This window comes from Clostridium sp. YIM B02551 (genome assembly GCF_022324735.1).
Taxonomy (GTDB): Bacteria; Bacillota; Clostridia; order Clostridiales; family Clostridiaceae; genus Clostridium_T; species Clostridium_T paridis.
Genome location: NZ_JAKGTF010000013.1, coordinates 1 through 57671, shown reverse-complemented (window position 1 = coordinate 57671; position 57671 = coordinate 1). Strand labels below are relative to the sequence as shown.

At 31.0% G+C, this 57671-nt stretch carries 74 protein-coding genes, 1 tRNA gene and 1 riboswitch (1 of these 76 running past the window's edge); of the genes, 7 read left to right on the top strand and 68 right to left on the bottom strand.

Annotation, left to right across the window (positions count from 1 at the left end):
- A protein-coding gene (locus L1S47_RS15795) for a helix-turn-helix domain-containing protein (RefSeq protein ID WP_238884569.1) crosses the window boundary here: on the bottom strand, positions 1-377 show its 5' portion. It extends 55 nt beyond the left edge of the window; the window shows 377 of its 432 coding nt (coding positions 1-377); the start codon lies at positions 375-377; the stop codon falls past the left edge of the window.
- A gap of 133 nt (positions 378-510) precedes the next feature.
- On the opposite strand from L1S47_RS15795, the gene L1S47_RS15790 reads away from it, so the two are divergent.
- Together L1S47_RS15790 and L1S47_RS15785 are read left to right on the top strand one after the other, a co-directional pair.
- Entirely contained in the window at positions 511-699 is a 189-nt protein-coding gene (locus L1S47_RS15790) for a helix-turn-helix transcriptional regulator (RefSeq protein ID WP_238884563.1), read from the top strand.
- Between the two features lie 136 nt (positions 700-835).
- On the top strand, positions 836-1615 hold the full coding sequence (locus L1S47_RS15785; protein WP_238884561.1) for an antA/AntB antirepressor family protein: 780 nt from the start codon (positions 836-838) through the stop codon (positions 1613-1615).
- 120 nt (positions 1616-1735) lie between these two features.
- On the opposite strand, the gene L1S47_RS15780 is transcribed toward L1S47_RS15785, so the two are convergent.
- From L1S47_RS15780 to L1S47_RS15770, 3 genes are all read right to left on the bottom strand, one after another.
- Positions 1736-2197: a DNA-binding protein gene (locus tag L1S47_RS15780; protein WP_238884560.1), complete on the bottom strand. Its 462-nt coding sequence runs from the start codon at positions 2195-2197 to the stop codon at positions 1736-1738.
- 143 nt (positions 2198-2340) lie between these two features.
- Positions 2341-2553, bottom strand: coding sequence for a helix-turn-helix domain-containing protein (locus L1S47_RS15775; RefSeq protein WP_238884558.1), 213 nt, complete (start codon positions 2551-2553; stop codon positions 2341-2343).
- Between the two features lie 5 nt (positions 2554-2558).
- The gene (locus L1S47_RS15770; protein WP_238884556.1) at positions 2559-2723 is read right to left on the bottom strand and encodes a hypothetical protein; all 165 of its coding nucleotides are present in this window, start codon (positions 2721-2723) and stop codon (positions 2559-2561) included.
- Between the two features lie 852 nt (positions 2724-3575).
- Between L1S47_RS15770 and L1S47_RS15765 the strand changes: the two genes are divergently transcribed.
- Positions 3576-3821, top strand: coding sequence for a hypothetical protein (locus tag L1S47_RS15765; RefSeq protein ID WP_238884554.1), 246 nt, complete (start codon positions 3576-3578; stop codon positions 3819-3821).
- Positions 3822-4135: 314 nt separating this feature from the next.
- Here the strand turns inward: L1S47_RS15765 and L1S47_RS15760 are convergent, their stop codons facing one another.
- The 59 genes from L1S47_RS15760 to L1S47_RS15470 all read right to left on the bottom strand — a co-directional run bounded on the left by L1S47_RS15760 (position 4136) and on the right by L1S47_RS15470 (position 48257).
- Positions 4136-4903 (bottom strand): hypothetical protein, encoded by a 768-nt coding sequence (locus tag L1S47_RS15760; protein WP_238884553.1) that lies wholly within the window; start codon positions 4901-4903, stop codon positions 4136-4138.
- Positions 4903-5277 (bottom strand): hypothetical protein, encoded by a 375-nt coding sequence (locus L1S47_RS15755; RefSeq protein WP_238884551.1) that lies wholly within the window; start codon positions 5275-5277, stop codon positions 4903-4905. Before L1S47_RS15755 ends, L1S47_RS15760 begins: the two co-directional genes overlap by 1 nt.
- Positions 5274-5870 carry a hypothetical protein gene (locus L1S47_RS15750; RefSeq protein ID WP_238884550.1) on the bottom strand — a complete coding sequence of 199 codons (597 nt, stop codon included), beginning with the start codon at positions 5868-5870 and terminating at the stop codon, positions 5274-5276. The genes L1S47_RS15755 and L1S47_RS15750 overlap by 4 nt, the downstream gene beginning before the upstream one ends.
- A gap of 641 nt (positions 5871-6511) precedes the next feature.
- Positions 6512-6829, bottom strand: coding sequence for a hypothetical protein (locus tag L1S47_RS15745; protein ID WP_238884548.1), 318 nt, complete (start codon positions 6827-6829; stop codon positions 6512-6514).
- Positions 6830-6851: 22 nt separating this feature from the next.
- Positions 6852-7664 (bottom strand): N-acetylmuramoyl-L-alanine amidase, encoded by an 813-nt coding sequence (locus L1S47_RS15740; RefSeq protein WP_238884546.1) that lies wholly within the window; start codon positions 7662-7664, stop codon positions 6852-6854.
- 17 nt (positions 7665-7681) lie between these two features.
- Positions 7682-7957: a hypothetical protein gene (locus L1S47_RS15735; protein ID WP_238884544.1), complete on the bottom strand. Its 276-nt coding sequence runs from the start codon at positions 7955-7957 to the stop codon at positions 7682-7684.
- Between the two features lie 165 nt (positions 7958-8122).
- Complete coding sequence (locus L1S47_RS15730) at positions 8123-8386, bottom strand: hypothetical protein (protein WP_238884542.1); 264 nt, start codon at positions 8384-8386, stop codon at positions 8123-8125.
- A gap of 225 nt (positions 8387-8611) precedes the next feature.
- Entirely contained in the window at positions 8612-8917 is a 306-nt protein-coding gene (locus L1S47_RS15725; RefSeq protein WP_238884540.1) for a hypothetical protein, read from the bottom strand.
- 11 nt (positions 8918-8928) lie between these two features.
- Positions 8929-14769 (bottom strand): phage tail spike protein, encoded by a 5841-nt coding sequence (locus L1S47_RS15720; RefSeq protein ID WP_238884538.1) that lies wholly within the window; start codon positions 14767-14769, stop codon positions 8929-8931.
- 30 nt (positions 14770-14799) lie between these two features.
- Positions 14800-15186: a DUF1617 family protein gene (locus tag L1S47_RS15715; protein ID WP_238884536.1), complete on the bottom strand. Its 387-nt coding sequence runs from the start codon at positions 15184-15186 to the stop codon at positions 14800-14802.
- Positions 15186-15422: a hypothetical protein gene (locus L1S47_RS15710; RefSeq protein ID WP_238884534.1), complete on the bottom strand. Its 237-nt coding sequence runs from the start codon at positions 15420-15422 to the stop codon at positions 15186-15188. Before L1S47_RS15710 ends, L1S47_RS15715 begins: the two co-directional genes overlap by 1 nt.
- 48 nt (positions 15423-15470) lie before the next feature.
- Entirely contained in the window at positions 15471-16181 is a 711-nt protein-coding gene (locus L1S47_RS15705; RefSeq protein WP_238884533.1) for a phage tail domain-containing protein, read from the bottom strand.
- Positions 16182-16189: 8 nt separating this feature from the next.
- Positions 16190-19531 (bottom strand): phage tail tape measure protein, encoded by a 3342-nt coding sequence (locus L1S47_RS15700; RefSeq protein ID WP_238884532.1) that lies wholly within the window; start codon positions 19529-19531, stop codon positions 16190-16192.
- Positions 19532-19574: 43 nt separating this feature from the next.
- Positions 19575-19775 carry a hypothetical protein gene (locus L1S47_RS15695; RefSeq protein WP_238884530.1) on the bottom strand — a complete coding sequence of 67 codons (201 nt, stop codon included), beginning with the start codon at positions 19773-19775 and terminating at the stop codon, positions 19575-19577.
- Complete coding sequence (locus L1S47_RS15690) at positions 19744-20175, bottom strand: hypothetical protein (protein ID WP_238884527.1); 432 nt, start codon at positions 20173-20175, stop codon at positions 19744-19746. Before L1S47_RS15690 ends, L1S47_RS15695 begins: the two co-directional genes overlap by 32 nt.
- 57 nt (positions 20176-20232) lie before the next feature.
- Positions 20233-20826 carry a hypothetical protein gene (locus L1S47_RS15685; protein WP_238884525.1) on the bottom strand — a complete coding sequence of 198 codons (594 nt, stop codon included), beginning with the start codon at positions 20824-20826 and terminating at the stop codon, positions 20233-20235.
- Position 20827: 1 nt separating this feature from the next.
- Positions 20828-21166, bottom strand: coding sequence for a hypothetical protein (locus L1S47_RS15680; RefSeq protein WP_238884524.1), 339 nt, complete (start codon positions 21164-21166; stop codon positions 20828-20830).
- Positions 21167-21175: 9 nt separating this feature from the next.
- Complete coding sequence (locus L1S47_RS15675; protein ID WP_238884522.1) at positions 21176-21553, bottom strand: hypothetical protein; 378 nt, start codon at positions 21551-21553, stop codon at positions 21176-21178.
- The gene (locus L1S47_RS15670; protein ID WP_238884520.1) at positions 21553-21933 is read right to left on the bottom strand and encodes a hypothetical protein; all 381 of its coding nucleotides are present in this window, start codon (positions 21931-21933) and stop codon (positions 21553-21555) included. Before L1S47_RS15670 ends, L1S47_RS15675 begins: the two co-directional genes overlap by 1 nt.
- Positions 21930-22241, bottom strand: a complete 312-nt coding sequence (locus L1S47_RS15665; RefSeq protein ID WP_238884519.1) for a hypothetical protein — start codon at positions 22239-22241, stop codon at positions 21930-21932. The genes L1S47_RS15670 and L1S47_RS15665 overlap by 4 nt, the downstream gene beginning before the upstream one ends.
- An 11-nt stretch (positions 22242-22252) precedes the next feature.
- Positions 22253-22501 (bottom strand): hypothetical protein, encoded by a 249-nt coding sequence (locus tag L1S47_RS15660; protein ID WP_238884517.1) that lies wholly within the window; start codon positions 22499-22501, stop codon positions 22253-22255.
- A 52-nt stretch (positions 22502-22553) separates the two neighbouring features.
- Positions 22554-23591 carry a major capsid protein gene (locus L1S47_RS15655; RefSeq protein ID WP_238884515.1) on the bottom strand — a complete coding sequence of 346 codons (1038 nt, stop codon included), beginning with the start codon at positions 23589-23591 and terminating at the stop codon, positions 22554-22556.
- Positions 23592-23611: 20 nt separating this feature from the next.
- Entirely contained in the window at positions 23612-23956 is a 345-nt protein-coding gene (locus L1S47_RS15650) for a hypothetical protein (RefSeq protein WP_238884513.1), read from the bottom strand.
- A gap of 14 nt (positions 23957-23970) precedes the next feature.
- Entirely contained in the window at positions 23971-24585 is a 615-nt protein-coding gene (locus L1S47_RS15645; protein WP_238884511.1) for a phage scaffolding protein, read from the bottom strand.
- Between the two features lie 123 nt (positions 24586-24708).
- A complete protein-coding gene (locus L1S47_RS15640; protein ID WP_238884509.1) occupies positions 24709-25275 on the bottom strand; it encodes a DUF1643 domain-containing protein in 567 nt (188 codons plus the stop codon).
- A 143-nt stretch (positions 25276-25418) separates the two neighbouring features.
- A complete protein-coding gene (locus tag L1S47_RS15635) occupies positions 25419-25715 on the bottom strand; it encodes a hypothetical protein (RefSeq protein ID WP_238884505.1) in 297 nt (98 codons plus the stop codon).
- 43 nt (positions 25716-25758) lie between these two features.
- On the bottom strand, positions 25759-25917 hold the full coding sequence (locus L1S47_RS15630) for a hypothetical protein (RefSeq protein ID WP_238884503.1): 159 nt from the start codon (positions 25915-25917) through the stop codon (positions 25759-25761).
- On the bottom strand, positions 25914-27608 hold the full coding sequence (locus L1S47_RS15625; protein WP_238884502.1) for a hypothetical protein: 1695 nt from the start codon (positions 27606-27608) through the stop codon (positions 25914-25916). Before L1S47_RS15625 ends, L1S47_RS15630 begins: the two co-directional genes overlap by 4 nt.
- Complete coding sequence (locus L1S47_RS15620; RefSeq protein WP_238884500.1) at positions 27608-29095, bottom strand: phage portal protein; 1488 nt, start codon at positions 29093-29095, stop codon at positions 27608-27610. Before L1S47_RS15620 ends, L1S47_RS15625 begins: the two co-directional genes overlap by 1 nt.
- A complete protein-coding gene (locus tag L1S47_RS15615) occupies positions 29095-30444 on the bottom strand; it encodes a PBSX family phage terminase large subunit (RefSeq protein WP_238884498.1) in 1350 nt (449 codons plus the stop codon). The genes L1S47_RS15620 and L1S47_RS15615 overlap by 1 nt, the downstream gene beginning before the upstream one ends.
- Complete coding sequence (locus L1S47_RS15610; protein ID WP_238884496.1) at positions 30428-31342, bottom strand: terminase small subunit; 915 nt, start codon at positions 31340-31342, stop codon at positions 30428-30430. The genes L1S47_RS15615 and L1S47_RS15610 overlap by 17 nt, the downstream gene beginning before the upstream one ends.
- 65 nt (positions 31343-31407) lie before the next feature.
- On the bottom strand, positions 31408-31650 hold the full coding sequence (locus tag L1S47_RS15605; RefSeq protein ID WP_238884491.1) for a hypothetical protein: 243 nt from the start codon (positions 31648-31650) through the stop codon (positions 31408-31410).
- Positions 31651-31992: 342 nt separating this feature from the next.
- Complete coding sequence (locus L1S47_RS15600) at positions 31993-32208, bottom strand: hypothetical protein (protein WP_238884490.1); 216 nt, start codon at positions 32206-32208, stop codon at positions 31993-31995.
- 34 nt (positions 32209-32242) lie between these two features.
- Complete coding sequence (gene dcm / locus L1S47_RS15595) at positions 32243-33253, bottom strand: DNA (cytosine-5-)-methyltransferase (protein WP_238884488.1); 1011 nt, start codon at positions 33251-33253, stop codon at positions 32243-32245.
- Positions 33254-33405: 152 nt separating this feature from the next.
- Positions 33406-33843, bottom strand: coding sequence for a hypothetical protein (locus L1S47_RS15590; RefSeq protein WP_238884486.1), 438 nt, complete (start codon positions 33841-33843; stop codon positions 33406-33408).
- An 8-nt stretch (positions 33844-33851) separates the two neighbouring features.
- Complete coding sequence (locus L1S47_RS15585) at positions 33852-34031, bottom strand: hypothetical protein (protein WP_238884485.1); 180 nt, start codon at positions 34029-34031, stop codon at positions 33852-33854.
- 207 nt (positions 34032-34238) lie between these two features.
- Complete coding sequence (locus L1S47_RS15580) at positions 34239-34817, bottom strand: hypothetical protein (protein WP_238884483.1); 579 nt, start codon at positions 34815-34817, stop codon at positions 34239-34241.
- A 198-nt stretch (positions 34818-35015) separates the two neighbouring features.
- Positions 35016-35243, bottom strand: a complete 228-nt coding sequence (locus L1S47_RS15575; RefSeq protein WP_238884482.1) for a hypothetical protein — start codon at positions 35241-35243, stop codon at positions 35016-35018.
- A gap of 13 nt (positions 35244-35256) precedes the next feature.
- A complete protein-coding gene (locus tag L1S47_RS15570) occupies positions 35257-36771 on the bottom strand; it encodes a DNA cytosine methyltransferase (protein WP_238884481.1) in 1515 nt (504 codons plus the stop codon).
- Complete coding sequence (locus L1S47_RS15565) at positions 36771-36971, bottom strand: DUF6011 domain-containing protein (RefSeq protein ID WP_238884480.1); 201 nt, start codon at positions 36969-36971, stop codon at positions 36771-36773. The genes L1S47_RS15570 and L1S47_RS15565 overlap by 1 nt, the downstream gene beginning before the upstream one ends.
- Before the next feature lie 76 nt (positions 36972-37047).
- Positions 37048-38088, bottom strand: coding sequence for a nucleoid-associated protein (locus tag L1S47_RS15560; protein WP_238884478.1), 1041 nt, complete (start codon positions 38086-38088; stop codon positions 37048-37050).
- The gene (locus tag L1S47_RS15555) at positions 38089-38334 is read right to left on the bottom strand and encodes an AbrB/MazE/SpoVT family DNA-binding domain-containing protein (protein WP_238884476.1); all 246 of its coding nucleotides are present in this window, start codon (positions 38332-38334) and stop codon (positions 38089-38091) included. It lies immediately after the preceding gene.
- A complete protein-coding gene (locus L1S47_RS15550; RefSeq protein ID WP_238884475.1) occupies positions 38335-38472 on the bottom strand; it encodes a hypothetical protein in 138 nt (45 codons plus the stop codon). It abuts the gene before it with no gap.
- Between the two features lie 4 nt (positions 38473-38476).
- On the bottom strand, positions 38477-39079 hold the full coding sequence (locus L1S47_RS15545) for a putative HNHc nuclease (RefSeq protein ID WP_238884473.1): 603 nt from the start codon (positions 39077-39079) through the stop codon (positions 38477-38479).
- 11 nt (positions 39080-39090) lie between these two features.
- Positions 39091-39486 carry a RusA family crossover junction endodeoxyribonuclease gene (locus tag L1S47_RS15540; RefSeq protein WP_238884471.1) on the bottom strand — a complete coding sequence of 132 codons (396 nt, stop codon included), beginning with the start codon at positions 39484-39486 and terminating at the stop codon, positions 39091-39093.
- The gene (locus L1S47_RS15535) at positions 39486-39626 is read right to left on the bottom strand and encodes an aspartyl-phosphate phosphatase Spo0E family protein (protein WP_275297861.1); all 141 of its coding nucleotides are present in this window, start codon (positions 39624-39626) and stop codon (positions 39486-39488) included. The genes L1S47_RS15540 and L1S47_RS15535 overlap by 1 nt, the downstream gene beginning before the upstream one ends.
- Before the next feature lie 5 nt (positions 39627-39631).
- A complete protein-coding gene (locus L1S47_RS15530) occupies positions 39632-39808 on the bottom strand; it encodes a hypothetical protein (protein WP_238884463.1) in 177 nt (58 codons plus the stop codon).
- 115 nt (positions 39809-39923) lie between these two features.
- Positions 39924-40385, bottom strand: coding sequence for a hypothetical protein (locus L1S47_RS15525; protein ID WP_238884461.1), 462 nt, complete (start codon positions 40383-40385; stop codon positions 39924-39926).
- 141 nt (positions 40386-40526) lie between these two features.
- On the bottom strand, positions 40527-41102 hold the full coding sequence (locus L1S47_RS15520) for a hypothetical protein (RefSeq protein WP_238884460.1): 576 nt from the start codon (positions 41100-41102) through the stop codon (positions 40527-40529).
- 2 nt (positions 41103-41104) lie between these two features.
- Positions 41105-41689, bottom strand: a complete 585-nt coding sequence (locus tag L1S47_RS15515) for a hypothetical protein (RefSeq protein WP_238884455.1) — start codon at positions 41687-41689, stop codon at positions 41105-41107.
- Between the two features lie 21 nt (positions 41690-41710).
- On the bottom strand, positions 41711-42577 hold the full coding sequence (locus L1S47_RS15510; RefSeq protein ID WP_238884453.1) for a phage replisome organizer N-terminal domain-containing protein: 867 nt from the start codon (positions 42575-42577) through the stop codon (positions 41711-41713).
- Positions 42578-42589: 12 nt separating this feature from the next.
- Positions 42590-43336, bottom strand: a complete 747-nt coding sequence (locus L1S47_RS15505) for an MBL fold metallo-hydrolase (RefSeq protein WP_238884451.1) — start codon at positions 43334-43336, stop codon at positions 42590-42592.
- A gap of 2 nt (positions 43337-43338) precedes the next feature.
- Entirely contained in the window at positions 43339-44238 is a 900-nt protein-coding gene (locus tag L1S47_RS15500; protein WP_238884449.1) for a RecT family recombinase, read from the bottom strand.
- Position 44239: 1 nt separating this feature from the next.
- Positions 44240-46195: an AAA family ATPase gene (locus L1S47_RS15495; protein ID WP_238884448.1), complete on the bottom strand. Its 1956-nt coding sequence runs from the start codon at positions 46193-46195 to the stop codon at positions 44240-44242.
- A complete protein-coding gene (locus tag L1S47_RS15490) occupies positions 46192-46470 on the bottom strand; it encodes a hypothetical protein (RefSeq protein WP_238884446.1) in 279 nt (92 codons plus the stop codon). The genes L1S47_RS15495 and L1S47_RS15490 overlap by 4 nt, the downstream gene beginning before the upstream one ends.
- A 154-nt stretch (positions 46471-46624) precedes the next feature.
- A complete protein-coding gene (locus tag L1S47_RS15485) occupies positions 46625-47332 on the bottom strand; it encodes a Rha family transcriptional regulator (RefSeq protein ID WP_238884445.1) in 708 nt (235 codons plus the stop codon).
- Positions 47333-47462: 130 nt separating this feature from the next.
- The gene (locus L1S47_RS15480; protein WP_238884443.1) at positions 47463-47723 is read right to left on the bottom strand and encodes an excisionase; all 261 of its coding nucleotides are present in this window, start codon (positions 47721-47723) and stop codon (positions 47463-47465) included.
- 13 nt (positions 47724-47736) lie between these two features.
- A complete protein-coding gene (locus L1S47_RS15475; protein ID WP_238884442.1) occupies positions 47737-47946 on the bottom strand; it encodes a helix-turn-helix transcriptional regulator in 210 nt (69 codons plus the stop codon).
- A gap of 77 nt (positions 47947-48023) precedes the next feature.
- Positions 48024-48257, bottom strand: a complete 234-nt coding sequence (locus tag L1S47_RS15470; RefSeq protein ID WP_238884440.1) for a helix-turn-helix transcriptional regulator — start codon at positions 48255-48257, stop codon at positions 48024-48026.
- 178 nt (positions 48258-48435) lie between these two features.
- Here L1S47_RS15470 and L1S47_RS15465 point away from each other — a divergent pair, with 178 nt between their 5' ends.
- The 3 genes from L1S47_RS15465 (at position 48436) to L1S47_RS15455 (ending at position 50425) form a co-directional block, all read left to right on the top strand.
- Complete coding sequence (locus L1S47_RS15465; RefSeq protein WP_238884439.1) at positions 48436-48813, top strand: helix-turn-helix transcriptional regulator; 378 nt, start codon at positions 48436-48438, stop codon at positions 48811-48813.
- Positions 48814-49079: 266 nt separating this feature from the next.
- On the top strand, positions 49080-49232 hold the full coding sequence (locus tag L1S47_RS15460) for a hypothetical protein (RefSeq protein WP_238884437.1): 153 nt from the start codon (positions 49080-49082) through the stop codon (positions 49230-49232).
- Positions 49229-50425, top strand: a complete 1197-nt coding sequence (locus tag L1S47_RS15455; protein WP_238884436.1) for a site-specific integrase — start codon at positions 49229-49231, stop codon at positions 50423-50425. Before L1S47_RS15460 ends, L1S47_RS15455 begins: the two co-directional genes overlap by 4 nt.
- A gap of 312 nt (positions 50426-50737) precedes the next feature.
- Here the strand turns inward: L1S47_RS15455 and L1S47_RS15450 are convergent, their stop codons facing one another.
- The 3 genes from L1S47_RS15450 to L1S47_RS15440 are packed head-to-tail and all read right to left on the bottom strand — an operon-like array spanning position 50738 to position 54698.
- On the bottom strand, positions 50738-51415 hold the full coding sequence (locus L1S47_RS15450; RefSeq protein ID WP_238884434.1) for a ComF family protein: 678 nt from the start codon (positions 51413-51415) through the stop codon (positions 50738-50740).
- Entirely contained in the window at positions 51400-52416 is a 1017-nt protein-coding gene (locus L1S47_RS15445) for a hypothetical protein (protein ID WP_238884432.1), read from the bottom strand. Before L1S47_RS15445 ends, L1S47_RS15450 begins: the two co-directional genes overlap by 16 nt.
- A gap of 47 nt (positions 52417-52463) precedes the next feature.
- Positions 52464-54698 carry an ATP-dependent RecD-like DNA helicase gene (locus L1S47_RS15440; protein WP_238884431.1) on the bottom strand — a complete coding sequence of 745 codons (2235 nt, stop codon included), beginning with the start codon at positions 54696-54698 and terminating at the stop codon, positions 52464-52466.
- A 150-nt stretch (positions 54699-54848) separates the two neighbouring features.
- Between L1S47_RS15440 and nagA the strand changes: the two genes are divergently transcribed.
- Positions 54849-55985 (top strand): N-acetylglucosamine-6-phosphate deacetylase, encoded by a 1137-nt coding sequence (gene nagA / locus L1S47_RS15435; protein WP_238884429.1) that lies wholly within the window; start codon positions 54849-54851, stop codon positions 55983-55985.
- 76 nt (positions 55986-56061) lie between these two features.
- Here the strand turns inward: nagA and metK are convergent, their stop codons facing one another.
- Positions 56062-57237: a methionine adenosyltransferase gene (gene metK, locus L1S47_RS15430; protein ID WP_238884425.1), complete on the bottom strand. Its 1176-nt coding sequence runs from the start codon at positions 57235-57237 to the stop codon at positions 56062-56064.
- 93 nt (positions 57238-57330) lie between these two features.
- Positions 57331-57435, bottom strand: a riboswitch (SAM riboswitch).
- Positions 57436-57562: 127 nt separating this feature from the next.
- Positions 57563-57647, bottom strand: a tRNA-Tyr gene (locus L1S47_RS15425).
- Between the last annotated feature and the right edge of the window lie 24 nt (positions 57648-57671).

Sequence of the window (57671 nt, the reverse complement as noted above, 5' to 3'; positions counted from 1 at the left end):
ATTTTCTTTTGTAAATTTCTTATGTCTTCTATGCTTAAAATACTTAAGTTGAAATCATCCATATCTAAAAATTTCAACATATATAGAGTTTTATTTGTACACAATTCCTTTACCATCTCTTCTTCATCTTTTGATAAACTTATAAAGTACATTTGCCCACTCTCATTTAAAAATTCTCTAGATTTAACAATTTCATGTGAATTAACTCCTAGAGCAGAAGCAATTGAGCTGATATTTTCAATTTTAGGGACTCTTTCGCCTCTTTCATATTTATTTAAGGCTGATAATGAAATATTACATTTTTCTGCTAACTCTTTTTGAGTCAATCCTTTTTCCGTTCTTAATCTCTTTATATTTTCACCTATTGATGTATTCATATCAATTCCTCCCTTTATATATATTATAAATAACAAAACTTAAAAAGTATACACATTTGTGCTTGACATACACAAATGTGTGTGTTAGCATTAAATTATTAGTTACACATTTGTGTGTGTTAGGAGGTGAGTCATGGGTCTACAATTAAAGCTAAAAAGAATTGAAAAAGGTTTTAAGCAAGGCGACTTAGCTAAGGAACTGAAAATTTCAAGATATCGATTATCTGCACTCGAAAGAGATAAGGTAAAAAATGTGAATATCGATTTAATGAAAAAAATATCTGAGTTATTAGAAACGCCTATCCAAGAATTATTCTTTTAAATATCAAAAGCCTTTAATTAGCTGGTAACTAACAAAAGGCTTGCACACCTAAGTAGGTGCAATAATATAATCTTCATTTATATTATAACCTACTTTGAAAAATTTTAATACTCTAAATTCAAAGGAGGATACAGTAATGAAAATAATTGAAAATGGTTTAGTACCTGTAATGGAGAATGAAAAAGGTGAACAACTAGTTAATGCACGAGAATTGCATTCATTCCTAGAAATTAAAACAAAGTTTTCTGATTGGATAAAGGATAGGGTTCAAAAATATAACTTTGATGAAAATATTGACTATATAACTTTTTCCGAAAAAACAGAAAAACCTTATGGCGGCAGACCTAGTACGGAATATATTTTGAAACTTGATATTGCAAAAGAAATTGCAATGGTTGAGAACAATGAACAAGGAAAAAAAATCAGAAGATATTTCATTGATGTAGAAAAGAAGGTTAAACAAAGACAACTAGAATCAATAGATCACTTCAAGAAAGAACAAATGATGCTCGATTTTGTAATGAATAAGCTTAATATTAATGAGGGTAGTAAAATTAAAATGCTTAAGCAATTTAATAAAGCTCATAATTTAACTACAGAATACCTTCCTGATTATACAGACGAAAAAATTACTAAGTCACTAAGTGAACTTTTAAAACAATATGAAGTTGGAATGAGTACTATAAAAATGAATTCCTTACTCATTAAATATGGACTTTTAGAAGAAAAGACACGTCCTTCTACTTCTAAAGGTACCAAGAAATATAAATCTTTAACCGATAAAGGTTTAAAATATGGTAAAAATCTTATAAGCTCCAGTGGAAACCAAAAAGAGACTCAACCTCATTATTATGAGGATACTTTTAATGAATTAGTAGAATTGGTTTTTTCTAATGAAAGAAGAAGGTGTTCATAGTGAATAATCCTAAAGACAATCAAAAGTTACTCGGCTTATTTATTAATATAAAATCAATAAAAATGAATGACAAATTAATATACAAATCAAAATAAGGAAAGTCCCAAGATGGGACTTTCCTTATTCAATTGCATTAGCTGTTATTTGAATTAATCCTGAATCTTTTCCAGTTACTTTGCCATATATTTTTACTTTTTGACCTTGCTTAACTTCATACTTCAACATATTCATTACATTGTACATGCCACTACCGCCATCTTCATTTGTCGTAACTGTAAACTTTGGAAATACTGAATCTGTATTATCAACATTAGTAACTTCACCTTCTATGTATACAGATTTATTCTTAAAATCATCTTCATGCCCATTTATATCTACAAATTTTATAGGCTTAGCCTCTGATTTTATTTTTGCATTTAATTCGTCTTGAGTAAGCTCTTTTTTATTCTCATCTTCCTTCTTAGTCTCAGTCTGAGTTGTATCTGATTTTGCACTTTGTGTATTATCCTTCTTAGAAGAACAAGAAACTAAACCAACACTCACTACTCCTATAATAAATAATACAATTATCTTTTTTCTCATAAGTCCTCTCCCCTTTTACATTATAACTAAATAGTACCATATATAGGATATAGTTGTATATTTTAAATTAACAATATATATATATTGTTAATTTAAAAACTATAAAAGCACAACTAAAGAATTTACTTTAGTTGTGCTTTTAACTATCTCTTATAATACTTTTCTCTAAGTTCACCTTGCTCTTCTTTTCTTTTTTCAACATCCTCTTTTAAGTAAATCCCCTTTTTAACCGCTATTAATTTACCCTGCCTATTCATATCAGATAATCTTTGCTTGGAAATTCCTAAATACTCGATTACTTCAGAAGATTCCATTGTATGCTCTGAAATTAATTTGATTAATTCTTCTCTATCCATACATTCTACTCCTTCTTAGTTGCTTTTAGTTTTTTTATCTTATTAGAAGAATATCCAATCATAATTAAACCTATGAGAAGTATATATATGTTTTTTTGAAATGCAGCAACGATTAAGAAAACAGTCGCAATCATTAGTGAAATTTCATTAATTAGAATTTGTCTTTTCATATATATTCACCACCTTGTATTTTTTGGGGTAAGTCGGGAGGATTTCTCCTCCCTTTGTTCACTTCTCTGACTTGTCTACAATGTCTATGCACTTATCTATTATTTGTAATATTAAGTACGTGACACCTAAGACTTTTAATAGAATATCAATCATTAACTCACCCCCTGATATTATTATATGACATTCTACGTACTAAGTCAATAGGTTTTTGAAAATATTTGCTTTTTTTTTAGATTTTATTTATACTATAATTAATAGAATATCAATCATTTCCCAAAGCTCGGAAATGAGAAGGGTGGTAAAATTTATACCACCCTTTTTTATTGCAAAAAAATAAAAACCAGAATTTAATATCAATCTATACTGGTTTTTACTTAATAAATGAATAACTTAGATATAATTTTTAGCCAAATATTGTATATACACTCATTGTAATGTATAATTAATATTGTCATTTGATCCTTTCTTTTAATAAGATAGGGTTTAAGAGAAGATGCGTGCATACATCTTCTCTTTTTATTTATATATATTTCACATTGTATATAATTACGAGCTTTGTCAATACTCTAATGAGGTGACAATTGTGGATGAAGATTTTATTAATATATTATTAACTTATTTTTTTCTAGCAGCACTTGCAGTTTCTTTTCTTGTATTAAATGCAATTGTAATTATCTGTATAATATTTAATTTTTAATTTCACTATGCTTTTAATCGTAAATAAAAAAAGCCTAGAAGGATTTATATCTCCCTCTAGGCCATTTCATTATTCTATACTAATGTTAAACATTTCCTTCTTATTTTAGTATTTAAATAATTAACCTTACTAATACTATATAGAGGTGAATTTTATGAATGAATATAAAATAAAATCTATAGCCCTGTATTCATATATAGACAATTGCAATGGTATGTGTAGAAGAGTTATGAAAGACATTAAAGAACTTCCTTATGATAATTATGAACTTTTGGAAGCATACTTTAATGATAAAGAAGGTGGAGGACGAGATTATTCTGAAATAATTGAATTAGGGGCATTATTAAATGATTTAGAAGAAAAATATAAGGAAAATTGGTTTGAGCTTCGTGGCAAATAAAAAATAGCCTAGGAATGACATCCTAGGCTTTATATATTTTATTCAATTAATGTAATATTTTCAAGCTTTCCTCTATTTTGAAGATGCATAAGTAACTTATTGTGAAGTATCTTTATAATTCTTAATTCAGAACTTTTACCTCTTTGTTCACTGTAATAAGACTCTTTTAGTGATAGTAGATAGTTAACATTTCATCTAGATTTATTTTCTTAATAAACCCTCCTCATTTTATCTTTTCATATAATATATATGAAATTAAAATAATTTTTTCGGATTTATTACCACTTTTCTGTATCTATTAAAACAATTTTTAATTACTTTTTATTCTTAGAATCTCTTTCTATTTTTTCTATATTATTATTAATAATATTTAATTGTTTTTCCAAATGTTCTTTTTGAAGCTTTAGAATCGATAAATCACATGAATTATTGAACGAATACAAATCTAAAAAAGTTATTATTCTTTGATTTACCTGATATAAATCCTCTGGTTCTAAATAACCTTTTAATGAAATTAAATTATCTTTATGAATAGGCGTAATATAACATAAATCAGCGAAGGATGGCTTAGAGATTCCATTTGTTTTTTCATCAATATAATAAAATGGAACAATACCACCAGACTTAATTAAGCCCATAAATTCTTCATCCTCAGTATGTTTTTCTTTAAGTGAATATATAGGTACTCCAAATACATAATCTTCATATAAGGCTATATCTTTTGTCATTTCAAAAGACAAAATTAAATATGGTCTTAATTTTATCTTATTAATTAGATTGTATGAATTTGCACTATCAGTACGCTCTTCCATTGTCATATCTTTTAACTTATATTTGTGTACTACTCCTTTACACATATTAAAATCTTTTTTAGTACAACTTTTACAATATGCTTTTCTGTTAATTTGTAACTTTATTTTTTTTCCATTACTTAGCCAACAATTATTATTTTCATTTTTACACAGCTCATCATAACAATAAAAAAAATTAGGTGTATTCGATATTTTAAACGGAACAGACGCTAAATATATCTGCCCTCTAAATAAAGGTAACTTTTTAAGAGCATTCATTACTTTTAGCATCAGAAATCATCTTCTAACAGATTTATTAATTCTTTTATATTTTGATTTTTAACTCTTTTGTCTACTTTAAAATCATAATGAGCTGAATTTAAAAATTTGGAATAACTTTTAAGCATACTATTATAAACAGATACTGTATCTTTATTTATTGTTATCCATGGATTATAGACAAATTCTCTTTTCTTCATAATGGATAATTCCTTTTTAGTAGATTGTTTTCTTAATATACTATCCATCAATATGCTTTTATATTCTTTAATTTTCAAATATTTTGAATATACCTCCAGATACATAGACCCATTATAAGAAGCTATTTTACCTAACTTATTATTATTATAACTGTAGTTTAAAATATCTGCGGATGCTATACTCATAACATTTCCCCTTTTCTTGATTCAATATATTTCTTAAGTAATTCTCCTTGCAAAGTATTATTATACTGATCAAAATCATATACCACTTTAAGTATATCATTATAATTTCCTTCAACTCTAAAAAGTGATTTTGCATAAAAACTACTTTCTTCTGCAAAATGAGGAGAAAGTTCATTTACCAAAGGAAAATTTTTATAAGTCATAAATAATGTATATCCAACGAACATTATGCCTTTGTCTTTATGTTGTTTTGATTCCTCAAAATAATTCAGAAATTTTTCTTCCTCTGTATCATATATAGTACTCAATTCTATCTCACCATTTATTATATTGCATTCTTTTGATATTTCTTTATCTAAATTGGATAAAAGCTCACTATATGTTTCCAGTTTACAAATGCTATCAAAATCTAAAATAACTTCACTATCTTGGATAAAAATATCATCTTGTAAATCTTCATCTAATAATAATCTTGCATATTCTTCACACACTTCACCGTGATAGGCTTGTCCTAAAGCAGCTATACTTTCATAACTTTTAAAATCCTTGTCCAAGTTTAATGTTATCAAGACTCGTATCTGTTTACTCTTCATATAATCCCCCCTAAACTATTAATTATTTAAGATATAAATTAACTCAATAAAAAGCCAAAGTTATTATATTATTTTTTTAATTCGACATAAAGGAAATAAATCCTCTTTTATGAATAAAAGTGGTTTATTCATATTAGCTTGCATAATCTTTTCAACTTATATCATTATTTTATTTAATAAGTTGAAAATGTATGTTTCAAATATTTTATACTATTTTTATTTATTTCCTCTTATTCATTAACATTTTGCCTAACATCGCTCTTATATGCGTACCAATTTGAAATATTACCTGTTATCATAGTAACTTTTCCTACATTGCTTTAACTAATCCCCAAAGTCGCTAATTATATCAATCTCATATAAATTTTCTATTAAAAGAACCATCTTATCTTTGTTATTCATAAAACCACCTAATTACTAGGATTTCTAATATCTTATAGAAAGCACCTTAGAAATAATATTTAATCTAAAAGTACAAAAAGATTTCTTATTAATAGTGACTTTTTAATTATTATATCATAATATATCCACTAAATGTAAATACTCCTTTTAAAGTTGTATAAACAACATATGACTGATTTACTTCCATTATAAAAACAAAAAAACCATGACCTAATAATATTTTAAGCCATGGCTATTAACTACCCTATACTATTATTTACTTGTCCATCATCTAGATAATCCTTGAGTTTATTATATAGGTATTCTACTATTTTTCTTAATAGATCCTTAGATAAAAATAGAGTTATTCTTGCAGGTAAAAATTGATATGCTTTATTAATTACCCATTCAACCTGTTCATCTCCACTTTGTAAAACTTGATCCTTAGCATATCTCTTTGCTTGAAGCATTAAGCTGTAAGTAATTTGTTTGAAGTTATTCCACTCAAACATAGCATATAGTAGCACTGCTAAAACAACCACAATTACAAATCTGTTTTCAAATAAAAATTCTTTCATAATATATTCCTCCTAAAACTTTTTATAATTTAAATGATTTAGATAAATTTAAAGTATCTTCTCGATTTATTCCTTGGACTAATCTAGTCTTATAAGAAGTCCATCCATTTGAAGGATTTGCTCCTACACAAACCACATTCTTATACTTAGAATAGTCATAAGGTCTTAGTGCATAAATTGTAGGACAATTTAATTTGTCAGCTATAATATTTGCCGCATCTAAATCTGCTAATGCTCCATAAACAACTATATTCCCCATATCTTTTACCTCCTTAGCTTGAGTTACTGGTGTAGTAACTTGTATTGTTTTATTTAAAATGGCTTCTGCTATTTTTAAACCTATCTCGTCATATCCAATTTGCTTGTATAATGCCACGTCATCTGTTGCTTCTACAAAGCAAACTTCAACTATAATTGCACTCATTTTAGTTTTTCTTAACTCGTAAAGGCCTGTTGAAGTTTTTACACCTCTGTTATTAAAACCTAAGCTTGCTAATTCATTAGTAATTCTTATTGCCATAGGCTCAGCATCTCCACCAGTACCATATATCCATGTTTCTGTACCTATTGATCCAATATAATTTGCATATGCTTTATTAAAGTGAATACTAATAAAGTACTCTGCTCCCCAGTTATTAGCTTTATCTACACCATAAGCTAAATCTGTATTCACATCACAATCTCCTGGTGTTACATCCAGTGTTTCTGCTCCACCTAGTCGAAGATACTTTCCTACTGCATCCTTTACTTTTCTATCCTCTGTAGTTTCATCAATTAATGCACTTGCACCAACTGCTAAAAAATTATGACCACCTCTATAAGCAATTTTTGACATAACATATTCCTCCTTTATTATTTTTCAAATTCATCAAGTCTTTTGTGTGCTGATTTTGTACTTTCTTCTACTCTTGTAAGCCTATCAGCTAGCGTATTAACATCTTTCTTTGTATCCTTTATATCCGACTTGATCTCATCTATCCCATTGATAGCATAATCTAGCTTTATTTCTACCCTAGTTGAATTGCTTGTCTCTTCTTTTGTATCTTGCTTAAAGTTTCTTTTTTGAGTAATTAATACACCTGCAGCACCAATAAGCGTGCAAATTAAGCCTAATGTTAAATTGTCCATCATACACCTCCACTTTTTTGTAAAATAAAAAGAGAGCTGAATAATCAACTCTCTCGATCTTTACTATTCCTTTTAGCCGTTTCAACTGGGCAAATAGAAAACTCTTTGTCTGTCCTCTTTAGACATTTCTCATATATACAATTTTTACAATTCATAATTGTTCACCTACATTCTCCATAGTACCCATTTGCAAGTTTCCTTATTATACTTAAGTTCTAAATACCGTATTACTCCATTTATTGTAGCTTGACAGCTATATACTAGGATTTCTATTTTGTTTGCTTTTTCTTTTCTTGGTAGAAGTCTCTTGCATATTTTTATTTCTTTTTGTGTTCCTTCTTCATCTTCTATCATAATTGCATGAGGTTTCATATTTCCTTCAAGGTCATGACTAGTTAAGACTTCACACTTTTTATCTAGTACTCTCATATAACCCACTCCTTTAAATGATATTATACGAGAACATTTGTTCTGTTTCAATATGTTTTAGAATCTTTTTCTATACATTGTATAAAACTCTTAATGTTGTCAATAATCTGAATAATAAGGAAGGTGCTTCATTTAGCGTATAATCACCCCCAAGTGATATACTTGACCTTCCTTTTTTCATGCAATAAAAAAGAGCTTTGCGCTCCATATACTTAAATCCACTCATTATACATTAATTGCATCTTCAAAATCTGCATCATGCATCTTTATATATCCATAACAAGCTTTAACTGGACACATTTCTGCCATGCTTAGCTCATCTGTACCGAATATATCAAAATCATCTCCGTATATATTGTATATCTTCCTGTGTACATAAGTGGATGGCAAGTTATTTCTCGCTTCCTCGTTAGCATATCCATATATGATTACTTGTGATCTCCTATCTAAATAATTCATAGCTATTGATTGAACCGTCCAATATGTTGCAATTGCCCCTGTAGGTGCAGTTATCTCTTTACTCAGTGCCATTCCTCTACCTCCTAATATAATACTAGCCAATCTACTTCAGTGGAATCTATTCTCTTGCCTATTATTCTAAAATCAAGTGTACCTGTATACCCAGTAACCTTAAATGAGTTTTTTGTCTTTTCAGTTACTACTGCAGATCCAACGCTTGGGAATACTGCATATCCATATAACACTTTAGAAAGTCTATCATCTAGTTCTATGATTGTCCCTTCTTTGCTAACTTCTACATCAAATAAAACATCCTCGATTAATACCTTAGGACTGTCTACTGGAGATAATCCATAATTAGTATTATCTACTTCAATTGATCCTCCACTCTTAGTCCCGTTTGCATTTAGCGAGTGTCTTTGCGTACTACCAAAATAGAAATATGCTCCAGTTGTAGCATATAACATATAATTAGATGCATCTCTTCTCCATCTTGCATCTCCACCGCCCATGTCAACACCACAGTTACCACTACCTATATTAAATACTTCTGCGTTACTTTGCCCTCTAACTCTTTCGACTATTGCTTGTATCCCCATAAAATAATCATATTCTAATTTAGCCGCCCCCGAAAGAGAAACAAATGCATTTGCACCAATGGTAGTATTAACATGTACTGGCCAATATGGATAATTAGGATTAGTGTTCCCTATCATCATTATGAGTGACCCATTTGGGTTTTTCACGGTTATTGTTCCTTCAGTGCCACCTAAAGTCACAATATTAACACCTGATGAATTGTAGCTGTTTATAGTATTTCCTGACATAACTACTCTAGATCCATCTGCTGCAGTCTGAAGGGTGAAACCAGTTAAAGTGCCAACAGCAATTTTATCGGCTGATATTGTACCTGTAATTATGTTGCTTCCATTTATAGTTGTTGAACCTGGTGTTATTAAACTTGATATAGTAACATACCCAGATAGGTCAATTTTACTTGCACTTAACTTTACAGTTTCGGGACTTAAATTAATAGCTGCTATAACTCCATTACTATCTACTTTAGCTGATATCGAATTAGCTTGTACTGTCAAAGATGCCTCTGCACTTGTAATTCTATTAACTACATTCCCTATATTAGCATTTACAACATGACCATTTGCAGTTTCTTTATATTCTCCTGATATTGCACTATCGAACAATGGAATCCATGTAACTCCATCTACGCTTACTTCTGTCTTAGTTCCGTGATATGTTCTTCCATCGAAATAATAATGCCAAACTTGAATATAATCCACATTATCATACACCGCTCCTAAATCTAATACTAAAGCGTTTAAGCCTGATGTGGTAGTAGAATATTGACCATTATTATTGCTATTTAATCCTTCGTCAGTTGCATATTGGGGGTTGGTAACTGTACCTGTTACCGCTGTAGGTGTTTTACTCTTAGCTAAATTGGTTGTTCCTTGCATTACTTTTATTTCTGTCCAATGATTTCCACTACCAGCTGTAGAATTATTTAACCAATCTCTTACATACCTAAACTTGATTACATTATTTTTTATGGTTTCTACATCTGACTTACTAACCTTCAATGCAATAGAATTACTTAATTGTGTTATACTTGTCTCTGAAGTGGATACCCTTGTAGTCAATGCCGTTAAATCACTTTGAGATGCTGAATCTACTCCGAAACTTAAATTTGAATACCATACTGTAGAGCCTGTAACATCTCTATTATTTAAAAGCAATAGCTTTACATAAGCTGTTCCGTATGCAAATTTACTCATTACATTATCTCCAGTAGTGTCTATTCCTCCAATAGCTCCTGTATATTGTGTCCATGAATTTGGAATTGCTACCTTAGCAGCTGCAATATACTTATAAGTAGATGCGTTAACATAACCAAGTTGGCTAAGTTTAGTTCCTGCTACAACTGTTCCTCCTGTCCATGCTGACCTTAGCGTTATGGTCTTATTAACCGTGTCAATTGAACCATTAGCCCATATGTCTGAACCCGATAGATGCCTAGAATATGTCTGAGGTGGGTATAAATATCCTGCTTTATTCTTCCAATCCCAAAATATAAATCCTCTTTTACCCGCTATAGTAGTATTGTTATCCCAATTATCTACATTATCTAAGTATACCACCGTGTCTCCGTTTTTAAGGTCTACGGTTAAACTCGATAAAGTATTAGCCGTATAACTATGATTGCCCATTGTAATTGAGTTACCATCACAATCAAATTCTGCTACTCCTAAATAAAAGTTAGCTCCTGTATATGGATTAGTCTTAGCCCATATCGATAGTTTATAAGTTTTAGTTACGTCTACTGGGATTAGCTCATCTGAATACCTTACTGAATTATATACAGCATCCTTAAATGACCCTCCTGAGAAATATGAATCCGAGCCATCAAACACGAAACTACTAAAATTAGTGTTATTGCCTAAAGTAGCATTTCCATTACTAACTAAATTAGCTCCTCTTGAGTTTACATAATTCTGCACATCTGTTTGAGAAACCTTAATAGCAATAGAATTATTTAACTGTGTAATGCTTGACTCTGCTGTAGATACTCTTGTAGTTAATGCACCTAAGCTATTATTAGTAGTATCTAAAGCACTCTGATTAGCTTTAGATACTAAATCATTTGTATATGCTGTTGAACCTCTAACCGTAAATACTATTGCATCACTTGTTATCTTCAATTCAGCTGCATTCATTCTCGAAGTTAGCGAACTAATTGCTCCATCATTTGAAGTCTTATAAGTTGTAAAATCTGAACTATCAACTTTCAAGCTTATGCTATTATTCAATTGTGTTATGCTACTCTCTGCGGTAGTGATTCTATTTACCGTTGTTGGAATTATCTGTGTACTTAATTGTTTGAAAGAAATATCCTTTATATAAGTTACTCCAGTATTTGCACTCCATCTTGTAAGTATTCTTAGCTTAACATATACCGCTTTAAATCTAACGCTATCATTAGATGCTACTGTCATGAATCCTTCAAATGTCTTCCATGTGTTTACTGGTATATTAGCTGAATCAACTTGTACTGTATAATAACAAGCATTATTTGTTCCTACTGGGTTTTTGTCTTTATCAAAGAACTCAATTCCAATATATAAAGTACCATTAGTTGTAGCCTCATTATAAATGCTTAACATAGTATAAAAAGGACTTGTTAAATCAATAGGAATAAAATCACTATTTAAATAAGTGGAATTGGTTAGCTTTATTACATACTGGTCTGTTATTGGGGCTGCTAATATTCCATTAACTAAAGAATAAGTTCCTCCTGCTGGACTAAACACAATAAGCGGTTTATCGTCAATTCCTTTTTTAAAGTTTTGGCTTAAAAGCTCTTGACCGTATAGCTTAGTCATTGCGTTAAGGTCATTTATTTTAGCGGTTATCGAATTGTCTATTGCAACTTGTGTATCTTCAGGCGCTGCTGACCAATCTGAATTTCTATCTCCAGTTTCTAACTTAAACTCGTCAAATAGTACTGTACCTGTGAATGACCTACCAAATCCATATACCTCTATTTGCTTGATGTTCTGATTAGCCTCTACCTTAGTTACTGCAAAATTCCAATCTGTATCTGTTCCACTTACAAATCTATTCTCATAGAACTTACTTGAGCCATCATTAAGCCTCAATATAACATATAGCATAACTACTGGATTATTTAGTGTACTTATAACTAAATTTTGTCTCTTGTATTTAGCTTGAATAACAAATGAACTATTTTTATTTAGGTCTGTAGTATTATAAATCTGTCTAACATATCTTCCGTTAGCATCAACTACTCCTGTTATGCTTGCACACTTGCCCTTAAGTGGGTCTGTACTATCTATAACGGCATTTATCGCTGTCCATTTATCCATATCTCTACTAAAATCTGAATTTAGTAGTAAGTTTCTTCCACCAATCTTAACACCTTGTACTGCGGTAGTTATATCTTGCTGCCATATCTTAGTACTTATCTGACCTTGAATTGTGCTTATACTTGTTCCTTGGTTACTAACCGTAGTTGCGGTATCAGCCACTGTGCTCTTCAAACTCGTAAATGCAACATCCAAAGTTTGATTTTCAGTATCTAGCTTTACCTTACTAGCTTTTAATGTACTAGTAGCTCCATTTACCTGGGCAACAAGGCTTTCTTTCTCTATCTTGGATCCGTTGATGTTAGCCGAATCACTGACCATATCATCCCTAATTATCTTAGACTTAATACCACTAGCCTTAAGACCTGTAGCATCAAACATTAGATTTCCTGAGCTATCCCACACATACATGTTATAGTCATTTGTTGCATCTTTTCCTATTTGAACTCTAACTCTAGCTGAATCCTTAATTTGTATGGTATTATCAGAAATTAACATATTCCCACTTGTAGAAACTATCCTAAACTTAGTAGTACTAATATCTCCAGCAAGAATTTTACTAACACTAAGATTATTTATCATAGCATCATTAATAGCTCCATTCGCAATTAATCCACTACCTGCAGTAATAAATCCTGCTTGCATATTTGCAGCTGATAAATTTCCTGCAAGTAAATCATCTATAGATGCAGCTCTCGATTCTAAAGTACTTATTTTTGCATTAGCAGCGTTAAGGTCCGTAATAGTTGCACTACCAGCTTCAAGTGTTCCAACTCTTGCTGCTACTGCGCTTAAATCTGTTATTGTTGCTCTTGTAACTTCTAAATTTCCTATTCTTGCTATAGTAGCATTTAAAGAATCAATTGAAGCTTTATTGGCATATAAGTCAGCAATATTTGCATCAATGACTGTAAGATTTGTTATTCTAGCAACTTCACTATCAAGATTTTTAATCTGAGTAACTGCATCTATGCTATCAACCTTACTTCCATCTAGTCGTCCATCACTTGTTAAAACTGTATCTGCAGAATCTATAACTGCTTGGTTTTCAGCTTGAATATCTTCAAAGCTTAGAGACTTGTTTGCAATATCACATGAGTTTCGTTCAGGTTCATCTGGATACTCAACTATTTTAACTATCCTTTGCTTTTCTTTAACTTTTTTATCTTTAGAAAGAAGCGTAATAGTATCTCCAAGATCATAATCTAAGATATTTTTATACTTGTCATTTAAATTTGCCAAATCAAATATATCTGCATTGTAGGCTCGTATAGGTTTAGATAATTCATCAAGTTTAACTTCAGCATCTTCTAATAAACTTTGAGCATCTGTGTATCTGTTATCTTCCCAATATACAGTTATGATCTTAGTTGAGTACTGGTAGTTTTCAACATATTCTTTGCCACCATTGATATCCTGTATACTAAGACTATCTTTACCCCTCGGAATTAGCCTAGTGCAATAATCATATGAACTACTTTGTATGCTAAGTTTTCTCAAATTCAAATTATCACTAAAATAAGTCCCTTTATCAGAACCCATAGATTGATAAACATAAATTTTCTTATTTATAGCATCAAACTTAAAATCACACCTATAAACTTTTCTAATTTCTTGCAGAATATCATATGAACTGCAATTTGCTTTTCTTACAGTTCTCTTCTTGATAACATCACAACTTCCTATAGTCCAGCCTGTACCTACTAAGGCTAAATTTACTGAATTACTGCAACTTTGTTCAACGCTTTCAAAAAAAGGAAAAGTCTTTCCCTTCAAGTCCTCAATATTGACTTTCCCTACGAATCCAGTCCAATCATAATCTGCTTTTATTTCTTTAATTACATACTCATTTTTCTTCGTCCTTATATAGAATTCTTCTTTTATAGAGTCATACTTAGGATCTGATTGTTGGTAAGAAAAAGAGAGTACTTCATCACCATCTAAAGTCCTCTCTAGAAACAAATCCTTATAATTGTTTAATCCTGCTATCTTATTTTTATCTAAATCATATAATTGAAGCATTCCTTCCTCCTTTCTGAAAAGGAATTAGGTTTATTCCTCTATCATATAGTCGATTGCTATAAGTTCTGAAGCCGATATGTGACAATTATCTAAAAGTGATATAGAGAACTTATGAATCTCAATTTCATTTTCTATTGCTAAAAGCTCATTAATATCCCTATTCCACAGATCAATACAATCATCCTTAAATTTCACATTGCCATTTTCGTAGGAAATGATATTTCCTTTTTCATCTTTTTCAGCGTACTTATCTATAAGCTTTTCTCTCTCTTTATTATATATTTTTAGTTCGCTTTCAATTTTACTTATATTCTTAGCTATAGCGTAAGAAGCTTTTATTTGTAATTGCTTCTGTGCTATTTCCTTTAACTTTGCTGCATCATTTACTATTCTTTCATTGCTTAATTTTACTCCCATTATTGTATACCTCCTAAAACTTCATCTTCCACTTTATATACCTCTTTTTCAAATGCATCCATATCTGCTCTTACTTCAGTTTTATTTTTAGAGTACAACTCTTGATTAACTATTGATTTAGTAACAGTTGCATTACTTGTCCCATCTGTAGAAATAGTTGCATTTAAATACACAACTTGAACTCCATTTACTTCACTTATTCCACTTAAAGTAATATTCTTATTTACTTTTAACATTATTAATCATCCTTTCATTTTTAGATATTAAAAAAGAGCTTTATAGCTCTATATCCATCTAGGTTTATATTTTATGTTCACGTCACATGAGTTTTTACTCAAAGTAATTGTATTTGCTCCTGGTTGAAGTTTAGGAAAATCCCAACAATCATAATCACCAAATTTATTTGCTCCATTTTGAAGCACTGTACCATCTTCACCACTTATAATAACCTTCTGTCCTGCAGTTAAGTTTTTAATCGTAAATGAATCGCCTAAACCAGTAACTACTAAATCAACTAAACTTACTGAAGGTGTTATCTCTACTATAGCTGGTGTTTCTATATTTCCAGGGACATTTAGTGTTTTAGAAGATAATCTATTAAGTAGTTCTGTTGTTTCAGGTTTATACTTATATCCCGATACTAGCAAAACATCAGCTCTTTCTACTTCTGAATTATCACATACATCTGTACCAATATATTCATTTGATTTGCTTTGTAATATGCAATCAAAATAGAAATCAATATCTTCAAATTTCACAGTACATATCTCTAAATATTTCAAAAATACACTTTTCTTTTCCTCTAATGCTTGCTTAGTATCTCCCTTAACTACAAACTTGCAATTTACAGCTATATATTTGTTATTTTTATTTAATACAATAGGTCTGAATGCACCGTCAATCCATTCATTAATAATATTTGATTCCGCAGTACTTATTTGTTTTTCTAAGAGATTTGATCCAAAGTTATTAATATCAATATTATTTATTAACAATATTTGTACTACCTCCTCCTCAAAATATTTGTTGCTAATTTATTACTAACTCTTGGAACAATAATTCTATCAATTTCTTCACCTGCTATACTTATTGGTATTATTATATCACCACCATTTGGAGTATTAATATTTTGTAATACACTTCGCGCAACCTCTTTGGCTGTTTTCATTACCATATCCTCTGAAGCTTGATGATTATATATCCTAGTTCCTTGAGGTAAATCATAGACCTCATATCCTCTCTCATGCAATGTAGTAAGTCCACCTTCAAAGTTGTTTGTTCCACTTGCATACATTGCAGGTCCTGACATTTTATCAGTTCCTGTAGCGTTACCATGTGGCTTATAGTAGGTATTCACAGTTATGGTTTTGGTTTCTGGAGTACTTAACCAATATGATATTCTTTGATACCATTTCATTATTTCTCCTGTAGTAGAATCAACATTTCCTTTTAAATCTTCATTCATTCCAAATATAGTACTTACAGCATTATCTCTGGTTTGTTGAGCATTGGAAACTACGCCATCTTTCTGTCTTTGAGCTTCAGCAATCATTTCATCTGCTTGTTGACCAGTTATTGAATGCGCTTCATCTCTTAGTCTGGTTATAGCTGATATTCTCTGATTATATTCATCATTCGCTGCTTGAATTGCTTTATCTCTACTTTCATTAAGCTGCTTTATATGCTCACTTGCCTGTTCACTTGTTATTCTTCCATCATAATCCTTCATTCTCTGTAGTATTGTCTGTGCTTCGATTTCATTCTGGCTTAATGCATTTACAGCATTAGCTCTCATCTCATTTTGAAGCTTCGTAATCTCAGAAGTCTCATCAGCTGTTAGTTGTCTTTTTTGAGAAGAAGCATTAGCCATAATGGTATTTATTTGTGATTCATAGTTCTGTGTTTGGGTTTGTTTGTCTGTATAATATTGATTTGTTTTAGCTAATATATCAGCTTGTTCAGTTGAAGTTAATTCATTTTGCTGAGAAAACATATTTTGTAGACTTTTAATACTTTCAATTCTCTGCTTTTCATATCCTTGAATTACTTGTGTTGCCATTTGATTAAACTTGGCAGTCATCTCATTTTTAATATCTTCCGAAATTCCAGTAGAGTTAATGTATAGATCTTGCATTTTTTCTTTTGCTTGATTATCTAATTCGATATAGGATCCAACTGCTTTCTTAGTTCCATCACTAATTTTAGTTACAGTTGTTTCAGTTGCCATTCCCATGGAGTTATATGCTTCTTGAGTAGAAGTTGCAGTATATTCAACTTTATCTGCAAATAAATCTACACTCGGGATAATCTCTTCATTTAAACTTTTATAAATTGAATATCCAGCAACGCCAACTGCTGCTGCTCCTGCTAACCATGGAGCAAATGCAAGTGCTGCACCTCCGAAACTAGAAGCTAATCCTAATATTCCTCCGCCAGCTGCAGTACCTTCAGCTACTGTAGCAGCAGTTCCTATTCCTTCAACTGCCGTAGCTACTGTACTTGCACCTTTAAATAACCCAAAGAATGTACTTATCTTAGGCCCTAATGTAAGAAGATTAGCAAAAGTATTAATTGCACCACCAGTAAGACTTAATAGCGGTCCGAGCGCGGCACTGGCAAGTCCTATTTTTATGATCCATTCCTGTGTACTTGGACTTAAACTATCAAATTTATCTAATAAGCCTGATAGTAAATCAATTCCTTTATCAACTACTGGCAAGGCCTTGACCCCGAGTTCCATCAACGAATTCTTAGCTTTATTAAGTGCCTTTGAAAATTTAGTTTCTGTAGTTTCAGACATTTTATTGTAAGCATCATCTAAAGCTCCTGTATTGTCCTTCATTTGTCTCATTGACTCATTATATAATTGCATACCATTTTCTGATGTTAACATTAATATAGAATTTAATCCTTCTACAGAACCAAACATCTGAGCAAATGCAGAAAGGGGACTGTCAGACATTTTAGCTAATGCTTCTAAATCCGTTGTCAAATTTTTATTTGCTTTAGATAAATTCTTATATTCTTCTGTATTCTTTTTACCGGCCTTCTCTAACTCAAGCATTTTACTTGCGTTTATAGTGACTTGATTACTTACATTTGCAAACTCTGGACTTGCTTGTTTAAGCTTTTCTTTTACATCACTTAAAAATCCTATCCATCCTTTTGATTTTACAGCACTTACAGAAAAATCTATTCCTAACATTTCAGCTGCATCACTCGCTTCTTTTGTTGGCTTTACAATATTACTCATTGAAGCCTTTAGGGCTGTGACAGATTCACTGGTATCTAAACCTTGAGCTGTTGTACTTGCTAAGGAACTGAATAATTCATTAGTTGTAATTCCTAAGGCTGCTGCAATAGGAGTTACTTTACCAATGGCTCCAGCTAGTTCTCCAAAGGTTGTTTTACCAAGGTTTTGAGTAATTAGCATTTGGTTTGCTATATCATTAGTTTTATCAGCTGTTAATCCATAGGAATTTAGAACAGTCGTGAGTCCGTCTACCGCAGTAGCTGTATCTGTAAATCCTCCTTTTGCTGCTTTAATAGCTACATTTAAGAAACCTACTGACTTAGCAGTATCAACACCAGCTGATAAAGTCTCATATAATGCATCATTTAAATCTTTGGTTGATGTGCCTGTCTCATTTGATAAATTAACTACTCCTTGCTTCAGTTCATCTATCGGAACCTTAGTTGTATCTGCAATAGTTGAAACTTTAGCCATTCCTGATTCAAAATCCATAGCAAACTTTTCGGCTGCAGTTGCTGCTCCAACAATAGGTAATGTAACTCCCATTGTTAATTTAGACCCTAAATCACTAGCTGTTTGACCTATTCTTTTTAATCCTGAAACTTTTTCATCAATGGAATCATAAGCTTTTCCTAACAAATCTAACTTTCCTGATAATGTTGTTGTTTGTTTTGCGGTATTATCAAGTTCTTTAGATAATTCTGCATGAGAAAGTTTTAAATCCAATAAATGTGACTTATACTCTTCAGCCTCTTTTGAGTTATTTCCGCATTGCTTTTCTATTGTTTGCATAGTCTTTTCAGACTTTACAATTTCATCGTCTAATAATTTTATTTGAGCTTTTAATGAATCTATTTTATTTGAATTATCAAGTAATTCTTTACCTGTTCGATTACTTGATAATTCCCAAATTCTATAGGACTTATCTATATTACTAACAGCTGTAAATATACTTTGATCCATAAAGTAACTTGATTTCTCTACACCTGTTTGTAATGAATAAAATCCTTGTATGGCTTTAGAAATAGATGATTCAAATTTATTTAATCTTAAATCCAAAGATGAATAAATACTTCCTAAATCGGTACCCAATTTCTCACCTTCTTTCTATAAGGCAATAAAAAAAGAACCACTTCTAAATGATTCTTTTAGATCCTAATAGTAACTTAAGACCTGGATTATCTCCTTTATTTTTTCTCTCACTTTTAAATCTTGGTTTTCTTCCTTTTTCAATATTTAAAATGAATTCTTCTAATGCTTCGTCAAAGCAATATGATTCATATTCATCTTCAATGTTTAAGATTTCACTTGGTCTTTTTTGATATCTCTGACTCATTCCCAATAGGCTCAGTATCTGTTTGCTTTTTACGAAAGGGTTCTAGTGCCTTTACACCTCTAATTGCATAATTATATATTATGATTTTTTGTTCATCCGTAAGTCCTATTACTTTTTCAACTTCTTTAAATGTTGGCTCAACCATTGTAGCCTCTGCAAATAACTCTGCTAGTTCGTTTATAGTTTTTAGCGATGTTTCATCCTCTGGTAAAACAGCATTCCCTTTAAAGATTTCAACTACTGTACCTATTAGTGGATTAGGTATCTTACCTTTAGATGCTAAATCTAAAAGATTAACTCTCTGTAACTTAACATTAAAAACATCATCAATATCCCAACCTGGTAATTGTACTTCAATATATTTCTTAGCCTTTAATTCTTCTAATGTTGTAACTGGCATTAATATTCCTCCTTTAAATATATTTAAATATAAAAGAGAGCTTTTAAATGCTCTCTTTTAAGCTGGTAATAAATCAACATAGTCAATAGAATATATTGGCTTCTTTAGTTTTGAATTTTCTTTTGCTGTAAGATTAAACTCAGGAGCAAAGAATTCCTTCTTTAAATCAAATTTAATAGGTGTTCCTTTACACTTCCAAAATGTAAACTTAACATAATTTAGAACTGCTTCACCTTCGTAGTTTTCTACATATGCGGTTACTTTTAGAAATCTTTTATTGGCAACTCCTTCTGCCATTGTAGCTGCATCATACCCTACTATTTTATTAGGGTCTGCTTCATCGTATCTTATGGTTCCCCCTTGTACTAAAGGCATAGCTTGAACTGGAAATTTAACAGAAGTCAACTTTAATCCAAGAGCTTCTAATAGATCTTCATCCTCTGCTTGGGCAAGTATCTTTTTACTATCCCTTAATGTATTCTTTTTACCTTCATTTATTTGTGGATCAAGTCCAATTTCAGAGTCACAATCAATTTTTATTTTTTTACCATCAGTTTTAACATCAAATGTAGTAGAGTCTAATTCTTCGATATCCACTCTAACTACATTGTATAAAAAATCTCCTCCATCTTGAGCAAAACTTACTCCCATTTTATACTACCTCCTTAGGTTTTTTATATGTTAGTCTCCTTGTATATGCTTTTATACTTTCATCTATTATTTCTGGTGTAACTGTGCCAGTATCCTCTAACTTGCCTTTCAATAGTTCTTTTACTTTTATAATCATTTGATCTAATTCAGTTATATCTCCCAAAGGAACATAACAGAAAATGTGAATTATCTGCCATCCACCCTGGCTATTATTTAAGCTATTAATCTGATTATCAAACTTAAGTACTATATGTGGCTCTTTGCATAATCCTTCATGTTCACCAATTGCGTAGCATGGATACACTGGATCTAAAATATCAAATATCTCTTTTCTTGTCATATAATTAAATCACACCTTTATAGAACTTATTATTTTCTTCCATCCTTCTAGAAATTGAGGTGCGAATTCTTGAATAGCTTTTTCTAGAACTGCATATTTACCTTCATTGCAGAGTTCAAGATAAACTCCATAATCCACATAGTGACTTAATGACACCATTAACTCATCAACATTCTTCCATTTAACTGTTGCTCCTAAAAAAAGTCTTGCATGTCCAGTTCTATCTTCCCAAATTGCATTTCCTTTTTCTTTCGCCCACTTTTCCATGCTATATGCTATGTTTTGAGCGTCTAATAGCAGTGCTGCTTTAAGCTTTGGTGTAAACTCACTTAGGTTTTTCATTGCTTTATCTAATCCTTGCATATCAATTTTTAGTCCATCTGACATTAATTCGTTACCTCCAAATCTGATTCATAGATATTTCCCATGATTAATCCAGGATAAGTAACCTCATATCTTAGTCCATTAAGCTCAAAATAGTCCCCTACTTTTACCTCAAAACCTTCTGCTACAATCAGCATTGATATGTTTTTCACTGAGTATATGCTTCCAGCTTCTTTACCTTCCCCAGTAATCTTATTGTTACCACCTACATTACTATGGTTTGAATCATCGATGAAAACATCTATTTTAGCAACTAAATCGGCTCTTTTTTTCCCTCCTCGCATTCCATTGCTATCTACTTCATTTCTCATAAGTGAAATGTGAGTTGGTTTTATAGAAATAGCTTTAAGAACTTGTCCTTTAACTCTTTCTAAATTTATCACTTCTCATCGCTCCTTCTCATAGAAGATTTATAATATCCTCCGCTTGATGAAGTCGATGTATTTTCTGCATTATATTCAGATAGATATTGATTTGAAAGATTTGTCCAATAATCTGGACTTGCGTTTTCAATTGTTATTGGCCCAATTTTAATGCTTTTTTCTCCATCAGCTTTCATAAGACATAGCTTTGAAGCAGTGAGTTTAATACTATTATTATTCAATGCAAGAAATCCGATGAGTTCCTCATCTGTAAAGTATGGATACTTTTTTTCCTGAATCAATAACTTTAAAAGAGTTAATTCATCCATTTATGCCTCACCTACTCTTGTTTGCCATTTCCATCACCAGTTCCACTATTACCATCGCCATCACTATTATTATCTGCTCCATTACCAGGTTTTTTCTCTAGTTTTCCAATAAACTCATAGTTATCAGAATCATTTTCAACATCAGATTCTCTCATTAAGAATTCTTGACCTTTCTTTATAACATCTTTATCATATTTCAAGTTTTTCTTAGCCTTTACCTTCACATTTCTTTCTTCTGCATTTACTTTAGCTTTTGCCATTTTAATCATTCCTTTCAAATATAAAAATAAGGCAAGGAGAAAATCCCCTTACCTATTTAACTTTTGCAAAGAAGCATTCATCAGCTCTATCAAATGAAGGTAAAACTAATTGTGATACCTTAGTTTCAATAGTAACAGGATCTTCCTTAAGCATTGTTGTGATAGCTACTCCTGTATTAACTATTTGAGTATCAAGTTTACCTGAACCAAATACTTTATCAGCTTCTTCTGGAGTAGTACCATACACAGTCTTTCCAAGAGCTCCATCTGGTATTAAAGTAACAAGATCATCCTCGTAATAGTTTAATGTATTTTCTTCTTCATCCTTAAATGTACCATTCAAAATACCAACAGATAAACCAAGCTTTGTGTTTATATAATTGATTATGTCCTGATCAGTTACAATAACAGCCCCAATATTTCTAGCTTTCAACTCATTAATAATAGCTGCATTCAATTTTACATATCCAAATGTTTTATCAGTAAGTAGTATTCTGGTTGGTTTAGCATACCCATCATTGGTTAGTGCTTTCATCCATCTAACCAAGTCTCCAACTATATCAGCATCAACATTATCCCAAGTAGCTAGTCCTATTAAAGTTTCTTTATGTGCTGTTGGGATTTCATAATCAACTACTATATCTCCATCCTCTGTTACAATATTAATTTCACCTTTTTGAAGCACTTGTGATCTCATTCTTCTAGCTTGTACGTTTGCACCCTCTACTAAAGATTGATAATTTTCATAAATTTGTGAAATAAGCTGGTCAACTAAATTTTGATTATTGGCTTGCATAGCCATCATTAAATTTTGTCTATCTCTTTCTTTTATTAAGACAGATTCTTTGAAGAAAGGTAGTTCTTTCTTTTTAAGGTCTAAGCTCGCCTTTAGCGCCCTTGGTTTAACAGCTACATCAAATGTTGACATTCTTAAAGCTACTGGTCTTTGTCTTGAACCTTTAGCAAGTTCAAGTTCAGTCCCCCATTGTTTTGCATTAGTAAATAACACCTCGTCGATTGTTGTTTGAGGTGGTAAGTTTTTAACATATAGAGCTATTTGTGTTGCATTTATAAAATCTACTAAATTCATCTATTTTCCCTCCTTAAATTTTATAGAAATTGAATCATTTTTAAAGCTGCTTTAGTTTCTGCAACTGGTGTAGCAGGTAATGCACTTGCCTTAATAAATCCAAATATTGTAACTGGTACAACCTCAGTTCCTTTTGAATTTGTAAAGTCTACATCTTCGTATACAATTCCAAAAGCACTTGAACCTAATTCAGCTGTATTAACACTCTTACCATTCTTATCAACTATGGTACCAGCTGGTAAAATTCCATTTGTTAAAGTTGCTACAGTGTTGGATACTTTGATATTGGTGTTTTGAAATAAGTGCCCAGCTAAAGCTAGAATATTTTTTTGTTCACCCATTATGGATGTTGAACTTTGTCTCATTATTTTTTCCTCCCTTATTTAAAGAATTTATTTGCATCTTCACTTGATTTTAATTGTTCAGTTTTTTCTTTTGCTAACCTTTCCCCTAAACTTAAATCTCCTTCTCTACCTAAACTTGATTTTCCACCAGTATTAAATGAACCAGTCCCAGGGACGTCTTTTTCAAATAAGTAATCTTTCTCTTTTCTGATAGTTTCTAATTGCTCTTTAAGTCCAATTATTTCCTCACCATTAACTTTTAACTTTTCATTATCAAGTAATGCTTTAATAAGGTTTATATCTTTTGCCTTACTATCTTTTAATGCATTATTTAGTGCTATATCATATTGAATTTTCTTAAGCTTATCTTCATATTCACTAGCAGTTGTTGAATTGGCTGTCTTAAGAGCTTCTATCTCTTTACTCAATTCCTCATTATCTTTAACTTTTGCTTGAAGATCATTTAATTGCTTATCTCTTTCAGTTATCTGCTTCTTATAGTCATTCTTCTCATCGTTAACCTGAGTAAATCTTTCCTTAGGAACATAGTTAGAACTATCAACTAAATCCACTTCTTTATACTTATTTTTAACTTCTTCTGATAAAGTGTTATAGGCTGTTTCACCTATGATTTCTTTTAAAATTGCCATTATTAATTCCTCCATTTCGTTTTTTACGTGTTCGACACGCTTATAGAGTTCCTAAGTTTGTTCTTTTACGCCTGCATACTTAGTTAAAAGGCGATAAATAAAAGAGAGTAGATTTCTACTCTCTTATAGCTCATACATCTTAATTTCATAATGTGGCAGTGTCCACTCTTTTCCGATTATAACTGGATGCCTTGGCATTATTCCCTTTTTGTCTTTAAAACATCTTAAATTTTCTATATGATTTTCTAGTAATCTCAAAACTTTATTCGCTTGCTCCCTAATATATTTAGCTTCACCATCAATTCTTCCCCATCCAATCAAAATAATATCTTCACTATTTATATCCTTTAAACCTTCTTTAATTAATTCTATATTTTTTTCTTCATATAGAATCTCTCGATTTTTTAGTTCTTGGGGATTTGTACTCATTAAAGCAAATAAATTATATACAGTTAGCCTTTCGAAACCATCTTCACTAAAATAATTAGTTATATTAGTTATGGTATTATCACCTTCTACACATTTTGCTTTACTAGGGTTAAGCATTATAGCAATAATCTTTTTGTCTTTAGGATTTGACTTATCCTCTCTCCAATCTCTATATAAGCTGTATCTATATTCATTTCCTTTTGCACTTTTTACATAATGCATTTTTGACTCTATAGTTCTTTCTATTAATTCTATATTCATAATTCCTTCCCCCTTATGACTTAATTGTACATACTGGGAAAATCTATTACAAATCTATAATTCTTTATTATATATATTCATGCTACTTTATATTGCTAACATAGTATAACAACTATATGACTATCGTTAAATTACTACATGCTCTATTTTCCATTTATTCTATTAATCTCATGATGCAGTGCTTTTTGTATATCATCTATCTTTTTGTCCTGAAGTATTAAATCAATATTGTTATTTGAAGCAAATTTTCTCATTATTTCAATCTGCATAGCTCTTTTTAATCTTCTACACTTTGCATTCATGACACCAACTATATGTTTTTTATTACAGTTAGGACAATGATAATATACTTCTGTAAGCATGGCTCCAATATAGGACTCTTTTAACTTGTCCTGTGTCATTTCAAATTCTCGCTTACATTCTTCACATATAACTTTCATCTTCTTTCACCTCAAATAAAAGTACCTACTATCGGATTTTATCTTACACAATCTCGATAGTAGGTACTTCTACTTCTTTTCTCCATTCTCTAAATTTCTTCTTTATCTCTTCTGGAGCATCTTCACTAATTTTTAATCCATCCTCATTATCAGATGTTACTATATAATCTGCTAATTCCTCCGGTAAATATGGCATTGTCACTTTAATTCCTCCATTCTCGTTCTTAATAGTTTCATGAATATTTTTGCTATCTTTCTAGGCCTTTTTGAGTCCATTGCCTCTGCAAAAGCTTCTGCCATGAATTCCGCTGAGTTTTCTCTAGCATATATCGAGAGATTTTTATCAATATCACTTAAACCGATCTTGCATAAATTCAAGGTTTCTTCTCTTAACTCTCTTGATATAGTAGAGTTCCTAATATTATTTATTCCATCTTCAATACTTCCTTTTCCTAATTTTATATTCAAGATGAATTCTATAAAGTGTCCAAGTTCATGAGTTATAATAGATTCAGCATCGGTACCTTTAGGATGAAATTTTGCTTTTAAATCTCTTAGGTAATATTTATTAACAGTTTCCATATCACCCATTAAGACCTTAGATATATTTAATGTTGCATGCATTTCTTTTTCAATTCTATTATATGATAGTGAAGCTGAAGCATAAGCTGTCTTAGTTGAAGTTACTTTTATTTCATTAATAAATCCTCTAAGTTCAGGGAAATTATTAAAAACATTCTCAATTTTTCTTGTAATCATAACTCCAAGGTCATCTTTCAAACCTGAAAAAGATACCTTTTCGAACCCCAGATTATTCATTAAATATTCCTTAGCTTCTTTACTATTATTATATCCATTTTTAGGAACAATATCACTTGTTTTATTGTTAAGTTCTTCGGTTAATCCAAATTCTTTCCCAAAGTTCTTATACCAATTATCTAATTCACTATTTTCTCCACCGTTTAACCAATCAATTAGTTCATCTCTTGCCTGATCTACTGGTGTGTTTTCTTGAGTAGGATAACATAAACAGTTAGGATGGGATGTAGGATATTCATTTGATGGATAAACTCCTTGTCCTAGTGAGTATTTATTACTATTCGCATTCTCGTCACATATATCACTTCTCCCATGCATTCTTTCGTAGTGCGCTGGACTCAGATTCCACTTTAGTCCCTTGCAAAAAGGATTCATTTTTGAACCTTGAATATAACTCTCATTATGAGCATGAGTTAGGCTAGTCCTTGCCAATCTTCTAGCTTGATATGAGACGTTATAGCTTACGCCATCAGGTAATGGAACTTTTACTTTATTGCCTTTATCATTAATCATATATAACGGCTTTGATTCCATTTTATTCTTAGGATTAATATAAGAATCCAATTGTTCAGCCAACTCTCTCGCATTTGCACCTTTAGCAACATTTATCTTTATTAGATTATCTATTGCTCTTGAATTACTTTTAGTTAATTCCCATAAACGTTGATCTAATGTTTTGCCATCAGAATAATAATTAGAACCAATAAGCTGTTTTGTTATATCTTTGGGTAACAAAGTAAACATCTTACTAAATGTGTTCTTAATATCTTCTCTTGGATTCATCATGTCAATATAACTGGCTTGAACTGAACTTGCTATTTGTGCACTTGCCTCAATGCCATTTTTCAAAGATTTACTTAAATTTGTTCTAACTTCATTTACGTAATCCTTAATAGATCTATCTAATTCGCTTAAGTACCTTGATGTTAATCCTCCTGGTTTAGCTTTACATAATTTATAACTTATTTGCTTACTTGCATCTTCATATATTTTTAAAATCTCATTTTCTTGAGCGATTGTGAGCTTTAAAAACTCCTTTCTTGCCTCAAGAATTCTATCTTGGTATTCACTCACTAGCTAACACCACCAGAATTAATCTCTTGATTTACTCCCTTTTGATATTGGTCCTGTTCTGCTGCATTAACCATTTGAATTTCATCAAGAATTTGTTCTAATGCACTTTCTGCGTCCTCTTCATCTGTAAATTCCTTAATGTAGCTTGTACGACTTCTTACATTTGCATTAACTTCTTCTAAGGCTAATTTCTTTTTATCTTCATCATCTGAAGGTAATGGATAGTTATGAGTAAATATAATCGTATATTTTAACTTGCTCCATTCATCTTTAAATTTATCTTTATAACAATGCTTTCCTGCTGTTATGATAAAGCCAATCAATTCTTTTAATATTGGCTCCCAATCATTCCACTTTTCCTCACATCGTCCAATTAAGTCATTATAAAGATACTTCATTGCCTTGGCACTTGGTATATTGCTTAAGTCTTTTACCGACGGCATATCAAGTATACTTCTCATATCTTCATCTAGTCTATTTAAATATGAATTAGCAGCTTCTGCATTCCCCATGCTATATTCAAGTCTTTGAATAATTGCTTGTTTCCCTTGCTCTGCAGCTTCACTATTAGTTCTTATTGCATGAAGTGCATTAGGCGCTACAGTTAAACTATCTACATCTTCTTTTTCACCATCGATAACAGCTTCTGCACCAAACATTTGAAATCTTAATGCATCGGCAAAGTCTGAATTTTTTCTATTGTATTTATTTTGGAGTTCCCTTAAATCATCTACATCAGATTCTCCAAAATCATCCCCTAACTCTCCACCATTTTTTATTAACCAACATGGTATATTTTCAAATCCAGTTGCTTGAGTAATTTCTTCTGTAGGTTTGTTAAGATCGTCACCCTTGTAGGTTTGCTTCATATAAAATGCCTCATAATCAGAAGCTCCATCTTGCTTATCGTAATAATAAGTGTGAATGTAATAAATTTTTCCACTATCTGAATCCTTAAAGACATTTTCTTCATCATCTTCAAAAAACTTAACTTCGAGTAATCTTCCATTCTGCTCTTTGTAATAGAAGTCTTCAATATTTTCATATTTAATTATGATTGGCATATCTGGATTAGCTTCAACTCTTAAAAGGATTCTCTTTTTTATAGTACTCATAAGAAAGGCTTTTCTAGTGTTATTCCAGAATTTATTACTTTCTAGAACATCATCAACAAATCTTCTTAATCCTTCACATTTATCTTTATCATCTAGGTTATCTGGCTTAAATAGAATAAAAGGTTCATTCCCAAACATGAATCTAGCTTGTTTCTTTAGCAATGGCTTCGTTTTATTTCTTATGTCTTGTGTTGGAGTATAGTCAACATTATCATTAACATCCCAACTTTGACCCAATAAAACTTTGTCTACTTTAGCAGCATCAATATCTTTGCATTCACCTTTATAAAAATAATAATCTCTTTTTACTTTCTTCCTTTCCTTAACTTCAGAAGTAGGAAGTCCTAATAGTGTTTCTCTTATATCTGGCATTAGAATACTGTTCCTCCTTTCCTGTATGGATTAGTAGTCTTATTAACACCTTTTCCTTTGCTATAAACTTCATCATCATATGGATTCATATCTTTAAATAGTATCGTATTAACAAAATATCTTATAGCATCCATCGCATGATCATTTTCTTTTACTGGCTTATCCTTACCTGTTCTACTTGCTTTTTCATCCCAAATATATGAAAAGAATTCTCTAAAAATCATTTCACAACAATTATTAAAGAAAATTAACCCAAGGCTCAATGCTCTGCTGACATTTCTAATGCCATCATCAACATCATTATTCGCTTTTCTAACTTTGTATTTCCCTTTTTCTCTTATAACTGCAATAAATGAAGCAGCACTAGGATCTATTATTATTTCCTTTGGAATAATATCTCCTAAGAATTCTTCTAAGTCAGTATAATATTTGTTATCTGTTTTCTGCTTTACTTCCTCTCGTCCGCTATAATAGTATTCCTTAACGGCATACCACTTGCCATCACATTTACCCCATAAAATAAAAACAGTTGCGTTTTGAGTACCGTAGTCAATACTAACGTAGTATTCAGTGTACGCCCTAAAGATATTTGCTACTTTGTGAACTGCTTCATTGAACATATCATAGATAATTCCTTCAGCCATCACCCAAAGTCCTAAGATATATCTTTTATAGAAAACTCCTGAATACATTTTTTTATATCTACTCTTTATTTCTTCCGATAAACTTAAATTATCATCCATTGTAAAGTGAAGATATAGTATATTTTTTTCTTTCTTCTTATCTATCCAATTAATCTTAAACCAGTGATATGGTCCATCTGGATTGCAGTTAAACCAATACTTTGAGCCATCAACTGAACATCGTCCTGTTGCTTGATTAACAAAGCTTTCGGGCATTAATGCAACTTCATCAAAGAAGACTCCAGCTAAAGTTATACCTTGTATAAGATCTTGTGACCTTTCATCCTTACCACCAAAAATATAAAAGTAATTTGTTACCCCATTCTTTGATATAATTACTAAATTGTCTGCTCTTAAATCGTCTACCTTATACTTTCTAGCCTTTAGCATTAGCTTAAGCCAAAAAAGAACATTACGTCTAAATGATCCTATCGTTTTTCCGCACATTCCAAAGCTTTGATTTTCAAATGTACTCATTGCCCAAAGAACATAGCTTAATGACATAGATAATGTTTTACCACTTCTAATTGAGCCATCTGCTATTATTCCATCTTTATCTTTTACTGGAGAATTAGGAAGCCACCAATTTAATACTTTTAATTGCTTAACTGAAAATGGACTAAATTTAAAGATAACCTTTTTTACTCTATTAATTAATTTCTTCATCAGTCCACTCCACCTCTTTTACAGTTCCTTGAAGTGCTTCAATGAATCCATCGTCTTCTATTTCCTCATTATCTTCATTTCCAGATTTGGCTCTCGCTAGATCTAATTTAGCATTCTCAATCTTAAGTTTTTCTTTTGTTTCAGTTGATAATAAATCCATTCTATCTGATAACCATCGTAATGCTTTCATTTTATCCTGTAGCTTTAGCTTAGCTCCATCTTTACCTTTTGAAATTTCAGATATTAAAGTCCCATCAACTTCGCTACTATCTTTAAAATGAGCAAAATCTACGGTATAAGTCATGGGATTACCATCCTCATTAATGAGTGGTTCTCCTGATACTGGATTTAACATAGGTACTTCCCTTTGTCCAAAATCCATATAGTCACTTATATCTGTAAATGCAATATCAATGTACTTTTGGAATATGTCATCTTCACTTAACATTGCCCTATTTAACTTATAAGCTTTGAGTTTATTAATCTCAGTCTGAATTGAAGTTTTTTGAAGTAGTTGATATCCTTGCTCTCCTGCAGTATCTTTTGAGTACCCTGCCTTAATTGCTGCTTTAGTGGCATTAAAGCATTTTATATAGTGAATGCAAAAAAGCCTTTGCTTATCAGTTAATTCAGTATTTTTTAATACCTCCTCAACTTCCTCAACAACAGGCTTTTCATTAACTTCTTTTTTCTTTGTTTTACATTTTGTTGTACAACTTTTATTTTTTTGTTGTACAACATTAATATTTTCATTCCATTTATCCCTTTGCTTCCATACTGCAATCTTCTTTTCATCTTCATTTAGTACGGTTGCTATCTCTCTATTTGTTATCGCTCCTTTTTTAACTTTGTATAAATCAAATGCTCTATCCCTATTGGGACTTCTGCTCCTTGGCATTACATACTCACCACCTGCCTTATACTTGTATAAATGAAAAAGAACTCGATTAAGAGTTCTTTTGATTATAATCCAGCTTCATCTTTCATTTTAAAAGCTTTTATTATTTCAGATTCTTCATTATATTCTATCATACCTAATAATTTATCAATCATTTCTCTCAATTGACATACATTAGTAACTATACTACCATCACTTTTAACCTTACTTAATTCATATACTCTACCATTTTCTAATTGGTTTAATTTGTTCGTTATTCGATTTAACTCATGAATATAATTTTTCTTAATATCTATTATTTTATCCATTCTCTCACCCCTCCAATAGAATAACTTCTACAAAAAGAACTGATATCCTTTAATTTTTGAACCAAATTTTAACAGGATTCATAAACTATTTCGAAAACTAAATATTGCGGAGGTGCGGGTATGTTAGGGAAAGTATCTCATATGATTAAGTCATTAATTAAGATGCATTTACGATTTCAAGTAATATTTATTATTACGATAAATTATAATTCTTAATTAATGATAAAAGTATTATTGTTAGGAAAGTCTATTCTTCATAGAATATTCTCCCTAGCATGCCGGACATTTAAACAATAAACAAATCATTGAAATTTAAGCTTTTCATTTATTGTTTTCATATTCTTATCTTTGCTGAATTGCTCCATTTTTGTTTCTAAAATATGATCTCTCCTTCATGCATTCTTTAATTGAGTCTGTCTCTTTTTCCTTAATTATTCTTTTAGATCCGCAGTAACAACATGAAGTATACTTACCTTCACGCTTGTTTGCTTCATGATCCTCTGTCACAACTACGAATTCTTTCTTGCATGACTTACATTTCATTGCTGTATACTCCATATTATCACCTCCAGTTTACTCTGATAATTTGTTTTTATCTCTCAATAAATAATTCAAAGAATAGATCTTCTAAAACATCAACATTTATACTATTCCCAGCCATTTTATACATTTGACTATCTGAATTATCTTTGCCATTATAAAATTTTTCTTCTAGTGCTTCTTTAACCTTATGGTACTCATCTCCAAATCCTTGTAACTTCCAACACTCATGAGGATTAAGTCTTCTGATTCTACATTCTACTATCTTAGGTATACTATCTCCACCAGTTAATAGTGTCGGGCTTGTACCATCCTTAGAGAATACACGCTTATTCATATCCAGTAATTTAGGATTATTAATATCTCCTAATTTAAGTATTCCATTTTCACTCGGTTTTCTATTATTTAGTTTCATTTCAAAACGCTTAGTTAATTCATTTGCTATATTATCTTTTATATAATATTTTTCATCAGTGTATACATCTAATATATCTCTCATAGTAGTTTTTCTATGATCTCTTACTTTAAATAAGAATCCTTTAGTATCTGCATCTTTTCTTATTGAAATAACAAACAATCTTTCTCTGCTTTGTGCAGCTCCATAATCTTTGCTATTTAAAACTTTAAAGTAGTTATTGTATCCTAAATCACTTAATGTTGAAATGTACTTATCGAAATTATGTTTATGTTTCTTGCATATTACAGCTTTCACATTCTCCCAAATGATATACTTAGGCATCTTATTTCTAATAATATCAACTGTATACCACATTAATGAAGATTTTGTTCCACTACCTTCATCCCCACCTTCTCCATTACCTGCCAAACTAAAGCTTTGACAAGGACTTCCATGAGTAAGTAAGTCAAAATCTTTGAGCAAATTAATATTAACTTTTGTTATATCCCCCAAATTAAAGTGATCTGGTTTATTATGTATAATTTCATATGCATAACTTGCAAACTTATCAATCTCACAATAATTCACTAATTCATAATCAACCTTTAGATTTTCTAATGCCTTTTCAAAAGCACCTATCCCACTAAATAAACTTAATATTTTCATTTTCATTCCTCCTTTGTTTTGATGATTAGTTTAAATCACACCGCCCATTACACCAAAATAAAAAAACACCCAAAATTAATTGAGTGTTTCACCACAGTAACCAGTTGTAAGTCCCTACTTACTGCCATAATATATACATTTCCATGATACAATCATAACACGTTTGATGTGCTAATAGGTGCTAATCTTTTCATGAAAGTATCGTGTTTCAATCTTACTGTACTAGTTGCATAATTCATTTTATTACCTATCTCCATCCATGATAGTCCATCAATGTATTTATAAATTAATATCTGCCTAAGACTGCTATCATCCAAGCTATAAATATATTCTGTAAGCTTGTCCTTTTCTTCCATCAGTTCATTAAGATTTTTACTTAACCTTCTTTTTATATTAGCAATTCTTTTTTTATAGGTGTCAGTGTCATAACCAGATATTTTAATATTATGTTGTACGAAAGGGAAGTCTACATATGAGCCAGTAACTGAATCAGTTGTATACTCAGGTTCAACTTTTTCTAATTGTCTTTTAAGTAAATCTATCTCATGAGATATTTTTCTATACTTTAATAACTCCTCTTTAGTCATCATTATCCCTCCTACATTTCTTCTAACCTGCATCTATTATCAGGAACAAAACTTCCCACAGTCCATTCCTCAGATGTTTGTGTGTTTATTTTTCCACACTGAAGGTTTTCTATCTTTATTCCATTTGTTTTTAAAGGACATAAAAGACATTCCTTAGGCAGCTTGTCTACCAATACTCTATATATTTTCAATCAACATCCCTCCTTTAAGTTTCATCACCCTCAACTACATATACATTTGTATTTGGAGGATTAATTATTGGTATGCCGCATTAAAAAAATCGCAAATTCAATTTCTTGAATAATGCGATTTTACAATTTGCTATTTATTTTTTATTTATTTATTTATTTATGATACGAGAAAAAATTCACTTTGAGCTTGATATATAGTAATTAATCTTAATCCGTATCGTTTAAGTAATTAATTATGGAACCATCTGTTCTTTTTTCAACTATCATATCATTAGATAAATTTCTACGTTGCAAAACACGGAAGATATTTTTTCCTCTATCCATAAACACCTTCTTCGTTACAGAACCTCTCGTCGTTCTAACTGTAATTTTAATAACACCTTCTTCATAAGGATAAAATCCATACTTAGAAAATACATGAAAATATCCACCAATAGAATTATACGGTTCTATTTTTATTGGATAATCCAAACTATAAACTTCATTTGAATTCTTATCGCCTCTTATCTTTGTTAATACTAATTTTTTACTTCCTGTACCAGACCCTTCAATTATTTCTCCATTACGTTCATAATACGTCTTAATTTCTAAAACTGAACAAGGAAGTTTTGAATAATTCTTTATATATAACCAAAGAAACATAGGGTGATTCCCATCATTACTACCAAACCATTTTATAAATTCAAAATCTAATTTAAAACGTTCAGTCCACCATGTTCGAAAAGCTAAAATTAAACTCAATATTAATGATATTACTGAAATAACAATTGGAATAGCTACAAGCATTATATCCTCCATAATGATATCTACTAGATATTTTCTATCTTTATTTTAATTAACCATAATTTGATATTCTGAATCAATTATAACACAAATTGTAAGCATCATATTATTCGATTTTCAAAGACCTATTTAAATTTAATTACAGCGACAAAATTAATATTACGTACCTACATGATATTTTTCTATCGTTATCTAGAATGGTTAATTGTCTTCCCCTAACAATCTTTTTCTTAACCATATCTTCTGTGTTATCTGTTTCTTAATATCTTCTTTAGCATGTGCTGTTCTTAGTTTCATCTGAAGGTTCTCTATGTCTTTATCTAGCTGCTTTATTCTTTTATTTACTTTAAGCCAACGTTTTATAATGCAAACGCAAAAAGCTACTAATAATGCAATGTAAATTATTGAACAAACTATTAAAAACTTCATATACTTCACCCTTCTAACTTATTTCTTTCAATTTCTTATCACATAATTCTGGTAGATTAGCTTCAACTAAAGCTTTTGCAAATGGTGGCGGAACTGCATTTCCACATCTTGCAACTTGTGCTGTTTTACGATATGGTTTCCCGGTATAGTCATGGTCAATAATATAGTTAGAAGGGAAACCTTGAGCTGCAAATAGTTCATGAGGTTCTAGCATCCTCAATCCAATATCAACTATTTGATAATCTACTTCTTTTATTGTTATCAATCCAAACTTATCTTTACTTGTAACAGTACCTAAAGGTTTATCTATATCTTGTCCCACATCATTTCCATAGTATTTAGTTAAAAATGATTGATTTGCCTTATCACCAAATACTGGTTTCCCATAGTATTTATTCAAATATTTTTGTACTTCTTCATGATGATTAGTGCATTCTTTATCTAGCTTGACTTCAACTAATGAATGACAAGCTCTAGCAGTAATAGTGTGTATTCCATCATTCATTCCACTTGCAACAGATCTACTCTCACCTGCATAACTTTTTGATATGAATGCACTTACAAGTCCGTATCTTGGCGAACTATCCAATGTCATTAATGGTTCATTTACTTTCTGTCCTCTTACACCTGTTTTACTTGTTTCTGTATGGTACTGAATAAGTGTAGGTGCAACCAAGCAAGCTTCTGCTTTACTGACTATAGTATTCAAAGGATCATGTATACTTCTTGACCTGTCCTTACTAAATCCAGTTTGACCAATACTCACAATAAACGGTTCAGGGTTTTTAAAGACAAATTTTTCAAGACCTTTTGCTATTCTTTTGAGTGTATTTTCTGCTAATGGTTTACTTCTTTCGAAAATACTTTTACATGGAATTGACCAATCGATAATATCTGCTGCAGTCTTCCATGGTTTTAATAACCCTGCTTGAACTTCTAAAGTATTTGGATTTCCATGTGTTGGTTCAGGCCATACAATTTTTTTACCATCACACCTGGCTATTAAGAAGAATCTTTTTCTTATTGTAGGAGCACCATAATCACAAGCTTTTAATTCTCTATGGTCTACTACATACCCTAATGATTCAAGCTGCCCTTTCCATTTCCTGAATGTTTCTCCCTTTTTATTTTTTATAGGTCTGCCCTTTTTTAAAGGCCCCCAGGTTTGAAATTCTTCAACATTTTCTAATATAATAACTCTCGGTCTAACTTTTCCTGCCCACTTAAGAACAATCCATGCTAGTCCACGTATTTTCTTTTCAACTGGTTTTCCGCCCTTAGCCTTACTAAAGTGCTTACAATCTGGACTAAACCAAGCTAATGCAACTGGTTTTCTTTGAGTTGCTTCAATAGGATCTACTTCCCAAACACTTTCACAGTAGTGTTTACTCTTTGGATGATTTGCTTTGTGCATTGCAATAGCATCAGGATCATGATTAATTGCTATATCGACTGAACGCCCTATCGCTAGTTCAATCCCAGTAGATGCCCCTCCACCTCCTGCAAAGTTGTCTATTACTAATTCCATTAAATCCCCTCCAATTCTTCAAAACTAACTTGCCCTTTTAATACTTCCTCTTTACGCTTTTTAGCTTCAAACTTTAATTTTCTTTTTCGCTTTTCTTCCTTATCAATCTTTTTGAGTTTTGCCCAGCAACTTGGACCCATTCCCCTTGCTAGACTTTCCTCTGATTTAAGTGATCTATGGCATAATATGCACCGCTTCATTACCTCACCTTCTCACTTGAAACTCATATGAGAATATAATTTTATAGCTATACTCCCATATGAGGTTATTCCTGTTCTATTTCTCTATATAGTTCATAACATGCTTAATAACTAGATTGATGCTTCCATCGCCATTCCTTACTATTTCAAATTTAGACTTATCGTTATATGATTCTTCATCAATGTATAAATCTATATCCTTATCAATTTTTAACCTAGTTCTTTTAAGCTTCTTTTCTACATACTGCTTATCTACTTGAATTTCTTCTCCTAAACCTTGAGATGTAATATAATCATCAAATGACTTTTTTGCTTCAGGCTCTTCTTTAAAGATTTTCTCTGAAAGTTCTGGAATATTTATAGACTCTTCTTCCTTTAGCTTATTTTTGATAACGTTCCTTATCTGTTCAGCTCTGTCTGCATCTTGAACTACATTGTTTCTTATCCAGGTTTCAGATTTATTCATAAATGTTTTTGTCATATCTCTTTCATTCTTTATAAGAGTGCATCCTAAAAAGTTATTTATAAAATAATTGACTCCATATTCTTCTTCAGTTCTATTTTTCCTTTGCTTATCAATTACCATTAGATTGAAATCTTGATTTTCTCTAATTGGTTTAATAAATGCTGCCTTACTTATACGAGCGCTTGTTTGAGGTAATCCTCCAAACTGTCTTATTAAATTTATTCCTATCTTGTCCTCTATAAAATCAATCTTATGAGTGAATGTGTTTACATAATCTAACTTAAGTAATGCTAATAGTGGCCCTTGATCTGTAGAAAGTGTTGTTACAATTAGATCACACGATGGAATATTCCCATTGTCTTTCATGATGCTAAATAGCTGTCTTGCTATTTCCTTAGAAACTTCTACTAAATCTGTATTAACTCCATTAAGATACTCTTGTGAAAGTTCCTTAACTATATTTCTTTCTATATTGAAAATTGCATATTTTAATTCTTCATCTTTAAATGATTTTTCTAAATGCCTGTACAAGAATTTATATACCTCGTCCCCTAAATCAAGCTTGTACTCATTTAATATTGGCTCGTCCGAATTATTATCTAGTACATGTATTACTGCATCTAGGATATTAATGTCGTTTATATATTCCATCTATTTGGCTCCTTTCAAATCTTTTAAGCATCCCTTACAAATAGTTTGTCCTTTATATTCAGTGGTATTATCAACTTCACCACAGAATACACATCCTGGAGCATATTTTTTTAAGATGATATTTTCTCCCTCTGTATAAATCTCTAGTGAATCACCTTCATTAAGGTTTAATGTCTTTCTTAATTCTTTTGGTAAAACTATTCTTCCTAATTGGTCTGACTTTCTAACTACTCCTGTACTTTTCATTTATAAATCCTCCATTTCAACTATTACAAAATTATTATTTATCTCTACTTTTTTAGCTCTATTTATCCAATGTTTAGTTAATCTTATTTTTTCTCTGAAGTTTTTAAATGGTATTGCTACTGCAACTAACGTTCCCATTACCTTAACCTCCTTGAAATTTAATACCATAAACTTTATATAGTTTTTGAAATTGCAATAATCCTTTTGATTTAGCCAAATCATGATGAACTTGGCAGAGACACATTTTATTTTTATCTCTGTCTAAGGTGTATATAGTTCCTTTATCTCCACAAATGCTGCAGATTTCTTTTTTAATAGTCATGTACAAGAACTTACCTATATCATCTGTACGCTCTAGCGCTGATTGTGAGAGTGGAATATCTAAGCTAATACAAAAGTCAATTAGATAACTTATAAACTCCCTAGCAACCTCCAGGCTACAATTTGATAGTGAAAATGGTTCAATGTTATTCTCATAACAGAAACTCAATGTTAGTAGATCTCTTACATACTCTGCTTCATATCCGGTGTAGAGAGAAACATCTTTTACAAACGCAAATATCTTTTTCCTTTGTTCTGCAGTAATTGTGCGATAATCTTCTAATCTTATTTCTCCTAATATCCCACTATCTGACTTGTATCTTAATATTTGATCCTTTGGAATATCTGTTTCAATCTGTAGAATTGTTTTATTTGCAACTTCTTTTATTCCTCTAACCTGGAATGAGTTCCAAACCTGCTTCATAAAATCACCTGCTAAAGAGCATCTAAGCTTACAACTACTCTTGGATTATCTGAATAAAATTTTTCAATTACTAAGACCACAACTTGGCTATCATCATCATATGCAAGTTTATTTAAACTATCTAAAATGATTTTTGCTACATTATCCAAATCAGGCTTTTTCGTTGGTCTAATTAAGTTTTGTTCCATTAAACTTCTATTCTTTTTACTTGCACTTTTAGGGATAGAGTAATACGCCTTAATAGTTGCTTTAATTTCACCTTCTAGCTTTTTATACTCACTTTGATAGAAGCATAGTTTTACTAAGTTCTCATACTCTACAGTATCCTTAGGAGTGTATGTTACATTCTTGCCTAGTCTTGGTCTTCCTTTCCCTTTTGGTTCTCCTGGTATTGTAAGTACAAACATTACATCACCCCTTCTTTTTTAAGAACTCCACCATTCTTATTCATATATCTATCTAGTTCTTGGCTTTTAGCTATTGTAATCTCATGTGTTGAACCATACTTTTCTATACATTCATATAATTCATTTTTGAGCTTGTCCAAATAATTCACCTCTGTCCTATAGCCTTTTTATGATTAGGTCTTCTTAATCCTCCGATTGACTTAGAAACACTATTTATTACCACTGCGTTTATATCTCTTTCATGCTGCCTCTCATTGTATTGTTTATTGTATTTATCATTTATAATTTTTTTCTTAATTTCTTGTCTTGTTAAAGGCCTCATCTTACTCACCTCTCACTTAAGTTTCATTTGCATATGAGAATAGAATGTTATTACGGTTACTTAAATATCCCCTATTCTCTTTTTGTTTCAGATTAATATTGTATTACGTAACAACTTATTTGGTTTTGGATGTGTATCTTGCTTCGTACTCAATTTCCACAATAAATTCTGCATCGCATACTGAACAAGTTATTTCATGCTCTCCCGGCTCATACATATCTTCGTTTGAACACTCCGAATCACATATCGGGCATATAATTTCACTTGTGTTCCAGCAATCATTTTCAGAGTGTCCTTTCTTTTTTGCTTCTCTTAAGGCTTCTTCCCTTTTCTTTTTACGTTCTCTGTCAGCACAAGGTTTGCATTTAAATCCATCTGGATGTCCCCAAGGAATTTCAGTCAGGTCTTTCCTATGAGTACCACATGTAATGCAACGATCGTGTTCATCACAAACAATATACGAATACTTTTCGTTGTTATTTAAACACTTGCTGCATCCGCAAACCCAATACCAGCCATCATCAAATCTTTCAGCATATAATCCGTGCATAGGTGGATCTAATCTGACTTCCGGCAATTCATTGTTATTAGAACGGTCATTCCATGTATTTGTGTGACCAGAACGTGTTCGTTGTTTCCACTCCTTTGGTATTTCTGGAATAAATATTTTTACATCCTTCAATTCCATTAATTCTCACTCCTTTGTATAATTTTCAGATTATGAATTAACTCTCTCAAATTCGATTACCCATACCAAAGGATTAGCATCCCAATTCTTATAAAGTCCATCCCATAAAGGCTTAAAATATTCTTCTTGTAATTGCTTTTGTAATCCCCCACATACACAACTTGGTAGAATACCTTCTTTATGCATTCCATCCAAATCTATGTCTTGAAGTCTTTCTACTCGTACATTAGTAACCTTAAGAAATATTCTTGCTAGATCTCTAGGCATATGGATTGAAGGGTGCCACTTCTTTACTCCAACATCTATAAAAGAATGTTCTTTTCCATTGTCATCACATTTATATAGGTATTTTAAATTCTTATCCATTTCAACTTCTGCATAATTAACAAAGTCTTCTACTTTGGACCATGTTTCTCTTACCCAAAGTATGTCACCTACTTGATATATTGGTTTATATGGTACTAATCTTTCATTCCCTCTTGGTTTAGTTATAAAACCGTTTGGATGTATTTCAAATGGTTGCTTCAAAGCTCTTCTAGTACATGTCTTTCTTCCCTCTAAAATAGCCTTAACCATTTCAGTATTAAACAGTATTGGTCTTTCCATGACTACACCCCCAAGAAGTTGAATATTAAAGCTACTTGCTTTGCATTATAGTGCCTGTCTACTAACAACTTTTCATTATGCTTTTCTATTGCTTGAAGAAGTTCTGTTTCTGTAGGTTGTAAAACTTCAGCTAAATTTGTAACTGACATTTGTATGATGTCTAGTATTTCTTCAAGTTGATTTTCTCTATCTCCATTTATTAGTGATTCTTCGTATTCTCTTAATTCTTCATATAGTTTGTTCACATAATATGCGTTATTATAGCCTGCTTTCTGTTCTAGGATAAATAACGCCTTAGATGTATCTAAATCCCCTCTCTCGTCCTCATACGAGTTTTCTATATATGCTATAGCATTTCTTAATACCTTTAAGTCTTTCTTTAATCTGCTTCCAGCTTGACAGCCATAATTGTTTACCATTGCATTAAGTCTTTCAGTTTCTTTTTCCATTTCTCTTAAACCTTGAATTGTTTCATCTATGCTCAACTTAGTGTTTATAACCTCTGTTGCCATTTTAATTGCTTCTTCAATGTTCTTAACTTTATTGTCAAATAGTAGCTTTACAGCTTCTTTTAATATTTCTTCCACAATAACCATCCCCCTAATTAATTAATCAGTATCCCAACCAAGAAGTTTCTTCTCTAAATCATCATAGTCATAATTTCTTCCCTCGAAATTATCAAATCTAAGCTTAGATTTTTCTTTAGGTTGAAATGTATCTTTTGTATTTTTAGGTTTGCTTTCCCTACCCTTGGATGACCAGTTACTTAAAATGCCTTTGACATATGAGTAATTAAGTTTACCTCTATCACTTGCTTCTTTAGCTGCATCCATTACCCAATTTGCAGTATACACTTCAATATCAGCAGCTATTTCTTCAAATTGAATTGGACTTAATCTAAATCCACATTTCTCAAAATGTTTAAAAACTTGTACATTTGAAATTTTTATACTATTACTACTAGTAGTAGTTATTTCTTTATCTTCTTCTTTATCTAATTCTTCTTTCTTATTCTTATTCTGTTCCGTGACTGTAACGTTACTGTCACGTGACATATCTTCTTTAGGACAAACAATTGATAGATTAGATTGTTCTTTATCTCTCTTCCTTTGTTGCCTTAATCTATTTTGTTCTCTTACTTTGTCCATACCTTCAATGTTTTGATGCTTTGACCAATTTGCTATTTGAATTAGTTTGTCCGCTTGGACATGTATCATTCCAAAATGGGACAAGGTATCTAGTGCAAGCCTTACTGAATTTAAAGGTCTATTAAAAATAGTGGACAACATTTCATCTGTATATGGGACATTCTCATTAAGAAAGATATATCCATTTGCATTAGTCTTTCCTGCTTGAACTAATAACCTAATCCAAATGTAAAATATAGTATCTCTTTCAGGCATTGCATCAACTAATTTTATTTTTTCATCATCAAACATATTAGTAGTTATCTTTATCCACTTTATTTCTGCCATTAAAGTTACCTCCTAAAGATTTAGATTAATCTCTAATCCTTTGTTTGCTATATATGTTGGCTTAGCAGTAAGCCTTTCAATTTGATCCTTAAACTCACCAGAATTACTATTACTATCACTTAGATGTATAAGAACAATATTATTAACTTTTCTAAGATCATTAGCTTCTAGAAATTCTTTTACGTTATCTAAACTAAAATGGGACTTAATCAATCTATTTCTTAGTACTGGATGAACTGATCCATTCTCCAAATTTTCATTCAATATCCCTTTGCTATAGTTACATTCTATTAAGATGTTTCTTAAATTTTTAAATTTATATTTGCAGTAATAACTGTCTGTAATAAATAGGAGCTTTCCCAAGTTTTCATGATGTATTAAAAATCCTAATGGTTCAGCAGCATCATGTTCAGCAGTGAAAGGTAAAACTGTAAAACCACCAACTTTGAATTGAACCTCTGATTTAATAAAGTGTAACCTGTGGTAAGTTTCAATCGCTTCATCCTCTTTTAGAATTGCTCTTATAGTTCCGTTACTTGTATAAACATCTATTCCAGCTTTCAACAACTCCCAATATGCTTTAGAATGGTCTTTATGCTCATGGCTTACCAAACATCCCACCACATTGCTAAGATTGAAATTTAAGCCTTTTAGAATGGTTTTATAAGGTATTCCACATTCAATTATTAATGTTTCATTATTATCTTGGAGCAGGTAGCAATTTCCTTTGCTACCACTCCCTAGTACTTTCAATTTCATAGTTAAAAACCTGGTACTTCAAGCTTTGTTTGTTTAGTATTTGAAGGGGTAGGCACAACATCAATTACATGCAGATTGTCTTCATTTGTCTCTATGTCAATTTCTTTTGTATTTGCTTTTTCTTTAATCTCTTCATTAACCTCATAATCAACACTTCCTACAATTTCTTTATCATCATAGGACTCTTTATCAGAGTTATTAAATGCTTCAATAAGAATATCGCTATCATCTGACGTGTTTGCAAACATCTTGCAAGCTCTATTAATAACTGTTTTCTTTGCCATTTCTTCAGTAAATTTGTTATGAGCTGTTGATTTACCGCTATTATATGAAGTTCCTTGTCCCCATGCATTTTTGATTTGATTTATATTCATTACCTCAGTGTGTATTGGACCATTTTCACCAATTACCACTGCGAAGGCTCCTTTAATTTTACTTATATCTATATTTTCAAATTTAGGATTAAACTTAGTTATCTTAAGGGTGGCTGTATCAATGTCATATTCCTGGTCAAATTCATCTCCATCATATATACAGTAGGCTTTTACATCCTTCACGCCCTTTAATCTTTTAGTTACTGCTACAGTTCCCATATAACTTCTGGATAGCTGTAATACTCCGCCATAAGCTATAAAGTAACATTGTTTCTTAGCAGGACTTAAACCTTGAATAACCATATTTAAAAGAGCATTTGCTACACTTACTTGACTACAACTTTGAAGTACTGGTTTCTTATCTCTATCAACTGTCTCTTGAAGCATTAACCATGCACTCTTTATAGCATTAGAATAGCTATAGTTTGGAGGGAATTGAAGATTTCCTTCCTTTTCTAATGCTTTTACTCTATTCAATACATTATCCGAAATGTTTTTTTCTTGAACTGCTAGTGATTTATTTTCCATATTAAGCAACCTCACTTTCATGATTTTCTATTTTTAATGACTTATCATTACTAACAATAAGATTTATAATTTGAGAATTCGTTTCTATTAACTCATTTACTGATTCTCTATTGTCTATAAATATTGGAGCATAAACACTGTAATGTTCTGAAAGAGCATTTATTATGTCAAGTCCAGCATTATATTGACTTGCAGTATTTGCATTACTAAATGGAACTCCATCTATAAGAGCTTCACAGCATTCATTAATTCCTCCATTAACTTGAACATCAAATAACTTGAATTTTACATACTTAAACTTTTCATTTATGCTACTTTCAAGAAGATTAACCTTAGCTTTTATAAACTCCTCACATAGATATTCTGTCTTCTCTAAATCTGCAATTTGTTGAGCCAAAGCCTTTTCATGGTCCAATAATTCTGAAATTCTATTTTTAGTACTTTGATTTATATCTTTAGCAGCTAAGTTTTTATTTATCTGGTCTAGATCTGCTTGAAGTTCTATTTTTTTATTCTTAAGTTCCTGGGTATCTTGGTCAACTTCTACAGGCTGATTAAGTTTAGCTTCAACTTCTTGAATATCTTTTAAAGTAATTTGATACTGGTTGTTAGAATCCAAATCGACTACTGGAACAAACTCAGCTATCTTATTCTCTAAATCTTCACATAAAACTGTAACTTCTTTAATACAATTCATAATATTTTCAGCTGCAGATGTATTGCTCTCTATTTTGATTTTAATTTTCTCTAATTCTTCCTTTTTTCTTTTACCTTCTGCGTTTATAGAAGCAAGTTGCTTTGAAATATTTTGATTATGATTTTCTGTAAGTTCTTTAGTAAGAACATCTATATTTTCAACTTCTAAAGGTCTTTTACATGTAGGACATATAAACTTACTTTCATCAATTTCGAATGGAGTAGTCTGAACTTCATCAAACTTTTCTCTTAGCGCTGCCATATCCTTTTCCAATCTACTTACTATGAGATTATTGCTTTCTAATTCCCTAGTTATTAATGTCAAGTCATTGTTCGATGCTGAAAGGTTGGCTTTCTGTTTATACAAAGATTCCTTTAAAATTTCCTTAGGTTTTTCAGCTTCTCTTTTAGCTGTATATTCAATTTCATTAAGCCTAGTTTTTAATTTATATAGTTTATTTTGTTTCTTGAGCATTTCCTCATTAACCTTATTGCTATCTATAAGCTTTTCTTCAACAGCAAATATAGATCCAAGTATATTTTTCTTTTGAAACTCTAAAGCATCAAAGTCGTATTCTCTTATTGAATTGTTTAGTTCATCAACTCGATATGGAATTGATTGTTTATCATCCATAAGCTTTTTCTTTTTAGCTGATGTACTTTTCTTTAGTTCATCAATGCTTGAGTTATCTAATAGATTAGCTAAACCCTGTAACTTTTCATTTGAAGCTATGATTTTATCATTGGTTATATCTCCAACAATTTTGAGGATAATTCCCCTTCTATCCTGCCATTTCATGTTTGTACTAAAATATAAAGGATTAGTAATTAACTTAAAGATGTTTTCATTAATAATTTCATTGATTCTAGCCTTGTATTCTCCCATTTTCGCTGGTACTTCATCAATGTAATATGAAGTTTCAGTTCCTTTAAGCTCTGACTCAACTTCACCACGTTTTTTTACCCATTTTTCTTTCAGTACTTTTGTTAATGATATTTCTCTTCCATCAATATTGAGCACTCCTTGTACTTCAGTTTCTAACATATGAATAACGTTATTTTCTTCATCTAAAGGTTGTATATCAAATTTTGATCTATCTTGACTATCCTTATCAAAGAGTAACCATGTGAAGGCATCAAACACTGTGCTCTTACCAGTTCCATTCTCTCCATAGATATTTGTTACTTTTGCAAAATCCATTGCTAGGTTTTTTATACCTTTAAAGTTCTTAAGTATTAATTTGCTTAAACTTATTCTCATTTCAAATCCTCCAATTTATCTCTTATTTCTTTAGGCTCTATCTCTAAGCTTTTGCCTGTAAGTTCTGTATAGACTTGACCATCTTCTATATTATTCTTGAATTTCTCTTCTATATGGTCTATATTAAAGTTAGGTTTTTTATTTGGGCTGCTTTGGCAGTCTTTTTTTATATACTTTTCCTTTGCTTTTCTAAGAGCAGCATTTAAATCTAATCCATTTGAAAGTTCTTCTTTCACTTCACCTTCATGTTCCAATAAGTCCCTTAATATTCCCATGGCACCCCTCCTATCGATAAATCTCGCAAGCCATTGCAAACATGAAACCAAATACGATTATTAGAAGTGCTAAACCTTGCAAGAAATCCCAAATACTTTCCTTTTTCCTTCTACTTACATTCATCCCTTTACTCCCCCTTTACATATCAAAATGTTATGTCAACTCAATTTGGTTATTGCAATCTTCAATTTCTCTTAGTATCTTACCTTGAGCTTTCCAATTTCCTAGATACTCTTTAGCTTTTTCATAATCCTTAACGGCTGTATTTTTATATGAATTAACTTGAAAGTATTCTTTAAAATCTTTCCATACTTGCGAAAACACTTTAGATCTTAAGCTGCTATTCTTATAGCTAGGTGTATCTTTTCCACCCATCGATTCTATTGCAATATGCTTTGCGATTTCACATAGAGTTAATTGTTGTGAGTAATCAATTGTCATTGTATTTTCTAAACTTTCAACTCTTGTTTCAATATGACTTGTAGCTGCTAGAAGTTCTCCTACCTCTGCATGAATAAGTAAAATTGCTTTTAAGTTTCCATTGAGCATTGGATTGAGTTCTTTTTCCATTTCCTCGAATCTAGTTACATACTCAGCTGTAAATAAAACTCCTTTTTCTCCAGTCATTTTGTTAGCTACCATATCGCAACCTTTTCTTGTTAGTAAAAAACATGGTTGCTCTTTGTTTTGAGAGTTCGTATAAGTACTTTCTACAAAGAAATTATGACTGCTCAATTTTGAGCCATCCAAAATTTCAATATACCCTTTAATATCTCTTAATAAATTTTTGTGTTCCTTACCAATCATTTGTGCAACTTCCCTACTGTCCAGTGTCTTTTGTTTAATCATTAATTCTTTCAAATTATCCTCTCCTTTTTAGTAATAATATTTTTATTGATGAATAGAATAGATTGAGAAAGTATATAGTTTTTTTACTTATTAAAATTTTTTATAAAGAAGTTAGTACATGATCCATAAATAAATCTCCTAGTTATAATGTTCTACCCTCTCTAGTTACTTTTTCTAACCATGTCATAAGCATTTCTTTATTAATTAAGAATTTAGTTCCAACCTTAAAACAAGGAAAATCAGAATTATTCGCATGTGCCAGTTCCATTAGCTTATCTCTGCCAATACCAGTAAAATTTGCACATTCAGCAATTGTCATCGTTGCTTTTTCCTCTTTTCTAGGAATTAGATCTATTAACGCTTCTTTTAATGTTTGTTTAAGAATATCCTGTGTTATTTCCATGTAAGTTCCTCCTTTACCACCATTTCCATAAACCTTCATCTATAAGATCATTTGGTGTGACCTTAAATGCTTTACAAAATTTACAAACTATTTGGACTCCTGGATTATCATATTTCGCTTCTTCAAGCTCTGTAATATAGCTTCTAGCTACTTTGCTTTTATAGCTTAATTGACTTATAGACCATCCATTCTTCTTTCTGTACTCTTTTGTTTTTAAAACCATTGGGAACTCCTCCAAAGAACAAATTCCCTACATCCACCTTTTCCCTAGTTTTCTTTTCAGCAAATTGCACAAAATATTTATGATGTAGTTTTCAAAGTGATAACTAAATTATTAAAAAAAATATCATCCATCGTTATATCAGGTATTTTTTCTTTTATAATATCTGTAATAGATACCATTTCCTTTTGGCTAAACTCTTTTTTACCTGTTTCTTTATGATTATAAGTTGTTAGGCATATACCCAATTTTATTGCCATTTCCTGTTGAGTTATATCTATCATTTTTCTATATGCAACTAATTTTTTATTCATCAATTCACCTCCTCGTCAAGTTATCAATATGATTACTGGATATGTTTTTATTATAGTTATCAATATGATAACTGTCAATACTATTTTATTACTTTTCTCTAAAAAATATTCATTATGATAACATCTGTTTTCATTATGCTAATAAACTATATAATATATATGTAAGGAGGTTTTCTAAGTGAATACTATTGGTGATAGAATTAAAAATGTAAGAGAAAACATGAATTTAACTGGCGAAGAATTTGGTAAGAAACTTAATGTTACTAAGGTTGCAGTTTCTAATTGGGAGAATAATAATAGAAAACCTGACTTAGATATGATAGTAAGAATCGCAGAAATGGGAGATGTATCCACAGATTACCTCTTATGTAGGACTGATGACCGAAATGCAAAAATATATAAAGCAAATGTAGATGGTGATGACATAGAAATTGCTATAAATAAAAATTATCCTCATGATTTATCACCTGAAGAAGTGCTAAATTTAATCGAACGACTTAAAGCAGTCGGCTTTGATGTAAATAAATTGATTGAAGATGCAAAAAATAAAAAATAATTAATTACAGTAGATAAATTAATCTACTGTTTTTTTATATCCAAAATTAAGCTAAACAAATAGAATATTGTTCTATTTTAAGTTAATTTATCTCACCATAGAAAATAGTGTCGACAAATTCTGTATACCGACAATTACATTTCCTGGTTGTATGTGTGATAATCTTTTTATTAATATATAAATTATATTTAACTTATTGAAATAACTTTTCAAAGTGTTATAATAATCATGAGAACATTAGTTCGTATTTTTTAGGGGGTATTTGAATGGTGGGTGAGAATATATTATATATAAAAATAAATGGACAAGTTATATATAGAGAAAATCAAAAAGTCAACTGTATACCGAAAGGGGAATTAATTACCTGTGAAGAACCAAATGCTAATGATATAAGATATATACAGGAAGGTGATACATGATGGCTGTAAAAACTAATTACAACAAAAATGGAATTGATTATTATAGAGTTACATTAACAATAGGTAGAGATAGTAATGGGAAAGTTATTAGAAAAGAGTTCTATGGTAAAAGTAAAAAAGAAGCTGAAACTAAAAGGGATGCATATAAGTTAGATCTTAAGAATGGTATAAATAAAAATGCTGGAGATGAAACAGTAAACAACGCTTTTAAGGCATGGTTATTTGAAGTAATACTCCCTAGTGGCATTAAAGCAAGCACATTTGAAACTTATGAATCTATCTATCGGTTATATGTTAAGGATTCTAGTTTAGGAATCAAGAAAATTAGTAATGTAAAATCTATTATGGTTCAAACATTTTTTAATGAACTTTCTCAAAAGGGAAAGAATTATCCATTGCTCTCTAAAATTTATAAGCTTATAAAAAGGTTTTTTAATTATCAAGTGGATACTGATGCTATAATGAAAAACCCATGTTCGAGTGTAAAAATTCCTGGTCAAATAGCATATTTACAAGAAAAAAACGTGAAAGAAATTGAAGTTATCACACTTAATGAGCGAGATATCATCCTAAAGTATTTATTTGAAACTAAAAGTAGAATTGCTGGAATGGCTTATTTAGCCTTTTCATTAGGAATGCGTGAAGGAGAAATACTGGCTTTAAGTTGGGATGATATTGATCTAAAAAATAGAGTAATGCATATAAAAAAATCAGTAAGAAAATCTAAGAATTTTTCCACTGATGGTTCTGTTATTGATAAAACTGTAAAAATAACTGTTCCTAAAACTTTAAGCTCTGTTAGAGATATCGAATATCCGAGTAGTTTTGATAAAATGTGGGAACTAGCTAAATTACAAAATAAAATCGATAAATTAAAATCTGGTAGTAGTTATAATAATAAAAACAATCTTGTTTTTACAGATGAACTTGGTAATCCATTAGATAAAAGATTTGTGATTAGACACTGGAGAAAGGCTCTAGATACTTTAGAAATAAAATATAGGACATTCCACCAAATTAGGCATACTTTCGTAACTCAAATGGCTCTTGATAATATTCCTGAATCAGTAACGCAATCAATAGTAGGTCATAAAAAAGGTTCAGAGATTACTGATAAAATTTATACTCATGTTAATAAAGAAAGTACAAAAAAAGCTTTGGAGATGTATAAAATAAATGTTCCAAAGTTTTAATATTTCACTGATGTGGGAAACATGTGGGAATAATAAAAAATAATGCGGTATAATAGCTATTAAAAAACTGTTATACCGCATTATTCATATATAATAAAGCTAGTTGACCTGGTTTTTGACCCCACACTCGCCTGCTGGAACTTTTGCTACCCGGAATTAACCTCTCACTACTAGCTCTCTCAATTTAAAAATTGGCAGGACTTACCTCTATACCGCACCATGCTCATTAAAACTTTGTTTAACTTACGTGGATCGTTTTGCCTGCGACTGGCATCGACTTTCAACCACAAACCTAGCTTTATTCTCTTTCTATTATAGCTTGCTTTTTGCAATAGTCAATATTTTTACTTCCTTTGCCCCACTTTTTTTTAATTCTCTGGCACATGATATTACAGTTGCTCCCGTTGTAAAAATATCATCAATAAGAATTATTTTCTTTCCTTTAATACTCTCTATATTATTGGTATAAAAGGCATCTTCAACATTTTTAAAACGTTCCTTTTTTGTAAGCTTTTTTTGTTCTCCTATATTTTTCTTCTTAGCTAACAATGGAGAAGTAGGTATGAAATAATACTTTCCTAGGCCTTTTGCCAAGTACAAGCACTGGTTAAACCTTCTTTTTTTCTCCTTATCTTTGCTAAGTGGTACATAAGTTATGACGTCTCCCTTGATATTCCATTCCTTCATACCTTCGATTAATAAACCTATTAGAAAATCTCCAGTATAAAATTCTCTCTTTTCTTTAAAGTTTATTATTAATGTTTTTAATTCTTTGGTGTAATATACACATGAATAAATAGTATATATATTTTGTCTATATTCTCTTATCTCCGGACTAGTTACTTTTATCAATTTCTTTTTGCATACATTACATATAACTTCCTCTTCTTCTAGTCTCCCACAAATAGAACATTTATCATTTTTAGGATAAATAATTATTAAAAAACATTCAAAAAGGTATTTTAGTATAGCTTTTATTGCTTCTCCCATACTAATTTATTTAACTCTCTTGTTATCTCCTTTGCTTTTTCCATTGACGATGTAATCTCATTTGCCACTAAAATCATCTCGCCAAATTCACTATTTCTATAACCAACTTTTCCACAAAGAAAAACTATTTTTTTATAATCAAACCTACTTTTATGAGCTTTCAATACTATTACATCAATATTCCCAAAGGTTTTTAAGGATTCTCCTATATATTCCGTAATTATCATTACTGGTTCTTTTTGATTAGTTATTCTTTTTTCAAATTTTTTTATTTCATCTTGTTCGCTAAACCTAATAACAGTTACATCTGAAAAAATAGAAATTTTATTTTTATAAAGTTCATAGACTTTATCCGCTGAATCTTTGCTTGGAGTATGGATTACAACTCTTCTTCCATTCTCTTTAAACCACTTAAAATACTCATATAATAAGTAAGGAATATCTTCTTCAAGATTAATTCTAGTTGTTATGAACCTTGGCTCAATCATTGGATAAGAATTAAGAATGCCTCCCAATTCAAGCTTTTGTATATTATTAAATACACTCTCTATTGAATAGATAATAATCTTATTAGTATATCTATATACTCTTTCAATTCTCTCTGTTATCTGTAATTTTGAACAATTTGAAAAGCTAGTTATATCATCATAAATTATTAACTCAATTTCTTCTTTTAATACATCAACATTGGAAGAACTTATAAAATAAAGAACCCCATTTTCTATTGTTCCATTCAATTGTTTTACATAGGAATATCTTATATCACCTAAGTGTTCTTTAATATATTTAATCAGTTCCCAGTTATTGTCATACCCATTAATGATATAAACAACCTTTTTGTTCTTTTTTAACAAACTAAATATTATCTCTGAAAATAGGATGGAGCTATTATATGGCCTAGAAATAATATTTAGCATTTTATTTCCTTCTCTGGCATACCATGAATTAATTTTATTTTTAGCAAAGTTCAATTCTTTCAAATTATTTTTTTCTACTTCCATCTTATTTATCCTCTCTTGAATATATTCAAGTTATTAGTTTAGTTATTCTACGTATTAATAAAAGCCTCATGAGTAATTATATCTTTAATTCTATATTTTAAAGATGAGAATCTTTCCATAGACTTAGTATTTTCAATCATAAACTTTAAAGCCTTAACTGACCCTACTATAACAACTAATTCTTTAGCCCTTGTTATACCTGTATATAATAAATTTCTGTTCATTAAAAATGGAGATCCCATATATGAAGGTATTATTATCACAGGGAATTCACTTCCTTGACTTTTGTGAATTGTAATTGAATACGCTAAATCTAGTTCATCTAGAAATATAAAATCATATACAACTTTTCTTTCTTCTTCAAATACTACAGTCAAAGTTTTTTCTTCCTCATCTATTGAATGAATGAATCCCATATCACCATTAAAAACACCTACACCTTCTGGTTCCCCAGCTCCACTTATCCTCTTCCACTTTAAAGTGTAGTTATTCTTAGTTTGCATCACCTTGTCACCAACGCGAAAAACCCCTTCTTTTAATGCCTTTTCCTTCTTATTAAAAGCAGGAGGGTTTAGTATTTGCTGTAATTGTGTATTTAAATTACTAACACCCAATAATCCTTTTTTCATCGGTGAGAGAATTTGAAGATGCTTAAGCTTATCCCATTCGCTATTAAATTTAGGCAATCTTACATTTACAAGGTCTATTAAAGTTGATAGCACTTTATCTAAGGATTCTTCTTTAATAAAAAAGAAATCCTTATCTCTATCATTTAACAGAGGCATTTCACCTTGATTTATTTTGTGAGCATTTACTATTATCATACTCTCATTTCCTTGTCTAAATATCTCTTTAAGTCTTATTACTTCCGTAAATTCACTTTCAATTAAATCTTTAAGTACATTTCCTGGTCCTACTGAAGGCAATTGATCTACGTCACCAACAAATATTACTCTAGTTCCAACTTTAATAGCCTTTAATAATGAATTCATCACCATTACATCAATCATAGATGCCTCATCTATAATTACTACATCAGCTTCAAGTGGACTAGCCTCATCTCTACCAAAAAAGCTTCTTTCTTCTTCGTCAGAAATCCCCATTTCTAATAGTCTGTGGATAGTTTTAGCTTCCTTTCCAGTAGACTCACTCATTCTTTTGGCTGCTCTTCCAGTTGGGGCTCCTAATACTACTTTATATGATGACTTTTCAAAAATACTAATTATACATTTAATTATAGTAGTTTTTCCTGTTCCTGGACCCCCAGTAATAATTTCTATTCCATTTGTAAATGCCCCCATTATGGCATTTTTTTGCGATGGTGCGAATTTAATATCATTAGCACTTTCAAATCTCGATATTTCATATTCTATATCTGTATTTATTTTTTGAAAGTTTGCAACCGAAAGGGTTAATATTCTTTTAGTTATACCTATTTCACAATAATAATATGGTAGTGTAAAAACACATTCCTTATCCTGTATTTTTTCTAAAATTAACTTTTGTGCTGCACAAGAATTAATTAAATTCTGAGTTATCACTTCTTCAGAAACAGTCAAAACTTCTCTTCCCTCTTTTATTAATTTTTCCTTTGGCATATATGTATTCCCATTTGCACAAAATTCATTAATTATATACTTTATCCCACTCTCAATTCTAAATGGAGAATCTGCTTCAATTCCAATACTTCTAGCAATTTTATCTGCAGTTTTAAATCCTATTCCTGAAATTTCTTCACAAAGTAGATATGGATTTTCCTTAACAGCTGCAATAGAATCACTGCCAAGTGTTTTATATATTTTAATACACTGATTAGTAGTTACTCCATGACTTTGAAAAAAAATAATTATATTCTTTAGTTCCTTTTGTTCTTCATATGACTCTTTTATTAGGAGAAACTTTTTCTCTCCAATTCCTTCAATTTCCCTTAATCTATCTATATTCTTATCTAAAATATCTAGAGATTCTTCACCGAACTTCGCAATAATTTTTTTTGCTGTAATAGGCCCAATTCCATAAATTACACCAGAAGATAAGTATTTTTCAATTCCTTCAACTGTATTAGGAACTATTTCTTCGCATTCTTCTATCTTTATTTGTCTCCCAAAGCTAGGGTGCAAGACCCACTCTCCTTTTATCTTTAAGTTCTGTCCTTCCTTTATATAAGGTACAACACCTACAGCTGTAAAAGTTGTGGTTCCATTTGAAAGCTTTGCAACCATATATCCATTATCTTCGTTATGAAAAACTATACTTTCCACAACTCCACTTACTTCTTCCATAACATCTCTCCTGCTTAAATATAACTAACTATAATTTAACTTTTTAACTTATATATTAAGATTATACCACAATTTATACTATTTAAATCGCTCTTTAATAGTTGACTGAAATAGTATTTGAAGCTATTCTATTTTTAGGGGGTGACATTAATGTTAATTAAAAATGTCAATATAATTTACTTAGATAAAATTGAAAAAGGTTCTGTTCTTATTGAAGACGGAAAAATTAAATCACTAAATCCCTCAAGCTATGATACTAATGAAATAATCGATGGCGAAGGATTATATCTATCTGCTGGCTTTATAGATGTTCATATCCATGGTGCTGGTGGTTATGACACAATGAATGGTACCTTTGAAGCTATAAATGAAATAGCTAAAAATATAGTAAAGCATGGAACAACATCCTTTACTCCAACTACAATGACAGTAGCAGTTGAAGACATACATAAATCAATGGAAGCAATATCATATGCTAAAACTCATGGTACAGATGGAGCAAATGTCTTAGGTGCTCACTTAGAAGGTCCTTTTATTAGCCCACAAGCTATAGGCGCACAAAATCCAAACTTCTTACAAAAACCATCAGTTGAAACATATAATAAAATGGTTAGTGGATTTGAAGATGCTGTTACTTCTATTACAGTTGCACCTGAAGTTGATGGTGCCCTTGAATTAATATCTTACCTAAACTCTAAAGGTGTAAGGGTTTCAGTTGGTCATACAAAAGCAACTTATAATGAAGTAGTTTCTGGTATCAAGGCTGGAATTTCTCATTCTACTCATTTATTCAATGCAATGACTGGACTACACCATAGAGAGCCAGGAGCTATTGGTGCAATTTTTGATACTGATATTACTACAGAAACTATCTCTGATGGAATTCACATTGCTTACCCATCTCTAAGAGTAGCTTATAAAACTAAAACTACAGATAAGGTTCTATTGATTACCGACGCAATGGAAGCTTGTTGTATGCCTGATGGGAAGTACTCATTAGGAGGTCAGCCTGTTTTTGTAAAAGATGGGGCTGCTAGACTTGAAAATGGAGCATTGGCAGGCTCAATCTTAACTCTTGATAAAGCTGTTAAGAATGTTTTTGATAATTCTAATTATCCTTTGTATGAAGTTGTTAAAATGGCTACTTATAATCCAGCTAAGCACTGCAAAGTTGATAATAAAAAAGGCTTAATCAAAGAAGGTTTTGATGCAGATTTAGTTTTATTTGATGATAATATTAATATTAAATATTCAATTGTAAACGGAAAAATTATATTTAAAGCATAAAAAAACAAATACCCCCAGAATGTCAATGACATCCTGGGGGTATTTCATTGTAAAAAACTATTACTTTAATTTTTTATTATAGTAAAGCTTTTATTTCTTCAACTCTGTTTAATTCTTCCCATGGAAGGTTTAAATCTGTTCTTCCAAAGTGACCATAAGCAGCAGTTTGCTTAAATATTGGTCTTCTTAAGTCTAGATCTCTTATTATAGCAGCTGGTCTTAAGTCGAAAACCTTATTTATGATTTCTACTATTTTATCATCAGCTATTCTTCCAGTACCAAAAGTATCAACTTCTATAGAAACTGGCTTTGCAACTCCAATTGCATATGCTAATTCTATTTCTAATTTAGTTGCTACACCTGCAGCAACTAAATTTTTAGCTACCCATCTAGCAGCATAAGCAGCACTTCTATCAACCTTAGTTGGATCTTTACCTGAGAATGCTCCACCACCGTGTCTTCCGTATCCGCCATAGGTATCAACTATAATTTTTCTTCCTGTTAGACCTGAATCTCCTTGTGGTCCTCCAATAACAAATCTTCCAGTTGGATTAATGTAATATTTTGTTTCACTATCTAATAGTTCAGCAGGTATTACAGCTTTAATTACATGCTCAATCATGTCTTCTTTTATTTGTTCTTGAGTTGCCTCTGGTCCATGTTGTGTTGAAATAACAATTGCATCGATTCTTTTAACTTTATCTCCATCATATTCAACTGTTACTTGTGTCTTTCCATCTGGTCTTAAATATTCTAATGTACCATTCTTTCTTACTTCTGATAATCTTCTTGAAAGTCTATGAGCCATTGCTATAGGTGCAGGCATAAATTCTGGAGTTTCATTTGTTGCAAATCCAAACATCATACCTTGGTCTCCAGCCCCTACTGCATCAATCTTGTCCATATCCCCTTCTCTTGATTCAAGAGCCTCATCAACACCTTGTGCTATATCTGAAGATTGTTCATCTATTGTAGTTAATACTGCACATGTTTCGCAGTCAAAGCCAAATTTTGCTCTATCATATCCAATTTCTTTTACTGTTTTTCTTACGATTTTAGGAATGTCCACATAACATGATGTAGATATTTCTCCCATTACCATAACCATTCCTGTAGTAACAGTAGTTTCACAAGCTACTCTTGCATATGGATCTTTAGAGATAATATCGTCTAATATTGAATCCGAAATTTGATCACAGATTTTATCTGGATGCCCTTCTGTAACTGATTCTGAAGTAAATAATCTTTTCATTTTTTTCTCCTTTCATTTAAAACAATACTCAGACTTTATTTTTCAAAAAAATAAAGTCTCCTCGATAAGAAGAGACTAATAATACTATTCTCTCTCTTATCTCGCAGAAATATAAATTCTGCAGGAATTGGCACCTTGTGTAACACACAGGTTGCCGGGTTTCATCGGGCCCTTTCCCTCCGCCTCTCTTGATAAGAGTTATTAATTTTTACGCTATCTGATTTTAACACTTTATATTATATATGTCAATATAAAAAATCCCCATAAAAATTATTTTCAAGATATATTCATTTATAATAAAAAAAGTAGACAAATTGTCTACTTTTGGTGGAGGAGGACGGATTCGAACCATCGAAGCGAAACGCAACAGATTTACAGTCTGCCCCCTTTGGCCACTCGGGAACTCCTCCATATAATGGAGCTGGCAATAGGAA

Coding starts and splice junctions, on each gene's coding strand:
- L1S47_RS15635 (WP_238884505.1), bottom strand. CDS start 25,715: ATGAAAGTTATATGTGAAGAATGTAAGCGAGAATTTGAAATGACACAG.
- L1S47_RS15740 (WP_238884546.1), bottom strand. CDS start 7,664: ATGTCAAAAATTGCTTATAGAGGTGGTCATAATTTTTTAGCAGTTGGT.
- L1S47_RS15580 (WP_238884483.1), bottom strand. CDS start 34,817: ATGCTTGTAGCTATTCCAATTGTTATTTCAGTAATATCATTAATATTG.
- L1S47_RS15570 (WP_238884481.1), bottom strand. CDS start 36,771: ATGGAATTAGTAATAGACAACTTTGCAGGAGGTGGAGGGGCATCTACT.
- L1S47_RS15770 (WP_238884556.1), bottom strand. CDS start 2,723: ATGAAAAGACAAATTCTAATTAATGAAATTTCACTAATGATTGCGACT.
- L1S47_RS15730 (WP_238884542.1), bottom strand. CDS start 8,386: ATGAGAGTACTAGATAAAAAGTGTGAAGTCTTAACTAGTCATGACCTT.
- L1S47_RS15760 (WP_238884553.1), bottom strand. CDS start 4,903: ATGCTAAAAGTAATGAATGCTCTTAAAAAGTTACCTTTATTTAGAGGG.
- L1S47_RS15725 (WP_238884540.1), bottom strand. CDS start 8,917: ATGGCACTGAGTAAAGAGATAACTGCACCTACAGGGGCAATTGCAACA.
- L1S47_RS15590 (WP_238884486.1), bottom strand. CDS start 33,843: ATGATGACTAAAGAGGAGTTATTAAAGTATAGAAAAATATCTCATGAG.
- dcm (WP_238884488.1), bottom strand. CDS start 33,253: ATGAAAATATTAAGTTTATTTAGTGGGATAGGTGCTTTTGAAAAGGCA.
- L1S47_RS15685 (WP_238884525.1), bottom strand. CDS start 20,826: ATGGGAGTAAGTTTTGCTCAAGATGGAGGAGATTTTTTATACAATGTA.
- L1S47_RS15745 (WP_238884548.1), bottom strand. CDS start 6,829: ATGAAAGAATTTTTATTTGAAAACAGATTTGTAATTGTGGTTGTTTTA.
- L1S47_RS15495 (WP_238884448.1), bottom strand. CDS start 46,195: ATGAGAATAAGTTTAAGCAAATTAATACTTAAGAACTTTAAAGGTATA.
- L1S47_RS15605 (WP_238884491.1), bottom strand. CDS start 31,650: ATGGATAAAATAATAGATATTAAGAAAAATTATATTCATGAGTTAAAT.
- L1S47_RS15550 (WP_238884475.1), bottom strand. CDS start 38,472: ATGGGAACGTTAGTTGCAGTAGCAATACCATTTAAAAACTTCAGAGAA.
- L1S47_RS15620 (WP_238884500.1), bottom strand. CDS start 29,095: ATGCCAGATATAAGAGAAACACTATTAGGACTTCCTACTTCTGAAGTT.
- L1S47_RS15655 (WP_238884515.1), bottom strand. CDS start 23,591: ATGAATTTAGTAGATTTTATAAATGCAACACAAATAGCTCTATATGTT.
- L1S47_RS15460 (WP_238884437.1), top strand. CDS start 49,080: ATGGTGGGTGAGAATATATTATATATAAAAATAAATGGACAAGTTATA.
- L1S47_RS15690 (WP_238884527.1), bottom strand. CDS start 20,175: ATGCCAGTTACAACATTAGAAGAATTAAAGGCTAAGAAATATATTGAA.
- L1S47_RS15475 (WP_238884442.1), bottom strand. CDS start 47,946: ATGGTTTTAAAAACAAAAGAGTACAGAAAGAAGAATGGATGGTCTATA.
- L1S47_RS15695 (WP_238884530.1), bottom strand. CDS start 19,775: ATGAGTCAGAGATATCAAAAAAGACCAAGTGAAATCTTAAACATTGAA.
- L1S47_RS15715 (WP_238884536.1), bottom strand. CDS start 15,186: ATGGGAGTAAAATTAAGCAATGAAAGAATAGTAAATGATGCAGCAAAG.
- L1S47_RS15790 (WP_238884563.1), top strand. CDS start 511: ATGGGTCTACAATTAAAGCTAAAAAGAATTGAAAAAGGTTTTAAGCAA.
- L1S47_RS15505 (WP_238884451.1), bottom strand. CDS start 43,336: ATGAAATTGAAAGTACTAGGGAGTGGTAGCAAAGGAAATTGCTACCTG.
- L1S47_RS15540 (WP_238884471.1), bottom strand. CDS start 39,486: ATGTTTGTACTTACAATACCAGGAGAACCAAAAGGGAAAGGAAGACCA.
- L1S47_RS15780 (WP_238884560.1), bottom strand. CDS start 2,197: ATGAGAAAAAAGATAATTGTATTATTTATTATAGGAGTAGTGAGTGTT.
- L1S47_RS15500 (WP_238884449.1), bottom strand. CDS start 44,238: ATGGAAAATAAATCACTAGCAGTTCAAGAAAAAAACATTTCGGATAAT.
- L1S47_RS15755 (WP_238884551.1), bottom strand. CDS start 5,277: ATGAGTATAGCATCCGCAGATATTTTAAACTACAGTTATAATAATAAT.
- L1S47_RS15445 (WP_238884432.1), bottom strand. CDS start 52,416: ATGGAAGTAGAAAAAAATAATTTGAAAGAATTGAACTTTGCTAAAAAT.
- L1S47_RS15645 (WP_238884511.1), bottom strand. CDS start 24,585: ATGGCAATTTTAAAAGAAATCATAGGTGAAACAGCCTATAACACTTTA.
- L1S47_RS15765 (WP_238884554.1), top strand. CDS start 3,576: ATGAATGAATATAAAATAAAATCTATAGCCCTGTATTCATATATAGAC.
- L1S47_RS15650 (WP_238884513.1), bottom strand. CDS start 23,956: ATGAGACAAAGTTCAACATCCATAATGGGTGAACAAAAAAATATTCTA.
- L1S47_RS15710 (WP_238884534.1), bottom strand. CDS start 15,422: ATGTTAAAAGTAAATAAGAATATTACTTTAAGTGGAATAAGTGAAGTA.
- L1S47_RS15565 (WP_238884480.1), bottom strand. CDS start 36,971: ATGAAGCGGTGCATATTATGCCATAGATCACTTAAATCAGAGGAAAGT.
- L1S47_RS15720 (WP_238884538.1), bottom strand. CDS start 14,769: ATGCTTCAATTATATGATTTAGATAAAAATAAGATAGCAGGATTAAAC.
- L1S47_RS15560 (WP_238884478.1), bottom strand. CDS start 38,088: ATGGAATATATAAACGACATTAATATCCTAGATGCAGTAATACATGTA.
- L1S47_RS15510 (WP_238884453.1), bottom strand. CDS start 42,577: ATGGCAGAAATAAAGTGGATAAAGATAACTACTAATATGTTTGATGAT.
- L1S47_RS15470 (WP_238884440.1), bottom strand. CDS start 48,257: ATGAATAAAAAATTAGTTGCATATAGAAAAATGATAGATATAACTCAA.
- L1S47_RS15450 (WP_238884434.1), bottom strand. CDS start 51,415: ATGGGAGAAGCAATAAAAGCTATACTAAAATACCTTTTTGAATGTTTT.
- L1S47_RS15555 (WP_238884476.1), bottom strand. CDS start 38,334: ATGAAAAGTACAGGAGTAGTTAGAAAGTCAGACCAATTAGGAAGAATA.
- metK (WP_238884425.1), bottom strand. CDS start 57,237: ATGAAAAGATTATTTACTTCAGAATCAGTTACAGAAGGGCATCCAGAT.
- L1S47_RS15455 (WP_238884436.1), top strand. CDS start 49,229: ATGATGGCTGTAAAAACTAATTACAACAAAAATGGAATTGATTATTAT.
- L1S47_RS15665 (WP_238884519.1), bottom strand. CDS start 22,241: ATGGATGAATTAACTCTTTTAAAGTTATTGATTCAGGAAAAAAAGTAT.
- L1S47_RS15660 (WP_238884517.1), bottom strand. CDS start 22,501: ATGGCAAAAGCTAAAGTAAATGCAGAAGAAAGAAATGTGAAGGTAAAG.
- L1S47_RS15775 (WP_238884558.1), bottom strand. CDS start 2,553: ATGGATAGAGAAGAATTAATCAAATTAATTTCAGAGCATACAATGGAA.
- L1S47_RS15750 (WP_238884550.1), bottom strand. CDS start 5,870: ATGAAGAGTAAACAGATACGAGTCTTGATAACATTAAACTTGGACAAG.
- L1S47_RS15600 (WP_238884490.1), bottom strand. CDS start 32,208: ATGGAGTATACAGCAATGAAATGTAAGTCATGCAAGAAAGAATTCGTA.
- L1S47_RS15735 (WP_238884544.1), bottom strand. CDS start 7,957: ATGGACAATTTAACATTAGGCTTAATTTGCACGCTTATTGGTGCTGCA.
- L1S47_RS15610 (WP_238884496.1), bottom strand. CDS start 31,342: ATGCCAAGGAGCAGAAGTCCCAATAGGGATAGAGCATTTGATTTATAC.
- L1S47_RS15680 (WP_238884524.1), bottom strand. CDS start 21,166: ATGACAAGAAAAGAGATATTTGATATTTTAGATCCAGTGTATCCATGC.
- L1S47_RS15480 (WP_238884443.1), bottom strand. CDS start 47,723: ATGGAAATAACACAGGATATTCTTAAACAAACATTAAAAGAAGCGTTA.
- nagA (WP_238884429.1), top strand. CDS start 54,849: ATGTTAATTAAAAATGTCAATATAATTTACTTAGATAAAATTGAAAAA.
- L1S47_RS15440 (WP_238884431.1), bottom strand. CDS start 54,698: ATGGAAGAAGTAAGTGGAGTTGTGGAAAGTATAGTTTTTCATAACGAA.
- L1S47_RS15575 (WP_238884482.1), bottom strand. CDS start 35,243: ATGAAGTTTTTAATAGTTTGTTCAATAATTTACATTGCATTATTAGTA.
- L1S47_RS15640 (WP_238884509.1), bottom strand. CDS start 25,275: ATGAATATAGAATTAATAGAAAGAACTATAGAGTCAAAAATGCATTAT.
- L1S47_RS15615 (WP_238884498.1), bottom strand. CDS start 30,444: ATGAAGAAATTAATTAATAGAGTAAAAAAGGTTATCTTTAAATTTAGT.
- L1S47_RS15675 (WP_238884522.1), bottom strand. CDS start 21,553: ATGTCAGATGGACTAAAAATTGATATGCAAGGATTAGATAAAGCAATG.
- L1S47_RS15545 (WP_238884473.1), bottom strand. CDS start 39,079: ATGAAGCAGGTTTGGAACTCATTCCAGGTTAGAGGAATAAAAGAAGTT.
- L1S47_RS15530 (WP_238884463.1), bottom strand. CDS start 39,808: ATGAGGCCTTTAACAAGACAAGAAATTAAGAAAAAAATTATAAATGAT.
- L1S47_RS15785 (WP_238884561.1), top strand. CDS start 836: ATGAAAATAATTGAAAATGGTTTAGTACCTGTAATGGAGAATGAAAAA.
- L1S47_RS15490 (WP_238884446.1), bottom strand. CDS start 46,470: ATGGGAATATTAAGGGACTTATTGGAACATGAAGGTGAAGTGAAAGAA.
- L1S47_RS15520 (WP_238884460.1), bottom strand. CDS start 41,102: ATGGAAAGACCAATACTGTTTAATACTGAAATGGTTAAGGCTATTTTA.